This window comes from Cellulosimicrobium sp. KWT-B (assembly GCF_002127155.1).
In the GTDB taxonomy this organism is placed as follows: domain Bacteria; phylum Actinomycetota; class Actinomycetes; order Actinomycetales; family Cellulomonadaceae; genus Cellulosimicrobium; species Cellulosimicrobium funkei.
On the sequence record NZ_NEDO01000007.1, the window covers coordinates 170,483 to 222,849 of the forward strand.

The following is a 52,367-nucleotide window of genomic DNA, read 5'->3' on the forward strand; positions in this document are numbered from 1 at the left end:
GCCTCCCGCAGGGACGACGGCGAAGAAGCCGGGGATCGGCGACCCGGACGGGCCGGAGGAGTCGTGCGGCGAAGAGGCCATGAGGGCCAGCATAGTGAGGGCCGCAGTTCCCCCGCGGGCTGTGGGATCAGTCACAAACCCACGGCAGGGGGCCGTTCCGCCGCCCCCGGCGGTCCGCATCATGACGTCGATGTCACTATGGTGGAAGCCCTGAGACCGATGCCGACGACGGTCCCGGGGTCCGGACTGAGGGAGTTCCGGACCACGGCCGGAACGTGACATCTCCCCCTGATCTCGCCACAGGAGGCCCCCAAAGTGCCCAGTGCACCAGCCGGCACGCTCTACCGCGGCCGCGAAGGCATGTGGTCGTGGGTCGCGCACCGCGTGACCGGCGTGCTCATCTTCTTCTTCCTGCTCGTGCACGTGCTCGACACGGCGCTCGTGCGGGTCTCGCCCGAGGCGTACAACGCCGTCATCGGGACGTACCAGACGCCGATCATGGGTATCGGTGAGGCGGGCCTGGTCGCGGCCATCGTCTTCCACGCCTTCAACGGCATCCGCATCATCCTGGTCGACTTCTGGTCCAAGGGCCCGCGGTACCAGCGCACGATGCTCTGGGTCGTCGTCGGCCTGTTCGTCGTGACGATGGCCGGGTTCCTGCCGCGCCACCTGATGAACGTCTTCGGAGGGGGGCACTGATGGCCGCCGCACCCACGGTCGAGGTCGCGAGCCCGCGCGACCCGTACAAGCGCCGCAAGGCCACGCGCAGCAACTACGAGCTGTACAGCTGGATCTTCATGCGCGCCTCCGGCGTCGTGCTGATCGTCCTCATCTTCGGGCACCTCTTCGTCAACCTCATGGTCGGCGAGGGCGTGCACGCGATCGACTTCGGCTTCGTCGCCGGCAAGTGGGCCTCGCCGTTCTGGCAGATCTGGGACCTGCTCATGCTGTGGCTCGCCATGTTCCACGGCACCAACGGCGTCCGCACGATCATCAACGACTACGCCGAGCGTGACGGCACTCGCCTCGTCCTCAAGCTCGCGCTGTACCTCGCCTTCACGATCGTCACGGTCCTCGGCACGCTCGTGATCTTCACGTTCGAGCCCTGCCCCGCGAACGCCCCGGCCGAGCTGCTCGCGTCGTTCTGCACGGCCTGAGCACCGCACCACCGCACGCCCCCGTCTTCCTCTCGCTCCACCCGGCTCTCTCCCAGGAGGCATCGACCCCGATGCAAACCCATCAGTACGACGTCGTCATCGTCGGCGCAGGCGGCGCCGGGATGCGCGCGGCGCTGGAGTCGTCCGGCAAGGTCCGGACGGCCGTCATCTCCAAGCTCTACCCCACGCGCTCGCACACGGGCGCCGCGCAGGGCGGCATGTGCGCCGCGCTCGCGAACGTGGAGGAGGACAACTGGGAGTGGCACACGTTCGACACGGTCAAGGGCGGCGACTACCTCGTCGACCAGGACGCCGCGGAGATCATGGCCAAGGAGGCCATCGACGCCGTCCTCGACCTCGAGCGCATGGGCCTGCCGTTCAACCGCACGCCCGAGGGCCGCATCGACCAGCGCCGGTTCGGCGGGCACACGCGCAACCACGGCGAGGCCGCGGTGCGCCGCTCGTGCTACGCCGCGGACCGCACCGGCCACATGATCCTCCAGACGCTCTACCAGCAGTGCGTCAAGCAGGACGTCGAGTTCTTCAACGAGTTCTACGTCCTCGACCTCATCACCGACCACGACCTCTCCGCGGGCGAGATCCCCGACGACGAGACGGTCACCGCGACCGGCGTCGTCGCCTACGACCTCGCGTCCGGCGAGATCCACGTCTTCCAGGCGAAGGCGATCATCTTCGCCACCGGTGGCGCGGGCAAGATCTTCAAGACGACGTCCAACGCGCACACGCTCACGGGCGACGGCATGGCCCTGGCCTACCGCCGCGGCCTGCCGCTCGAGGACATGGAGTTCTTCCAGTTCCACCCGACCGGCCTCGCGGGCCTCGGCATCCTCCTGTCGGAGGCCGCCCGCGGCGAGGGCGGCATCCTGCGCAACGCGGACGGCGAGCGCTTCATGGAGCGCTACGCCCCCACCATCAAGGACCTCGCGCCGCGCGACATCGTCGCCCGGTCCATGGCGAACGAGGTCCGCGAGGGCCGCGGCGCCGGGCCGAACAAGGACTACGTCCTGCTCGACCTCACGCACCTCGAGCCGGCGCACATCGACGCCAAGCTCCCCGACATCACCGAGTTCGCCCGGACCTACCTCGGGATCGAGCCGTACACCGAGCCCGTGCCCGTGTACCCCACGGCGCACTACGCGATGGGCGGCATCCCGACGAACGTCGACGCCGAGGTGCTGCGCGACAGCCACAACGTCGTCAAGGGCCTCTACGCCGCCGGTGAGGTCGCCTGCGTCAGCGTGCACGGCTCCAACCGTCTCGGCACCAACTCGCTGCTCGACATCAACGTCTTCGGCAAGCGCGCCGGCCGCACGGCCGCCGCGTACGCCGCGACCGCGTCGTACAGCGAGCTCCCGGAGAACCCCGCCGCGGCCGTCGTCGCGCAGCTCGAGGAGATGCGCAACCGTCCCGACGGCGAGCGCGTCGCCGACGTCCGCAAGGCGCTCCAGGAGACGATGGACGCCAACGCCCAGGTGTTCCGCACGGGCGAGTCGCTCAACCAGGCCCTCGCGGACATCCGCGACCTGCAGAAGCGCTACAAGAACGTGTCCGTGCAGGACAAGGGCCGCCTGTTCAACACCGACCTCCTCGAGGCGATCGAGCTCGGGTTCCTCCTCGACATCGCCGAGGTCACCGTGGTCGCGGCGATCAACCGCAAGGAGTCCCGCGGCGGCCACTACCGCGAGGACTTCCCGGACCGCGACGACGCCAACTACATGCTGCACACGATGGCCTACCGCCGTCCGACGTCCGCCAGCGACGTCGCCGACGGGCACGTCGCGGGCTACTTCGACCACGTCGAGCAGTTCGACGGCTACAAGGTCGCCCTGGGCTCCAAGCCCGTCACCCAGACCCGGTACGAGCCCATGGAGCGGAAGTACTGATGACTGCCACACTCGAGAGCCCGGCCGCCGAGCCCAAGGCCGGGGAGATCCCCTCGTTCGAGGTCACGCTCCGCGTCCGCCGCTACTCCCCCGAGTCGGAGCACGGCGAGGAGGCGTACTGGGACGAGTTCACCGTCCAGGCCCACGGCACCGACCGCGTGCTCGACGCCCTGCACAAGATCAAGTGGGAGCACGACGGCTCCCTGACGTTCCGCCGCTCGTGCGCGCACGGCGTGTGCGGCTCGGACGCGATGCGCATCAACGGCCGCAACCGGCTCGCGTGCAAGACGCTCCTCAAGGACGTCAACCCCGACAAGCCGATCACGGTCGAGCCCATCAAGGGCCTGCCCGTGGTCAAGGACCTCGTCGTGGACATGGAGCCGTTCTTCGCGTCCTACCGCGAGATCATGCCGTTCCTCATCACGTCCGGGAACGAGCCGAGCAAGGAGCGTCTCCAGTCCGCCGCGCAGCGCGAGCGCTTCGACGACACCACCAAGTGCATCCTGTGCGCCGCGTGCACGTCGTCCTGCCCGGTCTTCTGGACCGACGGCCAGTACTTCGGCCCCGCCGCCATCGTCAACGCGCACCGCTTCATCTTCGACAGCCGCGACGAGGGCGCCACGCAGCGCCTGGAGATCCTCAACGACAAGGAGGGCGTGTGGCGCTGCCGCACGACCTTCAACTGCACCGAGGCCTGCCCGCGCGGCATCGAGGTCACGAAGGCGATCCAGGAGGTCAAGCGGGCGATGATCACCCGCGCGTTCTGACACCCCCCGCACCGCCACGAAGGGCGCCGACCGGACGGTCGGCGCCCTTCGTCGTCCCCCGGTGACGTCGCGGCCTCCTCGACGAACGCCTCCGTGACCGACAGCCACGACCGCGACCGGTGTTCGCGACCGAGATCGGCGTCTGCGGCGGAGATCGGCGGCCGCCCGTGCCGATCTCGGCAGCGCGCACCGGTCTCGACAGCGCGTGCCGATCTCGTCCCGCCGCCCGAACGCGGGCGATCACGTCCCTCGCGGCAGACGGGCCCGGCGGACTCCGCGGACCACGGGGCTCCACGGGCGGTGCGACCCGTGGCCGGCGCGGACGCGCTCCTCCGTGGACGGAACGGCGCCGTCGCGCGTGCTCTCGACGGCGTGGCGGGGCGCCCGGAGATGGCGGCCGTCGGGCGGGGGGTCGCCGTCGAGCACGGGCAGCTCGGGACGGCCGTCGCGCGCGTGCCGGGCGCCGTCGGGCACCGGGTCGGGCGGGCGCGGCGGGTCCGCCATCCACGCGCACACGGCCAGGAGGATGCGCGCGGTGAAGTTGACGAGGAGCAGCAGCGTCACGAGGACGGCGAACGAAGCCAGGAGGGCATTCCGGGTGGCGCTGCTCTCGACGAACGACGACCCGAGGTAGCGGAGCACGCCGAACCCGACGGCGGCGGTGAGCGAGCCGACGAGGAGGTCGCGGCGTCGGACCCGCACCCCGGCGAGGAGCCGCACGACGACGACCACGACGAGCGCGTCGAGCAGGACGCTCACGACGAGGCCCGCACCGGTGACGAGGACGGCGGGCCCGCCGGAGAGCCCGATCGCCTCGAGGATCTGGTTGCCGAGCGACGTCACGGCGATGCCGGCGACGGCGGAGACGAGGAGGAACACCGCGAGGAGGAAGAACCCGAGGAGGGCGCGCGCCCGGGCGAGCACGGGGCTCTGGCCGACGTCGCTCACGCCGAACATGGTCCGCACGGCGCCACGCAGGTGGTACATGAACGACACGACGGAGAAGAGCAGCACCACGCTCGCGACGACGCTCGTGACGCTGAGCCCGGAGTCGAGCAGGAGCTGGTCGGGCCGGATGGCACCCGGCTGGCCGTCGAGGGCGATGAGGCCGGGCACGAGCTCGTTGATCTCGCCGAAGACGACGTCCATGAGCTCCTGGCGGCCGCCCAGGACCCGCATGAAGACGGTGTAGCCGATCGTCAGCGCGGCGAACAGCGAGAACAGCGCGGAGTACGCGATGCCGCCGCACAGGAGCGCACCGCGCGCGTACAGGTAGCGGTAGGTCGCGCGGCCGGGCCGGCTGTCCTTCCAGCGCTCGACGAGCGCGTCCACCCGCGCGCGCGTGCGCGTGACGACGCGCGGGGCGGCTGGGCGGGGCGACGTCACGCCCCGAACCCTACGAGGCGGTCGCTCCCGCGGCATCCGCGCCGAGGGGGAACACCTGCTCGGGGCGCCAGACGCCGTCGTCCCCGTGCTCGTAGAGCGAGAACCCCGCGACGTCGAACTGCGCGTCGTAGGTCGCCATCTGGTCGAACGCCGCGTCGAGCGCGGCCTCGGGCACCTCGTGCGCGACGGTCACGTGCGGGTGGTAGTTGAACCGCAGGTCCTGGGCGAGCGGGCCGGTGCGGATCGCGCTCTCGAGGTGCTCGCACTCCGCGATGCCCTCGACCACCTGGACGAACACCACGGGCGAGACGGGCCGGAACGTCGCGCTCCCCCGCAGGTGGAGGCGGAACGGCGCCGCCGTCGACGCGACCTCGGCGAGGTGCGTGCGCGCCGTGTCGAGCGCCGTGCGGTCCAGGACCGTCGGGCCGAGGAGCGTCACGTGCGGCGGGATCGACCGCGCGAGCGGGTCGCCGAACCGTGCGCGCGCGTCCTGGAGCTGCGTCGCGAACGGCTCGGGCACCTCGATCGCGATGCCGATCCGCACCTGGTGGGGCTCGCGCTCCGGGAGGTTCACGCGGTCGTCCCGCCCACGGGCAGCAGGCCGACGCGGTCGTAGACGCGGGCGAGCGTGCCGGCCGCGATCTCGCGGGCCTTCTGCGCGCCGCGCGCGAGCACCGCGTCGAGCTCGGCCGGGTCCGCCAGGTAGGTGTTCGCACGCTCCTGGAACGGCACGAGGAAGTCGACGACGACGTCCGCCAGGTCCACCTTGAGGCGCCCGTAGCCCTGGCCGTCGTACTCGGCGGCGATCGCCTCGACGTCCCGCCCCGTGAGCGCCGAGTAGATGGTCAGCAGGTTCGACACGCCGGGCTTGGCGACCGGGTCGTAGCGGATCTCCGTGCCGGAGTCGGTCGCAGCCGACCGGATCCGCTTGGCGGCGACCTTCGGGTCGTCGAGCAGCCAGATGACGCCCTTGCCGTTGGACGAGGACTTGCTCATCTTCGCCGTCGGCTCCTGGAGGTCGTAGATCTTCGCGACCGACCGGACGATGTGGGCCTCCGGCACGACGGCGGTCCCGTCGCCGAAGCGGGCGTTGAGCCGCTCCGCGAGGTCACGGGTGAGCTCGAGGTGCTGGCGCTGGTCCTCGCCGACCGGCACGAGCGCCGCGTCGTAGAGCAGGATGTCGGCCGCCATGAGCACGGGGTACGTGAACAGCCCGACGGTCGTGCCGTCGGCGCCCTGCTTCGCGGACTTGTCCTTGAACTGGGTCATGCGGCCCGCCTCGCCGAAGCCCGTCTGGCACGACAGCACCCACGACAGCTCGGCGTGCTGCGGCACGTGCGACTGGACGAACAGCGCCGAGCGGTCCGGGTCCACGCCGCCGGCGAGGTACTGGGCGGCCGTGCGGCGGGTGCGCTCGCGGAGCCGCTCCGGGTCGGGGTTGACCGTCAGCGCGTGGAGGTCGACGACGCAGTACAGGGCGTCGTACGCGTCCTGCAGGGAGACCCACTGGCGCAGCGCACCGATGTAGTTCCCGAGCTGCAGCGAGTCCTCCGTGGGCTGCATGCCCGAGAGGATCCGTGGCCGGGTGCCCGTCGGGCTCCCGGGCTCCTGCGTGGTCTCCGGGACCGGTGCCGGACCGATGTGCGTCGCCTCGATGGACATTGCCCCATTCTGACAGGTGCTCGGGCGCCGGAACGAATCGCCGTCGTACCGCGGTCGGACGACCGGGTCAGGTGGCCTCGTCGTCGAACGGTGCCGGGCCCTGCGGCGCGACGGGGGCGGGCGGCGGGGGCGGGGAGACGCGCTCGGGCAGGGGGTCGTCGTCCAGGAGTGCCTCGCGGACGATCCGGCGCGGGTCGTACTGGCGCGGGTCGAGCTTGGCCCAGTCGACGTCGGACAGCTCCTCGCCGAGCTCCGCGTCCACGCGCGACTTCGCGTCGCGCAGGTAGCCCCGCGCGGACCGCACGAACGCCCCGAGCTGCTCCGCGTAGCGCGGCAGGCGCTCGGGACCGATGACGACGACCGCCACGATGAGGAGCACGACGAACTCGGCTCCGTTGATCCCGAACACGCCGACAGACTACTCGCTCGTGGCCTCGTCGAGGACGACGCGCACGTCGCGCTCCTGGTCGCCGGTCCGCACGCGCAGGGTCACCGCGTCCCCCGGCGCCTTCGCCCGGATCGCGACGATGAGCTCGTCCGACTCCGTGACGGGCCGGCCGTCGATGGACAGGATCACGTCTCCCGGCCGGATCCCGGCGGCGTCCGCCGGGCCGTCGGGCGTCACGGCGGGCGTCCCGGACTGCGCGTCGGTCGAGACCTGCACGCCCTCGCCCTGGTAGCGCTGGTCGAGGAGCACGCCGATCACGGGGTACGTCGCGACGCCGTCGGCGATGAGCTGCTCGGCGGTGCGGCGGGCCTGGTTCGACGGGATGGCGAACCCGAGCCCGATGCTGCCCGTGGCCTCGCCGCTCCCCGGCGGCTGCGCGATGGCCGAGTTGATGCCGACCACCTGGCCGCGGCCGTCGACGAGCGGGCCGCCGGAGTTGCCGGGGTTGATCGCGGCGTCCGTCTGGATCGCGTTGATGAACGCCGTCTCCGCCGCGGCGCCCGCCTGGACCGGGCGGTTGAGCGCGCTGATGATCCCCGTGGTCACGGTCCCGTTGAGCCCGAGCGGCGCACCGATGGCCACCACCGGGTCCCCGACGACCACCTCGTCGGAGTCACCGAGCGCGAGCGGCGTGAGGCCGGAGTCCTCGACCTTGACGACCGCGAGGTCGTAGTCGACCGTCCGCCCGACGAGCTCCGCCGGGCTCTCGTGCCCGTCGGAGAAGAGCACGACGATGTCGCCGCCGTCGGCGGCCGACGCGACGACGTGGTTGTTCGTGAGGATGAAGCCATCCTCCCGCAGCACGAAGCCCGAGCCGGTCGCGACGCCGTCGGCCCCGCGGACCTGGAGCGAGACGACGCTGGGCAGCACGGTCGCGGCGATGTCCGCCACCGAGCCGTCGGGGCGGTCCGCGCCCGGCTCGACGCTCGCGGGCGGCAGCGCCGAGACGGACGAGCCGGAGGACTGCGGGTCGGCGAGGCGGTCGGCCGCGACGCCGCCGACGGCGCCCGCGACGAGCGCGAGCACCGCGACGCCCGCCACCGCGGCCGGGCGCAGGCCGCGGCGCGGCGCGGTGCCGACGGCTCCGCGGGGCACGCCCACGAGGGTCGGGTCGACGGACCCGCCCGGGCGCGTCGGCGCCTCGGGCTGGCCGAACGCGCTCAGCCGCTCCCACGGGTCCGTGGGCCCCGCGGTCGAGGGTTCCGCGGGCGCGGGCGGCGGCGGGACCGGTCCCGGACCGTGCGGGGGCGCGACGTGCCCCGATGCAGCGCCTTCAGCGGGCCGTGGGGCCTCGGTGGGCCGTGGCGCCTCGGCGGACGGCGGGACGGGCACGCTGCGGTAGGCCGACGGCGGCGCGAACGGGTTCGGCGCGGCGTCGCGCGGACCGGGCTGCTCCGGTCCGGTCTGGGGGTCGGTCATGAGGTGCCGAGCGCTCCTGTCATGGTCGTCCAGCCCCGGGAGATGCGCGCCGGGACCCCGGCATCGTAGTCACGGGCCGGGAACGCCGCCACGAGGGCGGCGACCGTCTCCTGCTCGGTGTCGGCGACGACGTCGATCACCGTGTCGCCCGACTGCCACACGACGTGCCACGGCGCCTCGGACAGCACGTGCACGCGGCGACCGTCGACGTCCCACGTCTCGCCGCCCGCGAGCGCCGACGTATCCAGCAGGCCGGTCTGCTCGCGCACGACCGCCTCCCCGCCCGGCGCCTCGAGGTCGATCTCCAGCACGCCGCGCCGCGCGTCGTCGCGGACGTCGGCCACGCGGAAGCCCTCGGGGAGCGGCGTCGGGCAGGTCCAGCCCTGCGCGGCGAGCGCCGCGAGGGCGGACGCGCCGCCGTCGGCGACCGTCCCACCGCCCGACCCGCCGTCCGGACCGTCGGTCCGCGCGCCGCCGACGACGAGCGCGCCCGTGGCCCGGGGCGCGGCCTGCGCGAGCACGGTGAGCGGGTCGCTGCGGTGCAGGTCCGGCGTGACGAGCGGGCTCTCCCCGAGCGCGAAGAGGCCCACCGCCGCGACGCCGACGCCGCCGACGACGAGGCCGACGACCCGCCGCCGGAGCGAGCCGCGGCGCACCTCGCCGCTCCACGCGCCGCGCGGGAGCGTCGCGGTCTCCGCCCAGGGGTCGCTCGGCGCGGGCGCCGCGCGCAGCGGGTCGCCGTCCGTCGGCGGGATCTGGGCGGACAGCGCGAGCAGGCGCGCGGCGAGGTCCGGCGCCGGCTCCACCGGCCCGGCCGCGCTCAGCGCGCGCCGGGCCGCACGGGCCGCGGAGAGCTCCGCCGCGCACCGCGGGCAGCAGGCCACGTGCTCCAGGGCGCGCTCCGCCTCCGCGGGCGACAGCTGCCCGTCGACGAGCGCGGAGAGCCGCGAACCGAGATGGGTCACGCCGCCCCCCGGGCGCCCACGGCGGTCGGTGCGTCGTCCGACGCCGGACGCTCGGCAGGGTCGCGGTGCGGCAGTGCGGCGCGCAGCTGCGAGCGCGCGCGGTGGATCCGCGAGCGGACCGTGCCGAGCTTGATGCCGAGCGTCACGGCGATCTCCTCGTAGGAGAGGCCCTCGATGTCGCACAGCACGACGGCGGCCCGGTACTCGGGCGAGAGCGCGTCGAGCGCGCGCTGCACGTCGTGGTCGAGGTTCGCGTGCTCGAACCCGCGCTCCGGCTGGGCCTCGGCGCGCGCCGGGTAGTGCCCGTCGTCGTCGCCCATGGCCTCCATCCGGATGCGCTGCTTGCGCCGCACCTGGTCGAGGAACAGGTTCGTCGTGATCCGGTGGAGCCAGCCCTCGAACGTGCCCGGGGTGTAGCTCGACAGCGAGCGGAACACCCGGACGAACGTCTCCTGCGTGAGGTCCTCCGCGTCCTGGCGGTTGCCCGTCAGGCGGTAGGCGAGCCGGTAGACCCGCGCCGAGTGCTCGCGCACGATCGCGTCCCACGACGGCGGCACCCACGTGCCCGCGTCCTGCTGGCCGTGCGTGCTGGTCCTCGGTCGTGCGTCGTCCACGTGGTCCATCGTCCCAGAAGAACGTCCCGCCCTCGGCGCGTGTTCCCCGGCTCGCGCGGGACGTGCGCGCGACGTCCACGGCCCGTGCACACGCGCGCGGCGCGGGAACGGGCCGGCGCGGGAGGGGGCGGGTACGATCCGAGACAGTGCCGGCCCGGCCCCCGGGGCCGGACGACGGACCACCAGGAGGACCTGATCACCAGCGACGTCGGCACCCACCGCAGCGCCAAGGCGGCGAGCTGGGTGTACAGCGAGGAGTTCGTCCCCGAGGACGAGGTCCTCCTGCGGGCGCGCGACCGCGCGGCCGAGCTCGGCTGCCCCGCGGTCCTCCCGGGCGTCGGGGCCGTGCTCCAGGTCCTGGCCGCGTCCCTCGCGGCCCGCGCGGTCGTCGAGATCGGCACCGGCACGGGCGTCGCCTCGATCTGGCTCCTGCGCGGCATGCCCGCCGACGGCGTGCTGACGACGATCGACGTCGAGGTCGAGCACCAGCGCGCGGCGAAGGCGGCGTTCGCGGAGGAGGGCGTGCCCGCGTCCCGCACGCGCACGATCCCGGGCCGCGCGAGCGACGTGCTCCCCCGCCTCACCGACGGCGCGTACGACCTCGTCCTCGTCGGGGCCGACAAGCACAGCTACCCCGAGTACGTCGAGCAGGGGCTGCGCCTCCTGCGGCCCGGAGGCGTGCTCGCGGTCGACGGCGCGCTGTCGCACGACCGCGTCGCCGACCCCGCGCGGCGCGACGAGGTGACGACGATCGTGCGCGAGGTCGGCCGGTCGCTCCGGTCCGACGAGCGCGTGCTGCCGGCGCTTCTGCCCAGCGGCGACGGCCTCCTGCTCGCCGTCCGCCGCTGACCGGCCAGGTCAGAGCCGGTCGAGCGCCTCGAGCAGCAGCCGGGCGCCGAAGCCCGTCGCCCCGGCCACGACCTCGTGCCGGTCAGCCGTCGCGCGCGCCGGTCCCGCGACGTCGAGGTGGGCCCAGGGCACGTCGCCCACGAACTCCCGGAGGAACAGCGCGGCCGTGATGGCCCCGCCGCCGGGGCTCTCGACCGGGACGTGCCGCAGGTCGGCGACGTCGGAGCGCAGGGCACCCGCGTAGTCCTCGACGAGCGGCATGCGCCACACCCGCTCGCCCGTCGTGCGGGCGGCGTCCTCGAGCGCGTCGGCGACAGCGTCGTCGGTCGCGAACAACGCGCCGTGACCGCGACCCAGGCCCACGCTCGCCGCGCCGGTGAGCGTCGCGACGTCGACGAGCACGTCCGGGGCGAGCTCCTGCACGGCGTACCCGACGGCGTCGGCGAGGACGAGGCGGCCCTCGGCGTCCGTGTTCGCGACCTCGACCGTGCGCCCCGACCACGTGCGCAGCACGTCACCGGGCCGGTACGACGCCGCGCCGACGTGGTTCTCCGCGAGCGGCAGCACGGCGGTGACGCGCCGGTCCGAGCGCGCGCGGGCGGCCCCGAGCACGACGGCGAGCGCGACGGCGGCGCCCGCCATGTCGGTCTTCATGGGCACCATCGCCTCGCGCGGCTTGATGGACAGACCGCCCGTGTCGTAGGTGATGCCCTTGCCGACGACGACCACGTGCCGCGGCGCGGAACGGTCCGTCGCCGGGGTCACGCCGTGGTCGGCGGGGTCGTACGTGACGGTGACGAGCCGCGGCCCGCGCGCCGAGCCGGCGCCCACGGCGAGGAGCGCGCCGAAGCCGTCGGCGGCGAGCTCGGCGGGGCCGCGGACGGTGGTGTCGAGGCCGAGCGCGTCGGCCAGCCCGAGGGCGCGGTCGGCGAACCAGGCCGGGTCCTTGACGTCGGACGGCGTGTTCGCGAGGTCGCGCACGAGCCACGTCGCGGCGGCCGCGCGGGTCGCCGCCTCGATCGGTGCCGCCACGTCGGGACGGTCGGGCGGCGTGAGCAGCACGAGCTGCGCGGCGGCGTCCTGCGCGCCGGCGGGCGCGTCGCCGCGGCGCGGCTGGGCGTACGCGGCGAGCAGGTAGCCCTCGACGTAGGCGCGGACCTCGGCCGCCCCGGCGTCCGCGGTCACGGCGCTCACGACCCGCTCGAGGCCGCGGGACGCACGGGCCAGCGCAGCCCCGGCGCGGCGCAGGTCCGTCGCGGTGCCGGCGCCCACGCCGAGCAGCAGGAGGCGGGGCGGCAGGCCCGCCCACGGCAGCCGGGTCGTGGACCCGACGTGCGCGCGCGGCAGGTCCACGCGCACGACCTCGCCGGCCGCGCCACGGAAGCCCGGGCCACCCGCGCGCTCGGCCAGCTCGGCGAGGTCGACCCCGTACCGCAGGGTCGCGTCGACCGTGCCGGCGCGCGGCTGCAGCCCGTCCTCCGCCTCGCGCGGCGGCGCGACGGCGACCACGACCGCGTCGGCCTGTGCCTCGTCGACGAGCGGGGCGTCGCTCAGCGCGCCCCGTGCACCGACCACCTCCGGCAGCGCGCGCGGGATCTCCGAGGTTCCGGAGACCCGGCGCTCACGTGCGGGCAATCAGCCCACCACGGCCTGGAGCGCCTCACCCAGCTCGCTGGCCTCGGTCGCGTTGAGCTCGACCACCAGACGCCCGCCACCCTCGAGCGGGACCCGCATGACGATGCCTCGCCCTTCCTTGGTGACCTCCAGCGGTCCGTCACCCGTCCGCGGCTTCATCGCAGCCATCGATGGCACTCCATTTCCGTTTGTCCCGAGTCCACCCCGCACGCGCGAGGAGGGGCGTCCGACCTCGGACGACGCCCGGGGGACAGTCTAGTTCACGCGTGCCGACATCCCGGGCGTCCCGGTCACGGCGGCCAGCCCGACGGCGGGACCAGCCGCCACAGCGACCAGACCCACCACACCTGGCCCACGACGCACGCGACGGTCACCGCCGCGAGCCACGCGCGCGACCGCGTCCACCCGACCGTCACCGCGCCGAGCGGGAACGCGAGCAGGAGGAAGCGCACGAGCGACGTGCCCGGCTGGACCGTCGCCACGAGGTACGCCAGGTACGCCCCGGACCACGCGTGCATCTCCGGGCCGAGACGCGCCGCCACCGGGTTGAGCACGAGCGCGGCCGCCACCACGAGGACGAGCGCGAGGAGCCACGGGCCGGCGTCGCCCGCGAGCCACCGCGAGACGTCCACCCACGGCACGAACGGCACGACCTCGGCGCCGCCGCGCCAGGCCTCCTGGGTGCGGAAGTACGCCTGGTGCACGCCCGTCACCGCGCCGCACAGCCAGGGCCACACGAGCCCGCTCCCGAGGGCGACGACCAGCAGCCCGCCCAGCCGGGCGGCGTCGGGCCCGCGCAGGTCCCCGCGGCGCCATCGCACGAACCCGTGCCACAGCACGACGGCCGCCATCGGCAGCGCGACCGCGCGGCAGAAGCCGAGGAGCACGACGAGGAGCGCCGCCCCGGCGTAGCGGCGCCGCGCGAGCAGGAGCAGCGCACCGGCCACGAGGAGCAGGGCGAGCGACTCGGTGTAGGCGACCTGGAGGACCGGGCTGGAGGGGAAGACGCTGACGAGCAGCACCGTCGCGAGCGGGAGGCCCGGGCGGCGCTCGACGGCGGCCGCCCCGGCCGTCGCGACGAGCCGATGGACGACGAGCGCCGCGCCCGCCCCGCACGCGAGCGCGACGGTCGGTGCGAGCACCTCCCAGCCGAGCCCCGTGACCGCGTCGAGCGCGCGGACGAGCGCGGGGAAGAGCGGGAAGAAGGCCCACACGTTCTGCTGCACGGCGCCGTCGGGGCCCACGGGGAGCGTGTCCGGGTAGCCGGAGGCGTAGATCTGCTCGTACCAGCTCGCGTCCCACATCCGGCCGACGTAGGCGAGGTACGACGGCGCGGCGTCTGTCCACAGGTTCTGCTCCTGGGACCGCGCGGCGACGAGCAGGACGACGGCGCTCACCGCCCGGGCCAGGGCGTAGACCACGAGCACCTGGACCCACCACCGCCAGGTGGCGGGCCGCAGCAGCCGCGCCCGCGCCGCGGGGAGGGCGGCCGTGCGCGGCGTCGTCACGCCAGGCCCCGCAGGGCCGCTGCCGGGGCCGTCTCGTCGCGGACGGCGGAGACCAGGTCGAGGACGCGGCGCGTCGCCGCGACGTCGTGCGCGCGGAAGACGCGCGCGCCGAGCCACGCGGCGACGGCCGTCGCCGCGAGCGTGCCCTCGAGTCGCTCGTCGGCCGGGAGGTCGAGCGTCTCCCCCACGAAGTCCTTCCGCGACAGGGCCATGAGGAGCGGGAAGCCCAGTCCCGCGAGCACCTCGGTGCGGCGGAGCAGGTGCAGCGAGTGCCACGTGTTCTTGCCGAAGTCGTGGGTCGGGTCGACGAGCACCGACGCGCGCGGGACGCCGCACGACACCGCCCGCTCGGCCGCGGTCCGCAGCGTCGTCACGACGTCCTGCACGACGCCGTCGCGCGGGTCGGCCGCTCCGGGGCGGGCCGGGTAGTCGACGCGGACGGGGTCCGTGCGCGGCCGCGCTCCCCCGGTGTGGGAGCACACCACCCCGATGCCGTGCTGCCCGGCCACCTCGACGAGCCGCGGGTCGTGCCCGGCCCACGTGTCGTTGACGAGGTCCGCGCCCGCGAGCGCCGCCTCGTGCGCGACGTCGGCCCGCCACGTGTCCACGCTGACGAGGAGCTCCGGGAACTCCGACCGCACGCGGGCCACGAACGGGACGACGCGGCGGATCTCCTCCGCCGGGGTGACCTCCGGGCCGACCCCGGCGCGCACGCCGCCCACGTCGAGGATCTCGGCGCCCTCGCGGACCGCGCGCTCGACGGCGGCGAGCGCCTGGCGGTCGTCGAGCTGGCGCGCGCCGGCGTAGAACGAGTCGTCGGTGCGGTTGACGATGGCCATCACGGCGGGCCGGTCGAGCTCGCGCCCGCGCAGCACGACCGACGTGCCGCGCGGCGGCACCCCGAGCGACGGCAGCGGGACGGGCGCGCCCTCGGACGGGCGCGCCCCCGGCTCGCCCGCGCCGGAGCCGGGCGCGCCGGGACCTGCGGTCATCGTGCCGCGCCCGTCAGCTCGCGTCGCCGGCCTGCGCCCGGGCGAGCTCCTCGGTCGCCTCGCGCTCCTCCGCGCGCAGCTCGGCGCCGCGGTCGCACACGTACTCGACGGCCTCGGCCGGGTCGTCGCACAGGTGGATGAGGTCGAGGTCGTGCTCGCTGATCATGCCGCGCCCCACGACGGCGGTCCGCGCCCAGTCGAGCAGGCCGGTCCAGTAGTCCGTCCCGACGAGCGCGACGGGGAACTCGGTGATCTTGTGCGTCTGGACGAGCGTGAGCGCCTCGAACAGCTCGTCGAACGTGCCGAACCCGCCCGGCAGCACGACGAAGCCCTGCGCGTACTTGACGAACATCGTCTTGCGGGCGAAGAAGTAGCGGAAGTTCACGCCGAGGTTGACGTAGCGGTTCATCCCCTGCTCGAACGGCAGCTCGATGCCGAGCCCGATCGACAGGCCGCCGGCGTCGGACGCGCCCTTGTTGGCCGCCTCCATGATGCCGGGGCCGCCACCGGTGATGACGGCGAAGCCCTCGTCGACGAGGAGGCGCCCGACCTCCTCGGCGAGCGCGTAGTCCGGGTGGTCCGGCTTGGTGCGCGCCGAGCCGAACACGGAGACGGCCGGGCCGACCTCCGCGAGCGCCCCGAAGCCCTCGACGAACTCGCTCTGGATCCGCATCACGCGCCAGGGGTCGGAGTGCACCCAGTCCGCGCTCCCCCGCGAGTCGAGGAGGCGCTGGTCCGTCGTCTGGCCCGGGATCTGGTCCCCGCGCAGCAGCACCGGACCCTTGCGGTACCCGCTGCCCGTCTGGGGCACGCCGTCGTCGGAACCTGGCTGGTCACGCACCGTGTCGCTCATGGTCACGAGCCTATGCCGCAGGGGCGGCCGTCAGCCACGCACGGAGCGCGTCGCGGCACAGCGCGAGCTGCCCGACGGGGCACCGCTCGTCGTCCTTGTGCGCGAGCAGCGGGTCCCCGGGGCCGAAGTTCACCGCCGGGACACCGAGCTCGGCGAAGCGCGCGACGTCGGTCCAGCCGTACTTCGGGGCCGGCGCCCCGCCGGTCACGCCGAGGACGGCCGCCGCGAAGTCCGCCGCGAGCGGGTCGTCGAGGCCGGGCCGCGCGCCTGGCGCCGCGTCGGTGAGCGTGACCGCGAACCCGGTGAAGAGGTCGCGGACGTGCTGCTCGGCCTCGGCCACGCTGCGGGAGGGGGCGAACCGGAAGTTCACCGTGACGACGCACTCGTCGGGCACGACGTTGCCCGCGATGCCCCCCGTGATGCCGACGGCGTTCATGCCCTCCCGGTACACGAGGCCGTCGACCTCGATCTCCTGGGGGACGTATGCGGCCAGGCGGTCCAGCACCTCGTGCGCGGCGTGGATCGCGTTCGTCCCCGTCCAGGAGCGCGCCGAGTGGGCCGCGACGCCCGGCACGCGCACCTCGGCGCGCAGCGTCCCGTTGCACCCGCCCTCGAGGCCGGCGGACGTGGGCTCACCGAGCACCGCGAAGTCCGCCTCCAGCAGGTCCGGGCGGTTGCGCGCGAGGCGCCCGAGCCCGTTGAGGTCCGCCGCGACCTCCTCGTTGTCGTAGAAGACCCACGTGACGTCCTGCGCCGGGGCGTCGAGCTCCGCGGCGAGCGCGAGCGCGACGGCGACGCCGCCCTTCATGTCGACCGTGCCGCGGCCCCAGACCTCGGCGTGCGCGCCCTCGCCGACGACGCGCGTCGGCAGGTTCGGCGGGACCGTGAGCGGCACCGTGTCGAGGTGGCCCGCGACCACGACGCGCCGCTCCCGGCCGAGCGCCGTGCGCGCGACGACCGTGTCGCCGTCGCGGACGACCTCCAGGTGCGCGACCGTGCGCAGCGCGGCCTCGACCGCGTCCGCGAGCGCGCGCTCGTCCCCGCTCACGGACGGCACGTCGCACACCGCGCGGAACAGGGCGACGAGGTCGCCGCGGAGGTCGAGCACGGGTCCGGTACCAGGGGTGGGAGACGTCACGCCAGCACCCTACCGGTGCCGGATAGGGTGGGCGCATGACTTCTGCGACCCCCGCGCCCGCCCCCTCGGCGGGCGCGTCCGAGCCGCGTACGGCGTGGGGCTACGGCCTGGCGACCGTCACCGACGACGGCACGACCCTCGACGTCTGGTACCCCGCGCCGGAGCTCGGCGCCGCCCCGGCGGACGCCGCCGTCCCCGCGTCCCTCGACGCGCTCGCCGAGCGCGACGAGCCGCGCGGCGTGGACGTCGTCGTGGTGCGGACCGAGATCGACCTCGACGCCGCCCCCGCCGACACCGCCGACGCCTACCTGCGCCTGCACCTGCTCTCCCACCGCCTCGTCGTCCCGCACGGCCTGAACCTCGACGGCCTCTTCGGCGTGCTGACGAACGTCGTGTGGACGAACCACGGCCCGTGCGCCGTCGACGGCTTCGAGGAGACGCGCCTGCGCCTGCGCGCGACCGGCCAGCCCGTGACCGTGCTCGGCGTCGACAAGTTCCCCCGCATGGTGGACTACGTCGTCCCGTCGGGCGTCCGGATCGCCGACGCGGACCGCGTGCGCCTCGGGGCGCACCTCGCGGCCGGCACGACCGTGATGCACGAGGGCTTCGTGAACTTCAACGCGGGCACGCTCGGCACGTCGATGGTCGAGGGTCGCATCTCGGCGGGCGTCGTCGTGGACGACGGCTCCGACGTGGGCGGCGGCGCGTCGATCATGGGCACGCTGTCCGGCGGCGGCCGCGAGGTCATCTCGGTCGGGCAGCGTTCCCTGCTCGGCGCGAACGCGGGCCTCGGCATCCCGCTCGGCGACGACTGCGTCGTGGAGTCCGGCCTGTACGTCACCGCCGGGACCAAGGTGACGGTCGTCGGGCAGCAGGACGCCTCGGGCGAGCCGCTCGTCGTCAAGGCGCGCGACCTCGCCGGCCGGTCCGGCATCCTCTTCCGGCGCAACTCGCTGACCGGCGGGGTCGAGGCGGTCTCGCGGACGGGCGCGGGCGTCGAGCTCAACGCCGCGCTGCACGCGAACTGACCGGCCCCTCCCGAGCACGCCCCGCCTCGACGATGACGACGACGCAGCCCCCGCGCTCCCCGAACGCCCCGGCGCCGGGGCGCGTCCGGTCGCGCCGACGCCCCCTGCGCACCGCGGTCACCCTCGTCACGGTGGCCGCGGTGGGGGTCGGCGCGGTCGTGGTCGCGCTCAACCGGCTCGACGACGCGACGCCCGTCGCGGAGCGCTGCGCCGCGACCGCCGACGGCCGCACGTGGTACCTCTCCGTGACGCAGGCCGACAACGCGGCACTGATCACCGGGGCCACCGTGCAGCGCGGGCTGCCCGCCCGCGCCGCCACCATCGGGCTCGCGACCGCGCTGCAGGAGTCGCGGCTCGTCAACATCGACTACGGCGACCGCGACTCCGTCGGCCTCTTCCAGCAGCGCCCCTCGCAGGGGTGGGGCACCGTCGCGGAGATCATGGACCCGGTCTACTCGACCAACACGTTCTACGACGCGCTCGAGACGGTCGAGGGGTACGAGGGCATGGAGGTCACCGTCGCCGCGCAGACCGTCCAGCGGTCCGCGTTCCCCGACGCGTACGCGCAGCACGAGCCCCGCTCGCGCGCCTGGGCGTCCGCGCTGACCGGCTGGTCGCCCGCGTCGCTCACGTGCGACCTCGCGGCGGTCCCGGCGGAGGAGGTCCCCGCCGACGGCGACCCGGCCGAGCCGTTCCGGGAGCGCGTCGCGCGCGACCTCGGCGACGCCGTCCGCGTCGCGCCGTCGGACGGCGGGGACGGGGGCCTGGTCGTGCTCGACGCGTCCGCGCTCCCCGGCGCCGCGGAGGACGGCGGCGTCGAGCGGTCGGCGTGGGCCGTCGCCCAGTGGGCCGTCGCGACGGCGGACGCCACGAACGTCGTCGCCGTCGAGGTCGGCGACCGCCGCTGGTCGCGCGACGGCTCGACGTGGACCACCCCCGACCCGGCCGACCTCGCCCCGCTCGACCCGGGCACCCTGCGCGTCCACGTCGCCGTCCCCGACGCGTCCTGACCGACCGCCGTCGGCCCGCGCCGGCGCGGTGTCGCGGACGGTGCCCCGCCGAGACGGGAGAAGCGGCCCTCACGCACCCCGCGTCGGGGCCACGTCTCGCGTCTCGTCCCGGGGGCAGCCGCCGGACGGACGACGAGACGCCGCGTCGCTCACCGTGGGGTGAGCGGCGCGGCGTCTCGGTGAACGGGCGTCAGCGGTCGGAGACGGCGACGTAGTCGCGCTCGGTCTCGCCGACGTAGACCTGGCGCGGGCGGCCGATCTTGGTCTGCGGGTCCTTCATCATCTCGCGCCACTGCGCGATCCAGCCGGGCATGCGGCCCAGCGCGAAGAGCGGCGTGAACATGGCGGGCGAGAAGCCCATGGCCTTGTAGATGAGGCCCGTGTAGAAGTCCACGTTGGGGTAGAGCTTGCGCTCGATGAAGTAGTCGTCGTTGAGCGCGATCTCCTCGAGGCCCATGGCGATGTCGAGGAGCTGGTCCTTCTTGCCGAGGGTGGAGAGCACGGCGTCGGCCGACTTCTTGACGATCGCCGCGCGGGGGTCGTAGTTCTTGTAGACCCGGTGGCCGAAGCCCATGAGGCGGACGCCGTCCTCCTTGTTCTTCACCTTCTTCATGAAGGTGTCGACGTCGTACTCCGCGCCCGCGATCTTGTCGAGCATGGTGAGCACCGACTCGTTCGCGCCACCGTGCAGGGGGCCCGAGAGCGCGTTGACCCCGGCCGCGACGGACGCGTAGAGGTTCGCGTGCGAGGACCCGACGACGCGGACCGTCGAGGTTGAGCAGTTCTGCTCGTGGTCGGCGTGCAGGATGAGCAGCTTGTCGAGCGCGTCGACCACGACCGGGTCGGCCTCGTACTGCTGGTACGGCGTCGCGAACGTCATGCGCAGGAAGTCGTCGACGTACCCGCGCGAGTAGTCCGGGTAGAGCAGCGGCTCGCCGACGCGGCGGCGGTGCAGGTACGACGTGATGGTGCGCGACTTCGCGAGGAGCAGGACCGTCGCGAGCTCGACCGTCTCGTCGTCGAACGGGTCGAGCGACTCGGGGTAGAACGTGGACAGCGCGTTGATCGCGGACGACAGCACCGCCATGGGGTGCGCGTTGCGCGGGAACGTGCCCATGAACGTGCGGAAGTCCTCGTGCACGAGCGTGTGCCGGTTGACGCGCTCGACGAAGGCGTCGAGCGTCGCGGCGTCGGGGAGCTCGCCGTGGATGAGGAGGTAGGCGACCTCGAGGAAGCTCGACCGCTCGGCGAGCTGCTCGATCGGGTAGCCGCGGTACCGGAGGATCCCGGCCTCGCCGTCGATGTACGTGATGCTCGACTCGCACGACGCGGTGTTCATGAAGCCGGGGTCGACGGTCACGAGGCCGGTCGACTTGAGCAAGGAGGACACGACGATGCCGTCGTTGCCCTCGGTCGCCGCGACCACGGGCAGGTCCTGCGCCTGGTCGTCGACGAGGAGGCGGACCTTCGCCTGCTGAGTGGTGGTCATGGTTCCCTTCCTGCTGCTGCTCGCGCCGTTGCCGCGCGGTCGACCGTACCCCGCCTCACCCGCACGTGACCAATCAGGAACCGTCACGAGAACACCACACCCGCTGTGATCCAGGTCACGCCAGCGGGAGGCCTCCGGAGAGTCGAGCCGCGGCCTCGTGGACCCGCTCGTCGGTCGCGGTGAGGGCGACGCGCACGTGCCCCGCACCCTCGGTCCCGTAGAACGCCCCGGGCCCGACGAGGATGCCCCGGTCCGCGAGCGCCGAGACCGTCAGCCAGCAGTCGCCGGCCGCCTCGTCGGCGGGCCGCGTCCACAGGTAGAGGCCCGCCTCGGAGTGGTCGATCACGAGGCCCGCGCCGGTGAGGGCGTCGACGAGCACCTCGCGGCGGCGTGCGTAGACGTCCCGCTGCGCGGCGACGTGCGCGTCGTCGGACAGGGCCGCGACCATCGCGGCCTGGACCGGCGCGGGGACGATCATGCCGAGGTGCTTGCGCGTCGCGAGCAGGTCCGCGACGAGCGCCGCGTCCCCGGCGACGAACGCCGCGCGGTATCCCGCCATGCTCGACTGCTTGGAGAGCGAGTAGGTGACGAGCAGGCCGTCGTGCGACCCGCCGCACACCGCCGGGTCGAGCAGGCTCGGGACACTGGTCGTCGTGAAGGGCTCGGTCCACGCGAGCTCCGCGTAGCACTCGTCGCTCGCGACGACCGCACCGATCTCGCGGGCCGCGGCGACGACGCGCGCGAGGTGCGCGGCATCGAGCACCCGGCCCGTCGGGTTGCTCGGCGAGTTGACCCAGACCAGGCGCACGTCGTCGCGCCCGGCCCACGCGTCGACGTCGTCCGTCGCGAGGGGCGTCGCGCCCGCGAGGCGCGCGCCGACGTCGTAGGTGGGGTACGCCGTCCGCGGGTGCACGACGACGTCGCCCGGCCCGAGCCGAAGGAGCGAGGGCAGCAGCCCGACGAGCTCCTTGCTGCCGACGGTGGGGAGCACGGCGTCGGGGTCGAGGCCGGGGACGCCGCGACGGCGGGCGAACCACGCGGAGACCGCCTCGCGCAGGGCGGGCGTCCCGTGCGTCGTCGGGTAGCCGTGCGCGTCGGACGCGGCGGCGAGCGCGTCGCGCACCACGGCGGGGGTCGTGTCCACCGGCGTGCCGATGGAGAGGTCGACCACGCCGCGGGGGTGCGCTCGCGCGCGCTCCGCGTACGGGGTCAGCGTGTCCCAGGGATAGGCGAGACCGGAGAGGTCGGCGAGTCCCACGAGCGCCGGCGCCGGAGGCTCAGGCCTGCGGCGGCAGAGCGGCGATCATCGGGTCGTCCTTCTCGATGAGACCCATCTTCGCGGCGCCGCCGGGCGAGCCGAGGTCGTCGAAGAACTCGACGTTGGCGCGGTAGTAGTCGCTCCACTCCGTCGGCACGTCGTCCTCGTAGTAGATCGCCTCGACGGGGCAGACCGGCTCGCACGCGCCGCAGTCGACGCACTCGTCCGGGTGGATGTAGAGCGACCGCTTGCCCTCGTAGATGCAGTCGACAGGACATTCCTCGATGCACGCCTTGTCCTTGACGTCCACGCACGGCTGGGCGATCACGTAAGTCACGACCGAGTACCTTTCTGGGTTCGTCCGGACCCGGCCCGGCGAGGGGCGAGGTCATGACAGGGACATGCACGACTAGTATCGCTCAGGTCGGGCGGTGCCCGACCCTCTCTGACCAGCCCGTGGACGAACGTCACACGACCCGAGGAGCCGCCGCGTGCCCGACTCGCCCTGGACGACGTGGGCGCCGGGGACGCGGGTCGTCGTCCGCCGCAGGCTCTCGCCCGACGACGCCGCCGCCGCGGGCAAGCCCCTCACCGACGTGATCGGGGTGGTCGTGGAGACCACCGCGACCACGCTCGTGCTGCGCGAGGACGCGGGCGGCAGCGCCCCGCCGCACCGCGGCCACGGCCCGCGCGACGACGCCCCTCCCCTGGTCTCCGTGCCGCTCGACGCGATCGTGGCCGGCAAGCCGGTCCCGCCGCGGCCGCCGCGACGGCCCGCGTCGCGCCCGGACTGACGACCGGGCCCGACGGGCGACCGGTCGACGGGGCCTCGCGACGGGGCCCGGCGACGACGTGACCCGCCCCGGGCGACGCCGGGACCGCGGTCGCACCTCAGGCGACGACGACCGCCCGGTCCTCGACGTCCACGACGACGGCGCCGCGCGCCCCCGCCGCGGTGAGCGTCTCGCGCCAGGTGCCCGCGTCGTCGAGGTCGACGCGCACGGGCTCGCCGGTGCCGCCCGTCGCGGCGCGCACCGGGTCGGGCCGGTCGAAGAACTCCCCCACGGGCGCGTTGGTCTCCAGCGCGCGCACGAGCTGCTCGAGGTCGCGCACGACGACGCGCAGCGCGGACGCCACCCACGCGGCGTTGTCCGTGACCATGGCCTCGGTCCGGCGCGGGTCGGTGCGCCCCACGCGCGTCGCGTCGCGGAAGCTGCCCGCGGCGAGGCCCAGCGCGACGTCGCGCACGGGCGCGTCGGCGACGACGCCCAGGAGCTCGGTGGCCAGGACGTGCGGGACGTGGCTGACCAGCGCGGTGGACTCGTCGTGGACGTCGTCGGTGAGCACGTGCACCGTGCCGCCGAGCGGGCCCGTGACGAGCCGCAGCACGGTCGTGAACGCGTCCGGTCGCGTGGTCGCGTCCACCGTCACGGCCCAGCGCGCGCCCACGAGCATCGCGGGGTCCGACGCCTCGAAGCCCGAGTGCTCGGTCCCGGCCATGGGGTGCACCCCGACGTACCGGGCGTCGAGCCCTGCGGACCGGACGGCGTCGCGCACCGCGCCCTTGACGCTGCCGACGTCCGTCACGACCGTCGCGCCCCGCACGTGCCGGGCGACGTCGGCCGCCACCGCCCGCATGGCGCGCAGCGGCACGGCGAGCACGAGGACGTCCGGCTCGTCGGCGCAGACCTCCGCGACGTCGCCGACCACGCGCAGGCCGACGGCGCGCGCCGCCGCGCGCGTGGTCGCCGTGGCGTCGTAGCCGGTCACCTCGACCCCACGGTCGTGCAGGAGCCGGGCGACCGAGCCGCCGACGAGACCGAGGCCGACGACGCCGACACGGACCACCGCGCGGGACGTGCCCGGCTCCGGCGCGGCACCCGCGGCGGTCACCACAGCAGCCCCGACGCGAGGCCTGCCGCGTCGGTCGACGCGTCGACGCTCCCGACCGGGACGTGCGCGGCGTCGACGTCGGCGCGCACCGCCCCGTCGAGCTCGCCGCGTGCCGGGACGACCCCAAGCGTCTTGAGCGCGTCCCCGGCCCGGACGAGGTCCTCCAGGACCGCGCGCACCGGCGCGTCCCAGGGCGCGCCGTCGACCACGAGGACGAACGCGTAGGTGCCCGCGACGGCCTTGAGCGGCCGGGTGATGAGGCTCGAGAGGTTGACGCGCCGCGCGCCGAAGGACTGGGTGATGCGCGCGAGCACCCCCGGTCCCGTGACGACGGGCGTCACCGCGAGCATCGTGCGCCACGTCGTCTCGCCGCTGCTGCGTGCCCGGCCGAGCGCCGCGGCGGCCTCTGCACGTGGCGCCAGCACGAGGAACCGGGTGCGCGCGCCCGCGAAGTCCTCGACCGCGCGCTCGACCGTCTCCAGGCCGTAGAGCTCACCGCAGATCGTCGGGCCGAGGGCGACCTGGTGCGGGCCGGCGTCGCGGCACGCCGCGGCGTTCGACGACGCCGCGACCGGGACGAGGCCCGTCCGGCGCACGAAGCCCTGGCACTGCGCGAGGCCGTGCGGGTGCGCCGTCACCTCGGTGAGGTCGCCGTGGCCCGGGCGCGCGAACGCGTCGAACGAGATGTCGAGCACGACCTCGTCGACCGCGACGACGCTCGCGCTCCCGACGATCGCGTCGAGCGAGGGCACGACGTACCCCTCGACCGTGTTCTCGATCGCGACGACGCCCCGCTCGTGCTCGCCCGCGGCCACGCCCGCGAAGACGTCCGCGACGGTCTCGCGGGCCGCGAGCCCGGCACCCACCGGGCCGTGCTCGGCCGACCACGCGGCCGCCGCCTGGTGGGTGAACGACCCCTCGGGGCCGAGGTATCCGACGCTCACGCGTGGACGGGGTCGGGGGCGGTCGCCCAGCGCGGCTCGAGCGCGTCCGGGCCGGGCACGAACTCCTGCCCGGGCAGGACCGCGAGCACCCGGTGCGCGACGCCCCGCTCCCCGAACCCCGTGACGAGGGCGTCGAGCGTCGTCGCGTCAGGGCACGAGAACGCGCAGAAGAAGATGTGCGGCCCCGCCTGCGAGCGGTGGCTGCGCAGGTGCTGCAGGTCGATCCCGGCGGCGGCGACGAGCGCGAGCGTCTCCTGGAGCGAGCCGCGGTGGTCGTCCCGAGGCCCGAACGCGAGCCACACCTGGGCGACGCCCTCCGCCCGCGGCGCCGCGTCGCGGCTCTCCAGCAGCCCGTACCAGACGGGCGCGCCCTCGCCGAGGAGCTCGCTCCCCGGGAGCTCGGCGTAGCCGAGCGCGGCGAGCGGCCCGTGGGCCACCGAGCGCTCCACGACGAGGCTGCCGTCGGCGCCGGCGAGCGCGACCCGCTCCTCCAGCGTGGTGCGGGTCGGGACGAGCGACGGGCTGACGCCCATCGTGCGCAGCACGTGGCGCCGGTCGCGCATGCCCGCCTCGTCGACCACCACGTGCCCCGTCAGGTCGCGGGCCGCCGTCGACCGCCCGACCCAGACCCACTGCGACGGCACCGCCGACGCGCCGGTCAGGACGAGCGACGGCGGCGCCGCGAGCAGCGCGCGCTCGAGCTCGTGCGACGGCTGTGCCGGGTGGCCCAGGTGCACGACGGCGGCCAGCGCGTCGATGCTCGCGACGGTCGACAGCGTCGCCGTCGTCGACCCGAGGTCGAGCAGCGCCTCCGTCGGGTCGCCGTCGACCCATCCCGCCGCCGTGGCCGCGAGCAGCGCCTGCGCTCCCGACTCCCGTTCGCTGCGTCCGAGCATGGGACCTCCGTGGTGTGTGGGTGGACCGGGTCTACTCGCAGACGACCGCGTTGTCCGGCTTGTAGGTCCACCGGTAGGACTCGTCCTTGACGAGCTCGCCCTCGTGGTAGACCTTGCGGTAGTTCGTGATGGAGAAGCCGGGGCTGCCCGCGGGCGTCGGGGCGCAGTCGGCGCCCGAGTGCGTGACGGTCGTCGGCTGGACCACGTTCGACTTGCCGCTCGACGACGTCTCGACGTCGTAGTACTTGGTGCTCCAGACCGCGACGTGCAGCTGGCCGCCGCCGACCCAGGACTGCATGAGGACGCCGTACGGGGTGTCGTTCTTGAACTTCATGTCGATCGAGCCCACGAAGATCGTCGCCTCGCGGCCCGCGGGGTAGCGCTCGAACCAGTAGCTGTGCGGGCGGTGCTCGACGTCCTCGAGCCCCGCGAAGAAGCCCGCGTTGTACGTGGTCGTGGCCATCTGCGACAGGCCGCCGCCGACGCCCTCGGTGTGGCGCCCGCTCTCGACGATGCCGGCCGCGTAGTAGCCGCCCTCGAGCGTGATGGGCGAGAGCGTGTCGACGAGCGAGAAGGTCTCCCCCGGCTTGACGAGCGTCCCGTTCACCTTCTCCGCCCCGCGCTGCAGGTTCGCGGTGCGGACGGGGACGTTGGGGACGGGCGTCGAGAACTCCGACACCTTCTCCTTGATCCCCAGCGCCTCGAGCGCCGCGACCGACTGCTCCGGGTCCGACTCGACGAGCTCGACCGTCGCCGTGCGCTCGTCGCCCGAGGCGGCCGTCGTGACGGCCGTCGCGATGGCCGCCGGGTCGATCGTCGTGCCGGGCTGGCCGCCTTCGATCACCGGCGCGCCGTCCCGGAAGACGAAGTGCGCGTCGTCGGCCGCCGTGAGCAGGTCGTTCGTCCGGTCGACCACGGACTGCACGAGCGCCGGGCCGTCGAAGGTCAGGGTGAGGACGCCGTCCGTCGCCGCGAAGGAGGCGGCCGCGGCGAGCGCCTCGGGGGGCAGCTCCGGCGACTGGCCGCCGACGGAGACGACGACGGGCGCGGACACGACCTTCTCCGCCAGGGCGAGCGCGGCGTCCGTCTCGTCCTGCGTGATCGTGGGCTCGACGGGCTCGGTGGGCAGCTCGACCGGCCCGTCGGTGACGAGCCAGCTCTCCGTGATGGTCGCGGGCACCTCGTCCGTGACGAGCGCCGAGCCGTCCGCGGCCGGCGTGCTCGTGGGCGCGCCGTCGACGAACTGCACGGCCCCGTCCACGGGCTCGATCTCGAGGCTGCCGCGCAGCGCCTCGACCTGGGCGTCGAGGGCCGCGTCGTCGACCGTGACCAGCGGCTCCGCGTCCTTGCCGCCGAACAGGTGCTGCCACAGGCGCGCCGGGTTCATCGAGAACGACGTGAGCTCCTCGGCCGTCCCTGCGGCGTCGAAGGTCAGGCCCGCCGTCCCCGGGTCGAGCGTCGTGCTCGCCTCGCCCGCGGCGAGCGTGATCGGCTCGGCCGCGCGCGGCCCGAGCTCCGACTCGAGCCGGTCCTCGGCCGCCGTCCGGGACAGGCCACCGACGTCGACGCCGGCGACGCTCGTCCCGCTCGGGACCTTGTCGGAGTAGAACCACTGGGCGCCGGTGTACAGGCCGCCCAGGACCAGGACGGCGATCCCCGTCCACAGCAGCCCGCGGGCCCAGCCGCGCCGCGGCCCGTCCTCGTCGAAGCCCTCGAAGGGCGAGGCCTCGCGCGAGTCGTCGGGCGGGACCGGCGTGAACGCGCTCGGTGCGGCGGTCCCCGCGGCAGTCGCCGACGCCGTCGCACCGGGGCCCTCGGCCGGGGCCCCCGCGGGGGCCTCCGCCGGAGCGGTCGCGCCGGCGGCGTCCGGCGCCGGGCTCGCCGGCTCGTCGGGGGACGCGGGCGACAGGATCGACGTGCGCACGACGGGCGCGGGCCGCGACCACGGGTCGACGGGCGGGATCACCTGCGTCGCGTCGGGCGCGGCGTCGCTCCCCTCGCCCGCGGGACGAGCCGGGCCGTCCGCCGGCGTCGGCACCACGGGCACGACGGCGGTCCGCTCGGCCACGCGCTCGTCGGCCGGGGCTCCCCCGGCCGCGGCGGCCGACCGGTCGGCCGACGTCGGGTCCTCCGGTGTCGCGCTGCTCGCGGACGAGGCGTCCGCGGCCGCCGCGACCGAGGCCGTGTCGTCCGGGGCGTCGGCCTGTGCGCCCGGTGCGGGGACGAGCACCGCGGGGACGTCCGGGTCGAACGCAAACACGCGCGGGACGTACGGCTCCTCGTCGGCCTCGTCCGCGCCGCTGACGCCGGCAGCGCCGACCGTCCCCGGGCTGCTCTCGGCCGTGGTGCCGCCGCCCGCGGTGCCGACAGGGACCGGGCCTGCGGCAGCGCCGGCGACCGGCGCGTCGAAGGTGGTCGACGTCGGCTCGCCGCTCGCCTCGGTCGGGTCGGCCGTCGACCCGCCCAGCGCGGACGCGTCCGCGACGGGCGACTCCGCGACGGGCGACTCCGCGACGGGCGACTCCGGACCGCTCTCGACCGGGGTGTCCTGGGCGTCGGGCTCGACGGCGGCGCTCGCCGGAGCACCGGCGTGCGCGTCCGTCCCGGTCGTCGCGCGGGTCTCGGCGGGGGCCTCGTCCGCTACAGAGGCGGGCGTCGTCGCGTGAGTGGCCGGGCTCGCGTCCACGGCGTCCGACGACGGGGCCGGTGCCAGGCTCGCGTCGTCCGGCACGGCGGAGCCCTGCTCCGAGGCGGCGGTGGGCTGCGCGGCCGTCTGCTCGGGGGCCGCGACAGGCTCCGAGGTCACGAGCGGCTCCGCAGCGGCGAGCGGCTCCGCAGCGGCGACCGGCTCCGAGGAGGCGACCTCCGGGCGGCTCTCCGCGGCGGGAGAGCCAGCCTCGGACGCGTCGGCGGTGCCTGCGCCGGTGGCCGGCGCGTCGGCCACCGGCTCCACGGAGGTCGGCACGTCGTCCGCCGAGGTCGCGCCGGGTGCGGGGCCGGGCTCGGCCGAGCCGGCACCCTCGGGACCGGGGTCCGCAGGCGCGGCGGGGGCGAGGCCGTCCGGGGCGGTGTCCGTCGACGCGCCCGTCGGCTCGTCCGTCGGGGTAGGAGCACTCGGGGCGACGTCGCCGGACGCGTCGGTGCGCTGCGCGTCGGGGCCGGACGCCGTCTCGGGAGCCGCGGGCTCGACCGTCTCGGCGGGCTCCGGCACGGCGTCCTGAGGGGAGTCGAGATCGGCGTCTCGGTCGGTCGGCTGACCCATCCACTGTCTCCGTGACGAAAGGCGCGCGGCGGTCCGCGCGACGACGAGGGGTGTGCGGGGATCCGCACGGCGAATACTAGCGGGACGCGAGGGGGTTCTCGGGTCCGTCGTGCCTGGTGGGACGCCCGTGCTGGGCCGTGCGGACCGGGCGGTCGCTGAACCACGACCGGGGCAGGAAGGCCGCCGCGGCGACCACGAGCATGCCGCCGTAGATCCAGACGTACCCGACGACCTCGCTCGGGACGAGCACGTCGCCCCCCGGCCCCTCGAGCGAGAGGAGCTGCACGACGACGACCCACCCGATGCCGAAGCCCAGGAGACCCGCCATCCCGCCCCAGGCGCGGGCCAGGGTGGCCGCCGCGAGGACGGTGAGCAGGGCGAGCACGATGCCGAGCCCGGCCCCGCCCGGGAGGTCGACGCCCAGGAGGTGCGCCCGGTGCGCGACCGTGCCGACGAGCCCGACGAGCGCGCCCACGAGCGCGCACGCCACCCCGCGGCCCACGAGCCGCCCCATACCGGTCTCCACGGGCCCCAGGCTAACGCGTGGGTCCGGGCGGGACCTGGTCGCCCGGGAGAGCAGGGCCGGAGGGAGCGTAGAACTCGTGTGAAGGGACGGGCGCCAGCACGTCGTTGCTCAGGGCGTACCACCCGAGCAGCACCGGCTCGCCCCCCGCGGCGGCCGTCACGTGCTGGACCTGCGTCGCGTGCGCGCGCATCGCGCCGAGCACGTCGTCGAGCACGGGCCCCACCGGGACGCTCACGAGCGCGGGCAGCGACGCGTCGGGACGCGCGAGCGGGGGCAGCGCCTCGTCCGGGTCCGGGAGCGTGAGCCGCGCGTCGGCCGCGAGCAGCTCGCGCGCGCCGGGGTGCTCGGCGAGCGCGCGGCGTGCCGCGCGCACCGTGGTCTCGGGGGCGACGACCTGCCACAGCGCGGGCAGCGGATCGCCGTCCGCGGCGAGGAGCTCGAGCGCGCGGACCGTGACGTCGTGCGCCCGGACATGGTCGGGGTGGCCGTAGCCGCCGCCCGCCTCGTACGTCGCCACGACGGCGGGACGCCGGTCCCGGACCACCGCCGCCAGGCGGGCGGCGGCCTCGTCGAGCGGGACGCCGACGAACGCGCGCGGCGGGAGCTGCTCGGTCGCGACCCCGCCGGCCACGCCCGGCGCGACCCAAGCCATCCCCGAGTCCTCGTACCGCACGGTCGCGCCGCCGTCCGACGGCTCGACCGGGCTCGTGACGGTGTCGAGGAAGACGTGGTCCCGCACACCCAGCGCGGCGAGCGCGCGGGCGAGCTCGGTCTCGCGGAACGCCGCGAGCGCGGGCCCGTCGCCCTCGAGGTGCCCGACGCCCGTCGGGTGCGCGGGGGTGTCGATCACCTCGCCCCGCTCTCCTCGCGTGCACGTCACGACGGTGACGGGCTCCCCCGCGCGAGCCCAGGTCGCGAGCAGCGCGCCCGTCGCCAGGGTCTCGTCGTCGGGGTGGGCGTGGACGGCCAGCAGGCCGCCGTCGTGCCCGACGGCGGCCTGCTGGCTCTGCGGGACGGTCACCCCGGGGGTGGCGTCAGGCGCGCTTCGCGCGCGAGACCGCGCGGGCGCGCTCGGTCTGGTCGAGGACGACCTTGCGGATGCGGACGACCTCGGGCGTGACCTCGACGCACTCGTCCTCGCGCGCGAACTCCAGCGACTCCTCGAGCGTGAGGTGGCGCGGCGGGACGAGGTTCTCGAAGTTGTCGGCCGTCGAGGACCGCATGTTCGTGAGCTTCTTCTCCTTGGTGATGTTCACGTCCATGTCCTCGTTGCGCGAGTTCTCGCCGACGATCATGCCCTCGTAGACCTCCTGCGTGGGGTCGACGAAGAACGAGCCGCGCTCCTGGAGGTTGATCATCGCGAACGGCGTCACCTTGCCCGCGCGGTCGGCGACGAGCGAGCCCGTGGTGCGGGTCTCGATCGCGCCGGCCCACGGCTCGTAGCCCTCGGAGATCGACGACGCGATGCCGGTGCCGCGCGTCTCGGTGAGGAACCGCGTGCGGAACCCGATGAGGCCGCGCGCCGGGACCATGAACTCCATGCGGATCCAGCCCGTGCCGTGGTTCGACATGGTCTCCATGCGGCCCTTGCGCTGGGCGAGGAGCTGGGTGACGGCGCCGAGGTACTCCTCGGGGACGTCGATCGTCATGCGCTCCATGGGCTCGTGCGTCTTGCCGTCGATCGTGCGCGTGACGACCTGCGGCTTGCCGACCGTGAGCTCGAAGCCCTCGCGGCGCATCTGCTCGACGAGGATCGCCAGCGCGAGCTCGCCGCGGCCCTGCACCTCCCACGCGTCGGGGCGGTCGGTCGGGAGCACGCGCAGCGACACGTTGCCGACGAGCTCGGCGTCGAGGCGGTCCTTGACCTGGCGGGCCGTGACCTTGTGGCCCTTGCCGCCCTTGCCCGCGAGCGGCGAGGTGTTGATCCCGATGGTCATCGAGATGGCCGGGTCGTCGACCGTGATGAGCGGCAGCGGGCGCGGGTCGTCGGGGTCGGTGAGCGTGTCGCCGATCGTGATGTCCGCGATGCCCGCGACGGCGACGATGTCGCCGGGCCGGGCCTTATCCGTGGGGACGCGGTCGAGCGCCTTCGTCTCCAGCAGCTCGGTGATCTTCACGCTCTGGAGCGTGCCGTCGTGGCGCGCCCACGCGACGACCTGGCCCTTGCGGAGCTCGCCGTTGAAGATGCGCAGCAGCGCGAGGCGGCCGAGGAACGGCGACGCGTCGAGGTTCGTCACGTGCGCCTGGAGCGGCGCGCCCTCGTCGTACGTCGGGGCGGGGATCTTCTCGAGGATCGTCGTGAACAGCGGCTCGAGGTCCTCGTTCGAGGGGAGCTGGCCGTCCAACGGCTGGTCGAGCGACGCGCGGCCGGCCTTCGCGGACGCGTAGACGACCGGGACGTCGAGGATCGCGTCGAGGTCGAGGTCCGGCACGTCGTCCGCGAGGTCGGACGCGAGGCCCAGCAGCAGGTCGGTCGCCTCGGCGACGACCTCGGTGATGCGCGAGTCGGGCCGGTCGACCTTGTTGACGACGATGATCACCGGGAGCTTCGCGGCGAGCGCCTTGCGGAGCACGAACCGGGTCTGCGGGAGCGGGCCCTCGCTCGCGTCCACGAGCAGCACCACGCCGTCGACCATGGACAGACCGCGCTCGACCTCGCCGCCGAAGTCGGCGTGGCCCGGGGTGTCGATGACGTTGATCGTGATGCCGTCGGGCTCGCCCACCGCGGCGGCCGCCGGGCCGGCGTACCGCACCGCGGTGTTCTTCGCGAGGATGGTGATGCCCTTCTCGCGCTCGAGGTCACCGGAGTCCATGACGCGCTCGTCCACGTGCTGGTGCGCGGAGAAGGCGCCGGACTGGCGCAGCATCGCGTCGACGAGCGTGGTCTTGCCGTGGTCGACGTGGGCGACGATCGCCACGTTGCGCAGGTCGGAGCGCACAGACATCTACGGTTCTCATTTCGTGGGGTACGAGGGGCGACGACGGCCGGCCACCTCAGCGCGCACGACGGCGGGCTCGGCCCGCCGCAGCATCACGGAGCACGGGCCGTCACCCGGGCCCGGCTATCCTACCGGGTCCGCGCTCGGGACACCATGCCCGCCGTCGTGCACCGTTCGGAGGCGCCTCCTCAGGAGGTGCCTCCTCCGGAGGGCGTCTTGCGCCGCGGGCGACGCACGAGCGCGCGCCACCGGTCCGGGCGGTCGGGGTAGAGCTCCTCCCACTGCTCGGAGATCGACTCCGAGACGCGCGTCGTCACGTGCTCCGTGAGCGCGGCGCGCGCCGCGCGCCGCTCGGCGCGCAGGATCGCGGCGTGCTCGACCCGGAGCGCGCGCACCGTGGACACGGCCATCCCGATCATCACCACGGAGAACGGCAGCGCGATGAGGATCGCCGCCGTCTGTAGCGCCTGGAGACCGCCCGCGAGCAGGAGCGCGATGGCCAGCAGGCCGGAGGTGCCCGCCCAGAAGATGCGGCTCCAGGTGGGCGGGTTCGGGTTCCCCCCGCTCGCGAGCATGTCGACGACGAGCGAGCCGGAGTCCGACGACGTGACGAAGAAGATGACGATGAGCACGATCCCCACGACGGCGAGGACGTTCCCGAGGGGCATGCCGTCGAACAGCTGGAAGAGCGCGGTGTCCGTGTCGACCTCGCCGTCCACGAGCATGCTGCCGGGCTCCATGAGCTCGCGGTACAGCGCCGACCCGCCGAACACGGAGAACCAGAGCGTCGTGACGATCGTCGGGACGAGGAGGGTGCCGAGGACGAACTCGCGGACCGTGCGACCGCGCGAGATCCGGGCGATGAACACCCCGACGAAGGGGGCCCAGGAGATCCACCAGCCCCAGTAGAAGATCGTCCACTGCGACTGCCACTCGAGGCCGGCCTGGCCCTGGAAGGCGGTGGTGTCGAACGTGAGACGCACGACGTTCTGCAGGTAGTAGCCGAGCGACTGGACCCACTCGCGCAGGAGGAACAGCGTCGGGCCGAGGACCAGCACGAGCGCCAGGACCACGCCGGCCAGGATCATGTTGCCGTTCGACAGCCACTTGATGCCCTTGCCGAGACCGGACACGACCGAGAGCGTCGCGAGCGCCGAGATCGCCACGATGAGCCCGATCTGCAGCGCCGTGCTCGGCTCGACCACGTCGAGGTAGCCGAGCCCGGCGGAGATCTGGAGCACGCCGAACCCGAGGGACGTCGCGACGCCGAAGACGGTGCCGATGATCGCGACGACGTCGATGACGTCGCCGAGACGCCCCTTCACGCGGTCGCCGAACAACGGCTCGAGCGCCCACCGGATCGACACGGGGCGGCCCTTGCGGTGGATCGCGTACGCGAGCGCGAGCCCGGCGACGACGTAGATCGCCCACGCGTGGATGCCCCAGTGCAGGTAGCTCTGCCCCATCGCGGCCTGCGCGAGCGACGCGTCGCTCCCCTCGACGCCGGGCTTGGGGCTCACGTAGTGCGAGAGCGGCTCGGCGACGCCCCAGTAGACGAGGCCGATGCCCATCCCGGTGGCGAACAGCATCGCGAACCACACGGGCAGGCGGAAGAGCGGGGTCTCCTCGTCCTTGCCGAGCACGATGTCGCCGAACCGGCTCAGGCCCATCCACAGCGAGAAGACGACGAAGCCCGCGACCACGATCACGTAGTACCAGCCGAAGGCGCCGATGACGTCGGTCTGGAGCGTGTCCAGCACCGCCGTGACGGTGTCCGTGAAGAGCACCGTGAGCAGGACGAAGACCAGGATGATCCCCGCCGCCGGGTAGAAGACGCGCGGGTCCGGCCGGCCCGTCCGGGGGGCGTCGGGGTCGTGCGAGGACACGACCGGCGCGGAGCCGGTGCCCGGCCCGACGGCGTCCGTCACCCCGGCGTCGGACGTCGCGGCGTCGGTCGTCGCGGCGTCGGTCGTCACGGCGCCCTCGTCGCGGGGCGCGTCGGCCCCTCCCCCGTCGGGCGCTGGCGCGGCCTCCTCGTCACGTGCTGGCTCGCGGGGCGTCTCGTGGTGCGGGGCGTTCATGGCCTCAAGGCTTGTCGGACGCGCGGGCCCCGGCAACCGGAACGCCCGCCCCGGCAGCAGCAGCAGCGCCGGTCCTGGCAGCCGGAACGCCCCGGGGGCGGCCGCGTGCGCGGCCGCCCCCGGGACGTCGTGAGGGCTCTGCGAGCCGTGGAGCGTGCGGTCAGAAGCCGGCGCCGGCGGTGGGCGGGGCGCTGCGCTCGTGGTCCACGTCCTCGCGCGCCGCCGCGAGCGCGCGCTCCTCGTCCGCCAGCGAGGACACCTCGTCGTTCGCGATGTCGCGGGCGGCGGCCTCGAGGAGGGCGTCGCGCGCGGCGCGGCGCTCGCGCTGCGCGGCCGGGTCCGGGACGGGGACGGCGGCGAGCAGGCGCTGCGTGTACGCGTGCTTCGGCTCGTGCACGATCTGCGACGTGTCGCCCACCTCGACGAGCTTGCCCTTGTGCATCACGGCGATGCGGTCGGACAGCAGCTCCACGACCGCGAGGTCGTGCGAGATGAACAGGCACGCGAACCCGTGCTCGCGCTGCAGGTCGGTGAACAGGTCGAGGACCCTCGCCTGGACCGACACGTCGAGGGCCGACGTCGGCTCGTCCGCGACGAGCAGCTTCGGCTCGAGCGAGAGCGCCCGCGCGATGCCGACGCGCTGGCGCTGACCGCCCGAGAGCTCGTGCGGGTAGCGGTTGCGCATGGCCCGGGGAAGCTCGACCTGGTCGAGCAGGCGCTCGACCTCGCGGCTGAGCTCCTTGCCCTTGACGCCCTTGTGCAGCATGAGCGGCTCGCCGATCGACTCGCCGATGGGCAGGCGCGGGTTGAGCGACGACCCCGGGTCCTGGAAGACGATGCCGACCTCGGTGCGCAGCGGCCTGAGGTCCTTGGGCCGGGCGCCCACCATGTCCGTCCCGACGATCTTCAGCGAGCCGCCCGTGACGGGCAGCAGACCCACGGCCGCGCGGCCGATCGTCGTCTTGCCGGAGCCGGACTCGCCGACCAGGCCGACGACCTCGCCCTGGTGGATCTGGAGCGAGACCTCGTCGACCGCCCGGAACGCCGCCTGCCGGCCGCGGCCCGGGTACTCGATGACCATGTCCTGCGCGTCGAGCACGAGCGGCCGCTCCGGGACCGGGGCGCCCGCGGGCACGCGGTCCGTGGCGGTCGTCGTGCCGCGCTTGGAGCCGAGGTGCGGCACGGCCTCGAGGAGGCGCACCGTGTACGGGTGCTGCGGGTTGCCGAAGATCTCGGCCGACGTGCCGCGCTCGACGACCTGGCCGTCCTTCATGACCATGATCGAGTCCGCCATGTCGGCGACCACGCCCATGTCGTGCGTGATGAGGATGATCGCCGCGTCGACGCGGTAGCGCAGGTCGCGCAGGAGCTTGAGGATCTCCGCCTGGACCGTGACGTCGAGCGCCGTGGTGGGCTCGTCGGCGACGAGGAGCTTCGGGTCGCACGCGAGGGCCTGCGCGATCATCGCGCGCTGGCGCTGACCGCCGGAGAGCTGGTGCGGGTACGCGTCGAACCGGCGCTCGGGCTCGGGGATCTCGACGAGCCGCAGGAGCTCGATCGCGCGCTTCTTCGCGTCGGCGGGGCCGACGTTGAAGTGCGTCCGGATGGTCTCGACGATCTGGAAGCCCACCGTGTAGACGGGGTTCAGCGCCGTCATCGGCTCCTGGAAGATCATGGAGATCTCCTTGCCGCGGACGTGCCGCAGCGAGCCGTGCGACATGCCGATGAGCTCGCGGTCGCCGAGCTTCGCCGAGCCGCTGGCGCGGCCGTTCGGCGGGAGCAGGCCCAGCAGCGCGAGCGACGACTGGGACTTGCCCGAGCCGGACTCGCCGACGATCGCGAGGACCTCACCGGAGTGGAGGTCGTAGCTCACGTCCGCGGCCGCGGGGTACCAGGCCTTGTCGACGTAGAAGTCCACGCCGAGGTTGCGCACGGTCAGCACGGGGCTGCCCTGGCGCGCGGCCGGGGCCGCGGGAGACGTCTCGATGGCCACGCTGATCAGTGTCCTTCCTGCTGGAGCCGGCGCTCGTGGCGCCGCGACTCTGCGAGCATGGGCGCATGGGTCCCACGCTGGTCTTCCGTTCGACGTACGGCCGAGTTCTCACGGTGGCGACGGGCGTCGTCGCCGTCGCCCTGGGCGTGAGCACGGCCCTGACGGGGGACGTCGGCGCGGTCGTCGGCGCACTGGTGCCCGCCGCGCTCGTGACGTACCTCGTCTGGATGCTGTTCTGGCGTCCCGCCGTCGAGGTGTCCGACGGCGGGGTCGAGGTCCGCAATGTCACGCGCACCGTGCACGTGCCGTGGACGGCGTACGAGGGCGTCGACACCCGCTACTCGCTCGAGGTGCGCTACGCCGGCGGACGCGTGACCGCGTGGTCCGCGCCCCGCTCGAGCGGCACGGCCCGCTGGCTGCGCAGCTCGCGACGGCGCGCCGTCGGCCAGGAGCAGGTGGTCACCGGCGCGAGCGCCGAGGCCGTGGCCGACGCCGTGACGCAGCGCCACGCGATGCTCGCGGCGGCCGGCCACCTCGACCGGGCGGTCCAGGGCGCCCCCGGCGCCCGCACGACGTGGCACGTCGTGCAGCTCGCCGTGCTGGGCGCGCTCGCGGTGGGGACGGTCGTGGCGCTCACCGTCTGACCGCGGCGCGCCGCGCCGCCCGAGAGGTCCACGACCTCCCGGGCGGGCGGCGACGACGGCGGTCATCAGCTGGCCCCGGCCTCGCCGGTCGCGCTCGGCGCCGTGGCGGCCGTCGGGCGGGCGACGCGCTTCGCACGGGCCATCTTGCGCTCGGAGGGGATGCGCTTCTGACGGGGGTCGAACGCGTCACGCAGGCCGTCACCGATGAAGTTGACGCACAGCGCGATGGCGACGATGAACAGACCCGGCCACCAGAACAGCCACGGACGCGTCGCGAACGCCTCCTGGTAGTCGCTGATGAGCTTGCCGAGCGAGGTCGCAGGCGCCTGGATGCCGACGCCGAGGTAGCTCAGCGCGGTCTCCAGCAGGATCGCCGAGCTCATGAGCAGCGTGACGTTGACGATGATCACGCCGACCGCGTTCGGCAGCATGTGCTTGAAGATGATCCGCCCGTCGCTCGCACCCGCGACGCGGGCGGCGTCGACGAACTCGCGCTCGCGCAGCGAGAGGAACTCGCCGCGCACGAGGCGCGCGAGCGGCGGCCACAGCACGAGCCCGAGGAACGCCCCGAGGATGAGCGCGTTGCTGCCGCCCGAGAGCAGGGCCAGCACCGCACCGATGACGATGACCGGCATCGTGATGATGAGGTCCGTGAACCGCATGAGCCACGAGTCGGTACGACCGCGGTAGTACCCGGAGAGCGCCCCGACGAGGACGCCCGCGATCGTCGCGATGACGCCGACGGAGAGCACGACGAGCAACGAGGTCTGGGTGCCCTGCATGACGCGGGCGAACACGTCACGACCTGCCTCGTCCTGGCCGAAGATGTGCGCCTCGGACGGTGCACCGCCGTTGACCAGGGGGTACGTGGAGCCCTGCCCGGACGGCTTGTAGGCGTACCAGCCCTGCCAGCCGCCGATGCCGATCGAGGTGATCGCGAGCGCGACGATGCCGACGAGCACGACGAGCGCGACCACGGCGCCCTTGTGGTGGAAGAAGCGACGGCGGACGATCTGGCCCTGGGACAGGCCCTCGACCTCGCGCAGCTCGATCTGGTTCTCGACCGCGCCGCTCTGCGACGCGTCGTTCGGTGTGTTGGTCATGCGTTCACCCGGATCCGCGGGTCGAGGGCTGCGTAGATGAGGTCAGCCACGATGTTGGCGATGATGGCGAGGGCCGCGACGATGACGAGGTACGCCATGACGGGGTCGATCTCGCCGCGTTGCAGCGCGTTGAGGAAGAGCAGGCCCATGCCGGGCCGGGCGAACACCTTCTCGGTGATGATCGCGCCGCCCAGGAGCGTGATGACGTCGATCGGGACGATCGTCGCGAGCGGGATCAGCGTGTTGCGGAACCCGTGGCGCATGACGACGGTCCGCTCCGGCAGACCCTTCGCCCGCGCCGTGCGGATGTAGTCCTGGCTCATCACCTCGAGCATGCTCGCGCGCGAGTAGCGGGTGTACCCGGCGAACTGGATGAGCACGAGCGCGATCGTCGGGAGCAGCAGGTGGGTGTACTGGTCCAGGACCTGCACCCAGAAGTTGCCGCCGAGGTTCGGCGTGCTGTTGCCGATCGTCGGGATGGGCCGGCCGTTGATCGCCGGTGCGCCGAAGTACGCGGGCCAGACCGACATCACCTTGTCGACGAAGACCATGGACCCGACGAGGAACGCGGTGATGGCCGCAGCACGCGCGGACACCCCCTTGTCGGGACCGCCCCACGCGTACCCGACCCCGATGCCGACGCCGACGGTGACCACGGCGAGCACCAGCACGATCCACCAGTTGTCGACCTGCTTGAGGACCGACTGGATCGGGAAGTAGACGACGACCCCGATCAGGACGGTGGTGAGCGACGCATAGAGCGCGCGGCGGTTCTTCAGCCCCGAGACGAGCGCGGTGATGGCGAAGGCCAGCGCGGCACCCGTGACGACGATGATGACCGGGCCGAGGTTCGGCTTCTCCCACCAGCCGGAGAGCTGCAGGTAGAGCAGCGCGAGCGCGCTCGCCGCGAAGCCCAGGCCGAAGACCGTGAGCCGCCGCCGCGCGGTCCCGCCGAAGGCGAGGGACCACAGCAGGCCGGAGATCGCGCCGATGCCGACGATCACGAGGATCGAGAGGTTCGGGTCGCGGAGGAAGTCGTTGAAGCCGATCGCGCCCCACTGCTTGAGCAGGACGGCGACCCAGAAGGCCGGGAGGGAGTAGAGCACGAACGAGACGAAGATCGTCAGGTAGTCGAAGGTGCTGTACTGCCGCAGCGCGCTGACGATGCCGACCATGACGCCGAAGACCACGGCGAGGACGGTCGCGGCGGCGACGAGCTGGATCGTCGAGATGACGGCGCCCTGGAGCAGCGTCGAGACGGACTGGCCACTCTGCCAGGCCGTGCCGAGGTCGCCGGTGACGAAGTCGCCGAGCCACTTGAAGTAGCGGATCACCGACGGGGTGTCGAGATCGAGGTCGGCGGTGCGCTGGGCGATCAGCTCGGCCTTGTTGGGCTTCGTGCTCGACTCGAGATCCGCGAAGATGTACGGCCGGATCGCGGCGTCGACGAGCAGGTACATCGCGAACGTGGACACGAGGAGGGTCGCCAACCCTGCCAGCACACGCCGCGAGATGAAGGAGAACATCGGAGGTCTTACCTCGCTGGTCGGTAGGGACCCCGGGTCAGGGGCCGGTCGATTCTACGCGCGGGTCTCGCGTGGTCGTGAACCGAGGGCCCGGGACGCCGCGGGTCTGGGCGTCGGGGCGGGTGCACGCGAGGACCGGGGGCCCCGGGCGGACAGCCGCCGGGACCCCCGGTCTCACACCTGGACGGCCCTGCCGCCGCACGGGGCAGCGGCAGGTCGCGTCAGGGACTCAGGGCACTCAGCCCTCGAACGTCCAGTTCCAGAACCCGTGGAAGATCGTCGGGCTGATCGTGATCGACTCGACGCCCTTCAGGTTCTCGTCCCAGCCCTGGATGGCGGGGAACTGGAAGATCGTCACGCCGAAGCCGTCGGCCCAGAGGTTCTTCTCGACCTCGAGCTGGAGCTGGAACTGCTCCTCCGGGTCGGTCGAGACCTGGAGCTTGTCGAGCGCGGCGTCCACGGCGGGGTTGTTGTACTTGCCGTAGTTGTTGACGCCCGGGTTCGGCGCCCAGCGGAAGTTCGCGTCCGACTCGGTGACCGCGGTCGAGGTCGACTGCCAGCCGAAGAGCGACGCGTCGTACTGGTCCTGGCCGGTGGCGAGGAGCGTGCCCCACTCGGCGGCCGGGCGGCCCGTGTCGACGATCTCGAAGCCGGCCTGCGCCGCCGTGTCGGTGATGAGCGCGAGCTCGTTCACGCGACGCGTGTTCTCGTTGTTGTACGCGAAGCGCACCTGGACCGGGGTGGCGACCCCGGCGTCGGCGAGCAGCTGCTTCGCCTTCTCGATGTCACCGGCCGGCGGGTAGAAGTCCGAGCCGTTCTCGGCGACCATCTGGTCGTAGTTCGGCGAGCCCGGGAGCAGGATGTTCGAGTTGCGCACCTCGGCGTCCGGGTTCAGCGGCTTGATGAGGTTGTCGACGATCGTCTGGCGCGGGATCGTCAGCAGGAACGCCTGGCGCACGGCCTTGGCCTTCTCGGCGTCGCCACCGTAGGAGTTGGCGTCGAACGGGCCGCCGTTCTGGAAGACCAGGTCGACGTGCTCGTACGTGCCCTCGATGCCCGAGTGCGTCTCGACGCCGTCGAGGCCCTCGAGCGCCGTGCGGACGTCCGCGGAAGCCTGCGGGCCGATCAGGTCGACCTCACCGTTCTCGAGCGCCTGGACCTGAGCCATCGGGTCGTCGATGTACCGGACCGTGATGGTCTCGACCGAGCCCTTGTTCTTGCCCTTGAAGTCCGGGTTCGCCTTGAGCGTGAGGTACTGGTTCTCCTTGTACTCCTCGAGCGTGTATGCGCCGTTGGAGACGTAGAGCGAGGGGTCCTCGGGGAGCGAGGTGAACTCGAAGCCCTCGTTCCAGAACTTCGAGATCTTCGCCAGCGCCGCGGTGTCGTTGTTGAGGATCGCGTCGCGGACGGCGGCCTTGGCCTCCTCCGGGTCCTCGATCTCGAGCGCCTTCTGGCCCACGACGTGCGCCGGGACGAACTCGTTCGTCCAGCTGAGCTCCCAGTCACCGAACGGCTTGTCGTACACGACGGTGATCGACTTGTTGTCGTCCGAGATCTCGGGGTTCTGCGAGATGAGCGCGACGCCCGGGTCCGAGCCGTCGAAGTAGACACCGGCGTCCACCTCGGCCTGGTTCGTGACGTTGCCCTCTTCGTCCGTCTGGGCCTCGACCGTGTTGAACTTGCCGGACTGACCGGCCCAGTCCAGCAGGATCTCCGTCGCGTCGACCGGCGTGCCGTCCGACCACTTGGTGTCGTCGCCGAACGTGTACTTCACCGTCAGCGGGTCGTCCGAGAGCTTCTCGTACGTGCCGAACGACTCGTCCTTGACGATGTTCAGGTCGGCGTCGTAGTAGCTGAAGCCCGAGTTGAGCATGTAGTTGATGACGGCGTTCTGCGTCGCGTTGCCGTTCTGGGAGCTCAGGTTGAGCTCGTTGAGCGGGGCCTCCCACGCGACGGTGACGGCGGTCGCGGTGTTGATGCCCGCGTCGTCGCCGCCGTCGGTCTCGCCCTCACCCGACGTGCCGCTGCACGCCGAGAACAGCAGCGCCCCCGTGACCGTCACGGCCAGGGCGGCACTCGTGCGCCTGATCTTCAATGTTCCTCCTCCAAGGGATGGTGGGCGCGGACGAGCGGACGTCGATCGCCCCTCGGCCGCCCCGTCCGTCGCACGCTCGCCCTGCGGCCGGCGCGCGTGGACGGGCATGCCCACCACGGTTTGGGCCCACGCTACCCAGCAAGTTGCGAAGGATCTCCCCCTTGCCCGGTTGCGGCAGGTGATCGTTACCGAGTTGATACTGGCCGGTACGGGCGCGTTTCCGGGCCGCGACGGCCGGGAAACATGCGCGAAACCTCCGGCCCCGGACGCACGGACGCCCGCCGCGTCTCACGATGCGGCGGGCGTCCAGGGCTGTGACCTGCGTCTCAGACGTTGAAGCGGAACTCCACCACGTCGCCGTCGGCCATGACGTAGTCCTTACCCTCCACGCGCGCCTTGCCCGCGGCGCGCGCCGCGGCGACGGAGCCGGTCTCGACGAGGTCCTCGAACGAGACGACCTCCGCCTTGATGAAGCCGCGCTCGAAGTCGGTGTGGATGACCCCGGCCGCCTGGGGAGCAGTCCACCCCTTGTGGATGGTCCACGCGCGCGCCTCCTTGGGCCCGGCGGTGAGGTACGTCTGCAGGCCGAGCGTGTCGAACCCGACGCGCGCGAGCTGGTCGAGGCCTGCCTCCGCCTGCCCCGACTCCGCGAGCATCTCCTTCGCCTCGTCGGGCTCGAGCTCGACGAGCTCGGACTCGAACTTCGCGTCGAGGAAGATCGCCTGGGCGGGTGCGACGAGCGCGCGCAGCCGCGCCTGGAGGTCCTCGTCGGCGAGGCCCGCGTCGTCGGTGTTGAAGACGTAGATGAACGGCTTCGCCGTGAGGAGCTGCAGGCTCGCGACGTCCGCGAGCTCGAGGCCCGCGGCGGCCGCGCCCTGGAAGAGGGTCGTGCCGGCCTCGAGGACCGCCTGCGCCTTCTGGGCCGCGTCGAGGAGGGCGGCGTCGCCCTTCTTGATCCGGACCTCCTTCTCGAGGCGCGGGACCGTCTTCTCGAGCGTCTGGAGGTCGGCGAGGATCAGCTCGGTGCTGATCGTCTCGATGTCGCCCTCGGCGTCCGTCGAACCCTCGACGCGGACGACGTCCGGGTCGGAGAACGCGCGCGTCACCTGGCAGATGGCGTCGGCCTCGCGGATGTTCGCGAGGAACTTGTTGCCGAGCCCCTCCCCCTCGCTCGCACCCTTGACGATGCCCGCGATGTCGACGAACGACACCGTGGCGGGCAGGACGCGCTGGCTGCCGAAGATCTCGGCGAGCTTGTCGAGGCGCGGGTCCGGGAGGGACACGACGCCGACGTTCGGGTCGATCGTCGCGAACGGGTAGTTCGCGGCGAGTACCTGGTTGCGCGTCAGGGCGTTGAAGAGGGTGGACTTGCCGACGTTGGGCAGGCCGACGATGCCGATAGTGAGTGCCACGTCGGCCGAGTCTACGGGCCGGGACCGCAGCGCGCGGTCCCGGCCCGCGCGTCAGGCGTACGACAGCACGCGCTGGAGCAGCTCGGGCGCCCGGCGGTCGTAGGTGCGGGCACCCCACCGCACGCCGAGCACGAGCACCACGGCACCCACGACCACGCCGACCGCGAGGGTGACCCACCCGAGGACGGGCAGGTCGGCGACGATCGCGATGACGCCCGGGACGAGGAACGGGAGCGACAGCGCCAGGACGAGGAGCATCGCGACCGTCTGGGCGACGAGGGTCGCCATCGCGGCGCCCTGCGGCTGCTTGAACGGGCTGTCGCCCGGCTTGGGCACCGGGTAGAGCAGGCGCGCCGACGTCGCGCTCGAGATGCCCGTCGAGGTGAGCAGCACGCCTGCGGTGAGCCCGAGCAGCGCGGGCAGCGCGTCCCAGCGCCCGGCCACCGCGACGGAGACCACGGCGAACAGCAAGGACACGGCGCCGCCGGCGACGAGCACGGGGAGTGCCCGGCCCCAGCGGTCCGCCCGCCCCGGGACGCCCGACGACACGTGGAGCGCGAACGCGGTGTGGTCGTAGGCGATGTCGGCCGAGATGGAGAAGCCGAGGATCCACGCCGTGAAGGGAGCGAGCGCGAGGAAGATCTCCGAGCCGGTGCCGCCGCCGACGACGAGCAGCACGACGGGGATGAGCGGCACGACCGCGATCGACCCGGAGTAGCGCGGGTCGCGCAGCCAGTAGGTGGCCGTGCGTGCGGCGACGGCGCCCGTGGGCGTCGCCGGGAAGCGCGAGAAGAAGCCGAGACCCTTGGCGCGGCCGCCCCCGCCGGAGGTGGGCGGCGTGACGAGGGCGCGCGCGAGCGCCTTGTCCCACACGACCCACGCGACCGCGAGGGTCGCCAGCGCGACGACGAGCCGCGCGAGCGCGAGGCCCCACGCGCCGTCGTGCACCGCGGCGCCGAGCCCCCACGGCGCGCCGAACGGCGTCCAGGCCGCGACGTCGGCGAGGCGCGTCACCATGCCGCGCACCGCGTCGCCGTCGACCGGGCCCCCGCCCAGCTGGGACCCCAGCCACGCGAACGCGGGCCCGATGAGGACGAGCGGCACGAACGCGGCGATCGTCACGACCTCGCGGTAGCGCCGCGACTCGAGCAGGGGCGCGAGCGCCGTCGTCGTCGCGCGCGAGCCGACGACGCACAGCGCGACCGCGACGACGGCGCCCACGAGCGCGGCGAGGACCGCGAGGGGCGTGCGCCACCACGCGAACGACGCGCCGAGCGCCGCGAGGGCCGTGACGATTCCCGGGATCGAGACGACGCCCGCGACGGCGAGGCCGGCGAGCAGCCGGCGCTGCGGGATGCCGAACAGCACGAAGCGCTGCGGGTCGAGGGTCGCGTCCACGCCGAACGCGAAGAGCGGGATCACCCACCACCCGAGGACGGCGAGCGCCCCGGCGAGGATCGTGATCGAGCCCGCGAGCGCGGCGTCCTCGGTGCCGAGGACGACCATCCCGACGACGAGCATCCCGACGACGAACAGCCCGTAGAGGACGCCGACGACGAAGCCGATGGTCTGCCACACGCTCCGGCGGAACGAGTTCCCCATGAGCGTGAGCTTGAGCCTTACGAACTGCGCAACCACGCGAGGCCCTCCGTGCTCTGCCGACCGCCCACGAGCTCGACGAACCGGTCCTCGAGGCTCTGGTCGCCGCGCACCGCGTCCACGGTGCCGGCCGCGAGGACGTGCCCGCCCGCGACGACCGCCACGTGGTCGCACATGCGCTGGACGAGGTCCATGACGTGCGACGACACCACGACCGTCCCGCCGCTGGCGACGTAGCCGGCGAGGATGTCGCGGATGTTGGCCGCGGAGACCGGGTCGACGGCCTCGAACGGCTCGTCGAGCACGAGCGTGCGCGGCGCGTGGATGAGCGCGGTCGCGAGCGCGATCTTCTTCGTCATGCCCGCGGAGTAGTCGACGACGAACGTGTTGGCGTCCTTCGCGAGGTCGAGGGCCGCGAGCAGCTCCGTGGTGCGCTCCGCCACCGTGTCGCGGTCCATGCCGCGCAGCAGGCCCGCGTAGGTCACGAGCTGGGCGCCGGTGAGGCGGTCGAAGAGCCGGACGCCGTCGGGCAGGACGCCGAGCTGGCGCTTGCCCGCGACCGGGTCGGCCCACAGGTCCGTCCCGTGGACGTGCGCGGAGCCGGCGTCGGGCCGCAGGAGGCCCGTCGCCATGGAGAGCGTCGTCGTCTTGCCCGCGCCGTTGGGGCCCACGAGCCCGTAGAACGAGCCTGCCGGCACGTCGAGGTCGATGCCGGCGACCGCGATCTTCTCCCCGAAGCGCTTCCACAGGGCGCGCAGGGACAGCGCGGCGGTGGGGTCCGGGGGCGCGGGCTGTCCCGGCGGAGCCGTGGGCCGGGGGTCGGGCGCGACGCCCGGCACGCTGCCGGGGACGGGCGCGCCGGCGGGCGCGACAGGTGGGGCGGGGTGGGGATCGACCATGGCGCCAAGGTAGCCGAGCCCTCGGCCGCGGGGCGGTGCCTTTTGTCACGACCTGCGCGACGGCGCCCGCCCCGCGCGCCGACCGACGGTGCTGTCGGTGCCCCGTGGGAGGGTGCGGCCATGGACTCCTCGGGATGGTTGCTCTTCGCCGTCGGACTCGTGCTGGGGCTGGTGGTCGGCGCCGCGCTCGTGCTCGCGGTGCGGCGCGCCTCGCCCGACGCCGCGGGCGCGGAGGTCCGCCGTCTCACGCAGCTCCTGGGTCAGGCGCAGCAGGACGCGGCGCGCGGCGCGGGCCTCGCCGAACGGCTCGAGGCGGAGCGCGAGGGCTTCGCGCGCCAGCTCGGCGCGGCCCAGCGCAGCGCGGACGAGCGGCTCGACCTCGCCCGGGCCACCCACGAGCAGCAGCTCGCGGAGCTGCGGGCCGCGGCCGAGCGCCGCGTCGCGGAGATCCAGGGCGACCACCGGCGGCTCGAGGCCCAGTTCGAGGCGCTCTCGCGCAAGGTGCTCGCCGCGGGCACGGAGCAGTTCCTCGTGCAGGCGGAGGAGCGCATGCGGCGCAGCCAGGAGCAGGGGGCGGCCGAACTCGCGCGCCGCGAGGAGGCCGTGCGCCACCTGGTCGAGCCGCTCGCCGGGGCGCTGGAGAAGGTGCGCGCGGAGGTCGCCGAGGCCGAGCGGGCCCGCCTCGCCGCGCACGGGAGCCTCGCGGAGCAGGTGCGCGGGGTGCGCGACGCCTCCGAGCTGCTGCGCGCCGAGACGTCGCAGCTCGTGACGGCCCTGCGCTCGTCGCAGGTGCGGGGCGCGTGGGGCGAGCTCCAGCTCCGGCGCGTCGTCGAGGCGGCGGGCATGCTCCCCCACGTCGACTTCGTCGAGCAGGACCAGGTCGCGACCGACGACGGCGCGCTGCGCCCGGACATGGTCGTGCGGCTCGCGGGCGGCAAGCAGGTCGTGGTCGACGCGAAGGTCGCGTTCCTCGGCTACCTCGACGCGCAGGGCGCCACCGACCCGGCCGTGCGCGCGGACCGCCTGGCCGCCCACGCCCGCCACATGCGCAAGCACGTCGACGACCTCGGCGCCAAGCGCTACTGGGACCAGTTCGGCCCGGCACCGGAGTTCGTCGTCATGTTCGTCCCGGCGGAGTCGTTCCTCTCGGCCGCGGTCGAGCAGGACCCGTCGCTCCTCGAGCACGCGGTGTCGAAGAACGTCGTCATCGCGACGCCCATGACGATGGTCGCGATGCTGCGGACGATCGCCTACGCGTGGCGGCAGGACGCCCTGGCCACGAACGCGCAGCAGGTCCTCACGCTCGGCAAGGAGCTCCACGGGCGGCTCGCGGTCATGGGGTCGCACCTCGCGAAGCTCGGGCGCCAGCTCCAGAGCGCCGCGGACTCCTACAACCGGACGGTCGGCTCGCTCGAGACGCGCGTGCTCGTCAGCGCGCGCCGGTTCGCGGACCTGCACGTCGTCGACGACGAGCTGACGACACCCCCGACGGTGAACCCGCAGCTCAGCGCGGTGAGCGCACCCGAGCTGCTCGCGTCCGTCAACGAGTCCGTGGTCGCGATCGACGAGCGCCCCGACGACCGCGACGAGCCCCGGCGGGAGCAGTCGGCCGGCGGGGCGAGCGCCTGACCGCTCCCCCGGGGCCGACGGCCGCGGAGGGCTCCGGCGCGGGCGTCAGACGGGCTGGACGGAGAGCGAGGTGCGGCCGCCGCGGGTGGGGCGCCCGCCGTCGGCCGCCGAGCCCTTGAGGTCGGCGCGCAGCTCGCGCGGCAGCGAGAACATGAGGTCCTCCGTCGCCGTGCGGACCTCCTCAACCGCGCCGAACCCGCGCTCCGCGAGGTAGGCGAGCACGTCGTCCACGAGGATCTCCGGAACGGACGCGCCCGAGGTCACGCCCACGGTCGTCGCGCCGTCGAGCCAGGCCGGGTCGATCTCCTTCGCGTGGTCGACGCGGTACGACGCCCCGGCCCCCGCCTGGAGCGCGACCTCGACGAGGCGCACGGAGTTGGACGAGTTCGCCGAGCCGACCACGATGACCACGTCCGCGTCGGGAGCGAGCTTCTTCACCGCGACCTGGCGGTTCTGCGTCGCGTAGCAGATGTCGTCGCTCGGCGGGTCCTGGAGGGTCGGGAACTTCTCCCGCAGGCGCCGGACCGTCTCCATCGTCTCGTCGACGGAGAGCGTCGTCTGGGAGATCCACACGACCTTGTCCGGGTCGCGGACCACGACGTCGTCCACGTGGTCGGGCGAGTCGACGACCTGCACGTGGTCGGGGGCCTCCCCCGCGGTGCCCTCGACCTCCTCGTGGCCCGTGTGGCCGATGAGCAGGATGTCGTAGTCGTCCTTCGCGAAGCGCACGGCCTCCTTGTGCACCTTCGTCACGAGCGGGCACGTGGCGTCGATCGTGTCGAGGTTGCGCGCGGCCGCGGCCGCCTTCACGGCGGGTGACACGCCGTGGGCGGAGAACACGACGCGCGCGCCCTCGGGCACCTCGTCGGTCTCGTCGACGAAGATCGCGCCGCGCTCGCTGAGCGTCTCGACGACGTACTTGTTGTGCACGATCTCCTTGCGCACGTAGACCGGCGCGCCGTAGTGCTCGAGCGCCTTCTCGACCGCGACGACGGCGCGGTCGACGCCCGCGCAGTAGCCGCGCGGCGCCGCCAGCAGGACGCGCTTGCGGGTCCCGTCGACGGCAGGGGTCGCGACGGGGCGGTCGGTCGGGGACGCGGACGAGCCGGCGGGGAGGACGCTCACGCTCCCGAGTCTAGGCGAGCGGCGGTCGCCCGACCCCGGTGAGCCCGCTCACCCACGGCCCTGGCCCGACGTCGTCACGTCCCGCGCGCGAGGCGCACACAGACCCTCCGCGCGCGGCGTGATGCACGCGGGTCGCACCCGTCCGCCGGGCGCGCCGGGTCGACGTCCGTCCCGCCGCCCCCCAAGATCGAGGGCATGAGCGACGACCCGGGCGGCACGACGTCACCCGCGCCCGACGCGCCCCGACGGCGCCGCCGGGTGTGGTGGTGGCTCGTCCCGCTGCTGCTCGTCGTCGTCACGGCGGCGGTCGTGGTCGTCGGGACGCTGGAGCACCGCGCGTGGGTCGCCGCCGTCGAGCGCTACGACGCCGAGGTCGCGCGCGTGACGCGGGACGCGACGGACGGCCGCGCGCGGGCCGAGGCGGCGTACCTCACGCGGCTCGTCCCGACGACCGCGGCGGAGGTCGCGGGCGCGGCGCTGCTCGCCGCGAGCGAGGGCCAGGTGGACGACCCGGCGGTCCGCGAGCCCCTGGCCGCGGCGCTCCAGGAGGCCACCGCGCTCCGCACGACCCCGGTGACCTACCCGGAGGAGGACCGCACCGTGGACGCCCTGTCCCGCCCGAACCCGCTGCACCCGGGCTCGCGCCCCGCCGTCCACGTCGAGGTCGTGACCGGCTCCGAGCCCACGGCGGACGCCCTGGACGAGGCCGCCTCCGCCGTCGTCGAGGCGGCGGAGCCCGTCGCGACCGCGCAGCGGCAGTGGGCGTACGACGGTCTGGAGGTGGCGGCGACCGAGGGCCGGCCCGTCCTCACGGAGTCGGCCGGCCTCGTCACGGACGAGGGCACTCGCACGACGCTCGACGGGCTGCTCACGCAGGCGACGACGACGCTGGACGCCGGCCCGGGCGGCGCCCCGGTGGCCGAGACCGTGGCGCTGCGCGACGCGGTGCTCGCGGCGACGGAGGCCGTCTGGTCGGACCGGCTGGCGCTCCAGCTCGCCCAGCGGCGCGACCAGGCGCGGGCGACGGGCGTGGACTGCGCGGTCGAGCGGTGCGTGGCGCTCACGTTCGACGACGGGCCCGGGCCCGACACCGAGCGGCTCCTGCAGGTGCTCGCGGAGAAGCACGTCTCGGCCACGTTCTTCCTCGTCGGGAGCAACGTCGAGAAGCGGCCCGACGTCGTGCGCGACACGGCAGCAGCCGGCCACCTGCTCGCGAACCACACCTGGGACCACCCGCAGCTCACGACGCTCGACGACGACGCCGTCCGCGACGAGCTCGCGCGCACCCAGGCGGCGATCGAGAGCGCCGCGGGGGTCACCCCGACGCTCCTGCGGCCCCCGTACGGGGACGTCGACGACCGCGTGCGGTCGGTCGCGCTCCGCTCCGGGCTCCAGGTGGTGCTGTGGAACCTCGACACGCTCGACTGGAAGACGCGCGACGCCGCGGAGACGCGTCGTCGCGCGGTGGAGGGCGCGCGACCGGGCAGCGTGGTGCTCATGCACGACATCCACGCCTCGACCGTCGACGCCGTGCCCGGGATCGTCGACGACCTGCGCGCGCAGGGCTACCGCCTCGTCACCGTCGACCTGCTCGCGCCCTGAGCGCTCGACCGGCGCGCCGGTCGGTGCGCTGGTCGGCGCGCTCGGTGCCGCGGCGCGTTGGGTGGGCGTGGGTGGGGTGCGGCAGGCTGGTCCCGTGACCGCCTCCCTCCCGCTGCCCGACGACGCCCCGCGTCCGGATGCCGCGCCCGCCGGTCCGGCGGCCCGCGGCCCCCTGCCGTCGCGCGCGCTCGAGACGAGCGCAGAGCACCCGTGGCCGGTCCGGCTCCTGTCGCGCAAGATCGAGCAGTACGTCGAGCGGATGGCGCCGGTCTGGGTCGAGGGCCAGGTCGTCCAGCTCAACCGGCGCCCGGGCACGTCGACGGCGTTCCTCACGCTGCGCGACACGGACCTCGACATGTCGCTCCCGGTGTCGGCGGCGTCCCGCGTGCTCCAGGGCACGCCGGTGGAGGAGGGCGCGCACGTCGTCGTGCACGCGAAGCCGGTGTTCTGGACGCGGCGCGGCACGCTCCAGCTCCAGGCGCGCGAGATCCGTCCCGTCGGCGTGGGCGAGCTGCTCGCGCGGATCGAGCACCTCAAGCGCGTGCTCGCGGCGGAGGGCCTGTTCGACGCCGACCGCAAGCGGCCGCTGCCGTTCCTCCCGGCCGTCGTCGGGCTGGTGTGCGGGCGCGAGTCCAAGGCGGAGCACGACGTCGTGGTCAACGCGCGCGCCCGCTGGCCCCAGGTCCGGTTCGAGATCCGCGAGGTGGCCGTCCAGGGCGCCCACGCGGTGCAGCAGGTGGGCGACGCGATCCGGGCGCTCGACGCCGACCCGGAGGTGGAGGTCATCGTCGTCGCGCGCGGTGGCGGCGCCGTCGAGGACCTCCTGCCCTTCTCGAACGAGGCGCTCGTGCGCGTCGCGGCGGCGTGCCGCACGCCGCTCGTGAGCGCGATCGGCCACGAGACCGACTGCCCGCTGCTCGACCTGGTCGCGGACTACCGCGCCTCGACCCCGACGGCGGCGGCCAAGCGGGTGGTGCCCGACGTGACGGAGGAGCGCGCCCGCGTCGCGCAGAGCCGTCAGCGCCTGCGCAGCGCGATCGCGGGGCGCGTGTCCCGCGAGCAGGCAGGGCTCGACGCGCTGCGGTCCCGGCCCGTGCTCGCCGACCCCGGGCGGATGCTCACCGACCGGCAGGAGCGGGTCGGGGCGCTGCGGGACCGGGCACGCCGGGCGCTCGACGCGCGGCTCGTGCGCGCGGCGGGCGAGGTCGGCCGGCTCGAGGCCCAGGTGCGCGCCCTGTCCCCGGCCTCGACGCTCGAGCGGGGGTACGCCGTCGTGCAGCGGGCCGACGGGCACGTGGTCCGCTCCCCCGGCGACGTCGCGACGGGCGACGCGGTGCGCGTGCGTCTCGCGCGCGGCGCGCTGGACGCGGCGGTCACCGCCACGCACGACGACGGACCCGCTCCCGGCCGGGAGGCGTCGTGACGCGCCCGCGCCGGTTCTGGACCGCCCGCCGGACGACCGGTCGGGCCACGACGCACAGATGGGGTTGAATACTGCCGTGACTTCCTTTGACAACGCTGTCACGTCCGACGTGTCGACGCTCTCCTACGAGCAGGCGCGCGACGAGCTCGTGCAGGTCGTCGCCCGGCTGGAGGCCGGGGGTGAGCCCCTCGAGGACTCGCTCGCGCTCTGGGAGCGCGGCGAGGCGCTCGCCGCGCGCTGCCAGGAGTGGCTCGACGGCGCGCGCGCCCGCCTCGACGCGGCACGCTCGCAGGACGACGCGACGGCACGCGGCACGACCGACCCCGACGACCCGACCGGAGACGACGCATGAGCACGAGCACGGACCCCGCCCAGCCCGCCGCTGCGCCCACCGGGCACGTCCTCGTCGTCGGTGAGGCGCTCGTCGACGTCGTGCACCGCGCGGACGGCAGCGTCGCGGAGCACCCCGGGGGCAGCCTCGCGAACGTCGCGCTCACGCTCGGCCGGCTCGGGCGGGACGCCCGGCTCGCCACGTGGCTCGGGCACGACGCGCACGGCGAGGCGGTACGGGCGTGGCTCGACGACTCCGCCGTGACCCTCACGCCCGGCAGCACCGACGCCCCCACGACGAGCGTCGCCACCGCGCACCTCGACGCGTACGGCGCGGCCACGTACGAGTTCGACCTGGAGTGGC

The 52,367-nt window shown here is 74.1% G+C and carries 47 protein-coding genes (1 of these 47 cut by a window edge); 14 read left to right on the plus strand and 33 right to left on the minus strand.

The genetic code is table 11. The features are described from left to right. Positions 1 to 81 carry the beginning of a mannose-1-phosphate guanylyltransferase gene (locus B9L22_RS18830; protein ID WP_031315561.1) on the minus strand. It extends 1,068 nt beyond the left edge of the window, so only the first 81 of its 1,149 coding nucleotides appear in the window; the start codon lies at positions 79 to 81; its stop codon lies off the left edge, out of view. Between the two features lie 234 nt (positions 82 to 315). Here B9L22_RS18830 and sdhC point away from each other — a divergent pair, with 234 nt between their 5' ends. From sdhC to B9L22_RS18850, 4 genes are all read left to right on the plus strand, one after another. After that, the gene (gene sdhC, locus B9L22_RS18835) at positions 316 to 699 is read left to right on the plus strand and encodes a succinate dehydrogenase, cytochrome b556 subunit (RefSeq protein WP_021481379.1); all 384 of its coding nucleotides are present in this window, start codon (positions 316 to 318) and stop codon (positions 697 to 699) included. After that, the gene (locus B9L22_RS18840; RefSeq protein ID WP_021481378.1) at positions 699 to 1,157 is read left to right on the plus strand and encodes a succinate dehydrogenase hydrophobic membrane anchor subunit; all 459 of its coding nucleotides are present in this window, start codon (positions 699 to 701) and stop codon (positions 1,155 to 1,157) included. The genes sdhC and B9L22_RS18840 overlap by 1 nt, the downstream gene beginning before the upstream one ends. A 71-nt stretch (positions 1,158 to 1,228) precedes the next feature. Further along, positions 1,229 to 3,061: a succinate dehydrogenase flavoprotein subunit gene (sdhA, locus tag B9L22_RS18845; protein ID WP_021481377.1), complete on the plus strand. Its 1,833-nt coding sequence runs from the start codon at positions 1,229 to 1,231 to the stop codon at positions 3,059 to 3,061. Next, complete coding sequence (locus B9L22_RS18850; protein ID WP_034651163.1) at positions 3,061 to 3,828, plus strand: succinate dehydrogenase iron-sulfur subunit; 768 nt, start codon at positions 3,061 to 3,063, stop codon at positions 3,826 to 3,828. The genes sdhA and B9L22_RS18850 overlap by 1 nt, the downstream gene beginning before the upstream one ends. A 240-nt stretch (positions 3,829 to 4,068) precedes the next feature. Here the strand turns inward: B9L22_RS18850 and B9L22_RS18855 are convergent, their stop codons facing one another. The 7 genes from B9L22_RS18855 to sigE form a co-directional block, all read right to left on the minus strand. Next, the gene (locus B9L22_RS18855; RefSeq protein ID WP_158097229.1) at positions 4,069 to 5,214 is read right to left on the minus strand and encodes a YihY/virulence factor BrkB family protein; all 1,146 of its coding nucleotides are present in this window, start codon (positions 5,212 to 5,214) and stop codon (positions 4,069 to 4,071) included. 10 nt (positions 5,215 to 5,224) lie between these two features. After that, positions 5,225 to 5,788, minus strand: coding sequence for a 2'-5' RNA ligase family protein (locus B9L22_RS18860; RefSeq protein WP_086151490.1), 564 nt, complete (start codon positions 5,786 to 5,788; stop codon positions 5,225 to 5,227). Then, a complete protein-coding gene (gene trpS / locus B9L22_RS18865; RefSeq protein WP_076405236.1) occupies positions 5,785 to 6,876 on the minus strand; it encodes a tryptophan--tRNA ligase in 1,092 nt (363 codons plus the stop codon). The genes B9L22_RS18860 and trpS overlap by 4 nt, the downstream gene beginning before the upstream one ends. Positions 6,877 to 6,943: 67 nt before the next feature. Then, a complete protein-coding gene (locus tag B9L22_RS18870; RefSeq protein ID WP_021479805.1) occupies positions 6,944 to 7,285 on the minus strand; it encodes a twin-arginine translocase TatA/TatE family subunit in 342 nt (113 codons plus the stop codon). Between the two features lie 9 nt (positions 7,286 to 7,294). Continuing rightward, positions 7,295 to 8,743: a S1C family serine protease gene (locus B9L22_RS18875; protein WP_086151491.1), complete on the minus strand. Its 1,449-nt coding sequence runs from the start codon at positions 8,741 to 8,743 to the stop codon at positions 7,295 to 7,297. Further along, the gene (locus B9L22_RS18880) at positions 8,740 to 9,708 is read right to left on the minus strand and encodes a zf-HC2 domain-containing protein (RefSeq protein ID WP_086151492.1); all 969 of its coding nucleotides are present in this window, start codon (positions 9,706 to 9,708) and stop codon (positions 8,740 to 8,742) included. The genes B9L22_RS18875 and B9L22_RS18880 overlap by 4 nt, the downstream gene beginning before the upstream one ends. After that, on the minus strand, positions 9,705 to 10,322 hold the full coding sequence (gene sigE / locus B9L22_RS18885) for an RNA polymerase sigma factor SigE (RefSeq protein WP_051028660.1): 618 nt from the start codon (positions 10,320 to 10,322) through the stop codon (positions 9,705 to 9,707). Before sigE ends, B9L22_RS18880 begins: the two co-directional genes overlap by 4 nt. A 243-nt stretch (positions 10,323 to 10,565) precedes the next feature. On the opposite strand from sigE, the gene B9L22_RS18890 reads away from it, so the two are divergent. Next, positions 10,566 to 11,171 carry an O-methyltransferase gene (locus B9L22_RS18890; protein WP_369824879.1) on the plus strand — a complete coding sequence of 202 codons (606 nt, stop codon included), beginning with the start codon at positions 10,566 to 10,568 and terminating at the stop codon, positions 11,169 to 11,171. A 9-nt stretch (positions 11,172 to 11,180) separates the two neighbouring features. Here the strand turns inward: B9L22_RS18890 and B9L22_RS18895 are convergent, their stop codons facing one another. The 6 genes from B9L22_RS18895 to dapE all read right to left on the minus strand — a co-directional run bounded on the left by B9L22_RS18895 (position 11,181) and on the right by dapE (position 17,297). Then, positions 11,181 to 12,746, minus strand: coding sequence for a M17 family metallopeptidase (locus tag B9L22_RS18895; RefSeq protein WP_233140237.1), 1,566 nt, complete (start codon positions 12,744 to 12,746; stop codon positions 11,181 to 11,183). Positions 12,747 to 12,806: 60 nt separating this feature from the next. Further along, positions 12,807 to 12,974, minus strand: a complete 168-nt coding sequence (locus tag B9L22_RS18900; protein WP_064506638.1) for a DUF3117 domain-containing protein — start codon at positions 12,972 to 12,974, stop codon at positions 12,807 to 12,809. 122 nt (positions 12,975 to 13,096) lie between these two features. Beyond that, positions 13,097 to 14,314 carry a hypothetical protein gene (locus B9L22_RS18905; RefSeq protein ID WP_086151494.1) on the minus strand — a complete coding sequence of 406 codons (1,218 nt, stop codon included), beginning with the start codon at positions 14,312 to 14,314 and terminating at the stop codon, positions 13,097 to 13,099. Further along, a complete protein-coding gene (gene folP / locus B9L22_RS18910; protein WP_086151495.1) occupies positions 14,311 to 15,306 on the minus strand; it encodes a dihydropteroate synthase in 996 nt (331 codons plus the stop codon). Before folP ends, B9L22_RS18905 begins: the two co-directional genes overlap by 4 nt. Before the next feature lie 13 nt (positions 15,307 to 15,319). Continuing rightward, entirely contained in the window at positions 15,320 to 16,159 is an 840-nt protein-coding gene (locus B9L22_RS18915) for a TIGR00730 family Rossman fold protein (RefSeq protein WP_086151496.1), read from the minus strand. A 10-nt stretch (positions 16,160 to 16,169) separates the two neighbouring features. Continuing rightward, a complete protein-coding gene (dapE, locus tag B9L22_RS18920; protein ID WP_233140238.1) occupies positions 16,170 to 17,297 on the minus strand; it encodes a succinyl-diaminopimelate desuccinylase in 1,128 nt (375 codons plus the stop codon). A 35-nt stretch (positions 17,298 to 17,332) separates the two neighbouring features. Between dapE and dapD the strand changes: the two genes are divergently transcribed. After that, on the plus strand, positions 17,333 to 18,325 hold the full coding sequence (gene dapD, locus B9L22_RS18925; protein WP_086151498.1) for a 2,3,4,5-tetrahydropyridine-2,6-dicarboxylate N-succinyltransferase: 993 nt from the start codon (positions 17,333 to 17,335) through the stop codon (positions 18,323 to 18,325). A 32-nt stretch (positions 18,326 to 18,357) separates the two neighbouring features. Further along, positions 18,358 to 19,335, plus strand: a complete 978-nt coding sequence (locus B9L22_RS18930; RefSeq protein ID WP_198947344.1) for a hypothetical protein — start codon at positions 18,358 to 18,360, stop codon at positions 19,333 to 19,335. Positions 19,336 to 19,525: 190 nt separating this feature from the next. On the opposite strand, the gene B9L22_RS18935 is transcribed toward B9L22_RS18930, so the two are convergent. The 3 genes from B9L22_RS18935 to fdxA all read right to left on the minus strand — a co-directional run bounded on the left by B9L22_RS18935 (position 19,526) and on the right by fdxA (position 22,419). Further along, the gene (locus B9L22_RS18935) at positions 19,526 to 20,824 is read right to left on the minus strand and encodes a citrate synthase (protein WP_021482791.1); all 1,299 of its coding nucleotides are present in this window, start codon (positions 20,822 to 20,824) and stop codon (positions 19,526 to 19,528) included. A 115-nt stretch (positions 20,825 to 20,939) separates the two neighbouring features. Continuing rightward, on the minus strand, positions 20,940 to 22,082 hold the full coding sequence (gene dapC / locus B9L22_RS18940; protein ID WP_086151499.1) for a succinyldiaminopimelate transaminase: 1,143 nt from the start codon (positions 22,080 to 22,082) through the stop codon (positions 20,940 to 20,942). Positions 22,083 to 22,101: 19 nt separating this feature from the next. Further along, positions 22,102 to 22,419, minus strand: a complete 318-nt coding sequence (gene fdxA / locus B9L22_RS18945) for a ferredoxin (protein WP_024841122.1) — start codon at positions 22,417 to 22,419, stop codon at positions 22,102 to 22,104. Between the two features lie 154 nt (positions 22,420 to 22,573). On the opposite strand from fdxA, the gene B9L22_RS18950 reads away from it, so the two are divergent. Then, complete coding sequence (locus tag B9L22_RS18950; RefSeq protein WP_034651460.1) at positions 22,574 to 22,876, plus strand: hypothetical protein; 303 nt, start codon at positions 22,574 to 22,576, stop codon at positions 22,874 to 22,876. A gap of 97 nt (positions 22,877 to 22,973) precedes the next feature. On the opposite strand, the gene B9L22_RS18955 is transcribed toward B9L22_RS18950, so the two are convergent. The 9 genes from B9L22_RS18955 to B9L22_RS18995 all read right to left on the minus strand — a co-directional run bounded on the left by B9L22_RS18955 (position 22,974) and on the right by B9L22_RS18995 (position 36,616). Continuing rightward, positions 22,974 to 23,975, minus strand: a complete 1,002-nt coding sequence (locus B9L22_RS18955) for a prephenate dehydrogenase/arogenate dehydrogenase family protein (protein WP_233140239.1) — start codon at positions 23,973 to 23,975, stop codon at positions 22,974 to 22,976. After that, positions 23,972 to 24,919 carry a prephenate dehydratase domain-containing protein gene (locus B9L22_RS18960; RefSeq protein WP_233140240.1) on the minus strand — a complete coding sequence of 316 codons (948 nt, stop codon included), beginning with the start codon at positions 24,917 to 24,919 and terminating at the stop codon, positions 23,972 to 23,974. Before B9L22_RS18960 ends, B9L22_RS18955 begins: the two co-directional genes overlap by 4 nt. Continuing rightward, a complete protein-coding gene (locus B9L22_RS18965; protein WP_086151501.1) occupies positions 24,916 to 25,815 on the minus strand; it encodes a hypothetical protein in 900 nt (299 codons plus the stop codon). The genes B9L22_RS18960 and B9L22_RS18965 overlap by 4 nt, the downstream gene beginning before the upstream one ends. A gap of 31 nt (positions 25,816 to 25,846) precedes the next feature. Then, complete coding sequence (locus B9L22_RS20595) at positions 25,847 to 29,077, minus strand: VanW family protein (protein ID WP_086151502.1); 3,231 nt, start codon at positions 29,075 to 29,077, stop codon at positions 25,847 to 25,849. Between the two features lie 76 nt (positions 29,078 to 29,153). Further along, positions 29,154 to 29,603 carry a DUF6113 family protein gene (locus B9L22_RS18975; RefSeq protein ID WP_198947345.1) on the minus strand — a complete coding sequence of 150 codons (450 nt, stop codon included), beginning with the start codon at positions 29,601 to 29,603 and terminating at the stop codon, positions 29,154 to 29,156. 10 nt (positions 29,604 to 29,613) lie between these two features. Beyond that, complete coding sequence (locus B9L22_RS18980; RefSeq protein ID WP_086151503.1) at positions 29,614 to 30,624, minus strand: PIG-L family deacetylase; 1,011 nt, start codon at positions 30,622 to 30,624, stop codon at positions 29,614 to 29,616. A gap of 13 nt (positions 30,625 to 30,637) precedes the next feature. Continuing rightward, on the minus strand, positions 30,638 to 32,548 hold the full coding sequence (typA, locus tag B9L22_RS18985; protein WP_086151504.1) for a translational GTPase TypA: 1,911 nt from the start codon (positions 32,546 to 32,548) through the stop codon (positions 30,638 to 30,640). Positions 32,549 to 32,730: 182 nt separating this feature from the next. Beyond that, positions 32,731 to 34,623 (minus strand): BCCT family transporter, encoded by a 1,893-nt coding sequence (locus tag B9L22_RS18990; RefSeq protein ID WP_086151505.1) that lies wholly within the window; start codon positions 34,621 to 34,623, stop codon positions 32,731 to 32,733. A gap of 160 nt (positions 34,624 to 34,783) precedes the next feature. Beyond that, entirely contained in the window at positions 34,784 to 36,616 is a 1,833-nt protein-coding gene (locus tag B9L22_RS18995) for an ABC transporter ATP-binding protein (protein ID WP_228485270.1), read from the minus strand. Between the two features lie 65 nt (positions 36,617 to 36,681). Here B9L22_RS18995 and B9L22_RS19000 point away from each other — a divergent pair, with 65 nt between their 5' ends. Next, on the plus strand, positions 36,682 to 37,260 hold the full coding sequence (locus tag B9L22_RS19000) for a PH domain-containing protein (protein ID WP_086151506.1): 579 nt from the start codon (positions 36,682 to 36,684) through the stop codon (positions 37,258 to 37,260). A gap of 65 nt (positions 37,261 to 37,325) precedes the next feature. On the opposite strand, the gene B9L22_RS19005 is transcribed toward B9L22_RS19000, so the two are convergent. The 6 genes from B9L22_RS19005 to B9L22_RS19030 form a co-directional block, all read right to left on the minus strand. Continuing rightward, positions 37,326 to 38,363 carry an ABC transporter permease gene (locus B9L22_RS19005; RefSeq protein WP_086151507.1) on the minus strand — a complete coding sequence of 346 codons (1,038 nt, stop codon included), beginning with the start codon at positions 38,361 to 38,363 and terminating at the stop codon, positions 37,326 to 37,328. Next, positions 38,360 to 39,889: an ABC transporter permease gene (locus tag B9L22_RS19010; RefSeq protein WP_086151508.1), complete on the minus strand. Its 1,530-nt coding sequence runs from the start codon at positions 39,887 to 39,889 to the stop codon at positions 38,360 to 38,362. Before B9L22_RS19010 ends, B9L22_RS19005 begins: the two co-directional genes overlap by 4 nt. Before the next feature lie 238 nt (positions 39,890 to 40,127). Then, positions 40,128 to 41,984 carry an ABC transporter family substrate-binding protein gene (locus tag B9L22_RS19015; protein ID WP_233140241.1) on the minus strand — a complete coding sequence of 619 codons (1,857 nt, stop codon included), beginning with the start codon at positions 41,982 to 41,984 and terminating at the stop codon, positions 40,128 to 40,130. 326 nt (positions 41,985 to 42,310) lie between these two features. Then, positions 42,311 to 43,396 carry a redox-regulated ATPase YchF gene (gene ychF / locus B9L22_RS19020; RefSeq protein WP_021482415.1) on the minus strand — a complete coding sequence of 362 codons (1,086 nt, stop codon included), beginning with the start codon at positions 43,394 to 43,396 and terminating at the stop codon, positions 42,311 to 42,313. Between the two features lie 51 nt (positions 43,397 to 43,447). Further along, positions 43,448 to 45,034, minus strand: coding sequence for a hypothetical protein (locus tag B9L22_RS19025; protein WP_086151510.1), 1,587 nt, complete (start codon positions 45,032 to 45,034; stop codon positions 43,448 to 43,450). After that, the gene (locus B9L22_RS19030; RefSeq protein WP_081895765.1) at positions 45,016 to 45,894 is read right to left on the minus strand and encodes an ABC transporter ATP-binding protein; all 879 of its coding nucleotides are present in this window, start codon (positions 45,892 to 45,894) and stop codon (positions 45,016 to 45,018) included. Before B9L22_RS19030 ends, B9L22_RS19025 begins: the two co-directional genes overlap by 19 nt. 120 nt (positions 45,895 to 46,014) lie before the next feature. On the opposite strand from B9L22_RS19030, the gene rmuC reads away from it, so the two are divergent. After that, on the plus strand, positions 46,015 to 47,523 hold the full coding sequence (gene rmuC, locus B9L22_RS19035; protein WP_086151511.1) for a DNA recombination protein RmuC: 1,509 nt from the start codon (positions 46,015 to 46,017) through the stop codon (positions 47,521 to 47,523). Between the two features lie 45 nt (positions 47,524 to 47,568). On the opposite strand, the gene B9L22_RS19040 is transcribed toward rmuC, so the two are convergent. After that, on the minus strand, positions 47,569 to 48,648 hold the full coding sequence (locus tag B9L22_RS19040; protein ID WP_086151512.1) for a 4-hydroxy-3-methylbut-2-enyl diphosphate reductase: 1,080 nt from the start codon (positions 48,646 to 48,648) through the stop codon (positions 47,569 to 47,571). Positions 48,649 to 48,843: 195 nt separating this feature from the next. Here B9L22_RS19040 and B9L22_RS19045 point away from each other — a divergent pair, with 195 nt between their 5' ends. From B9L22_RS19045 to B9L22_RS19060, 4 genes are all read left to right on the plus strand, one after another. After that, on the plus strand, positions 48,844 to 50,250 hold the full coding sequence (locus B9L22_RS19045) for a polysaccharide deacetylase family protein (protein ID WP_086151513.1): 1,407 nt from the start codon (positions 48,844 to 48,846) through the stop codon (positions 50,248 to 50,250). 94 nt (positions 50,251 to 50,344) lie between these two features. Continuing rightward, a complete protein-coding gene (gene xseA / locus B9L22_RS19050) occupies positions 50,345 to 51,673 on the plus strand; it encodes an exodeoxyribonuclease VII large subunit (RefSeq protein ID WP_369824880.1) in 1,329 nt (442 codons plus the stop codon). Between the two features lie 58 nt (positions 51,674 to 51,731). Then, positions 51,732 to 52,025: an exodeoxyribonuclease VII small subunit gene (locus B9L22_RS19055; protein WP_051028398.1), complete on the plus strand. Its 294-nt coding sequence runs from the start codon at positions 51,732 to 51,734 to the stop codon at positions 52,023 to 52,025. Next, positions 52,022 to 52,367 (plus strand): PfkB family carbohydrate kinase (locus B9L22_RS19060; protein WP_233140242.1); only part of this gene is annotated, 346 nt, incomplete at its 3' end. The genes B9L22_RS19055 and B9L22_RS19060, both read left to right, overlap by 4 nt.

Bases quoted from the DNA above. Each gene is read 5' to 3' on its own strand.
- B9L22_RS18965 (WP_086151501.1), bottom strand. From the start codon at position 25,815: ATGCTCGGACGCAGCGAACGGGAGTCGGGAGCGCAGGCGCTGCTCGCG.
- B9L22_RS18900 (WP_064506638.1), bottom strand. From the start codon at position 12,974: ATGGCTGCGATGAAGCCGCGGACGGGTGACGGACCGCTGGAGGTCACC.
- B9L22_RS19045 (WP_086151513.1), top strand. From the start codon at position 48,844: ATGAGCGACGACCCGGGCGGCACGACGTCACCCGCGCCCGACGCGCCC.
- B9L22_RS18840 (WP_021481378.1), top strand. From the start codon at position 699: ATGGCCGCCGCACCCACGGTCGAGGTCGCGAGCCCGCGCGACCCGTAC.
- rmuC (WP_086151511.1), top strand. From the start codon at position 46,015: ATGGACTCCTCGGGATGGTTGCTCTTCGCCGTCGGACTCGTGCTGGGG.
- dapD (WP_086151498.1), top strand. From the start codon at position 17,333: ATGACTTCTGCGACCCCCGCGCCCGCCCCCTCGGCGGGCGCGTCCGAG.
- B9L22_RS18875 (WP_086151491.1), bottom strand. From the start codon at position 8,743: ATGACCGACCCCCAGACCGGACCGGAGCAGCCCGGTCCGCGCGACGCC.
- B9L22_RS18850 (WP_034651163.1), top strand. From the start codon at position 3,061: ATGACTGCCACACTCGAGAGCCCGGCCGCCGAGCCCAAGGCCGGGGAG.
- B9L22_RS19030 (WP_081895765.1), bottom strand. From the start codon at position 45,894: ATGGTCGATCCCCACCCCGCCCCACCTGTCGCGCCCGCCGGCGCGCCC.
- B9L22_RS19000 (WP_086151506.1), top strand. From the start codon at position 36,682: ATGGGTCCCACGCTGGTCTTCCGTTCGACGTACGGCCGAGTTCTCACG.
- B9L22_RS18935 (WP_021482791.1), bottom strand. From the start codon at position 20,824: ATGACCACCACTCAGCAGGCGAAGGTCCGCCTCCTCGTCGACGACCAG.
- B9L22_RS19010 (WP_086151508.1), bottom strand. From the start codon at position 39,889: ATGTTCTCCTTCATCTCGCGGCGTGTGCTGGCAGGGTTGGCGACCCTC.
- typA (WP_086151504.1), bottom strand. From the start codon at position 32,548: ATGTCTGTGCGCTCCGACCTGCGCAACGTGGCGATCGTCGCCCACGTC.
- B9L22_RS18990 (WP_086151505.1), bottom strand. From the start codon at position 34,623: ATGAACGCCCCGCACCACGAGACGCCCCGCGAGCCAGCACGTGACGAG.
- B9L22_RS19055 (WP_051028398.1), top strand. From the start codon at position 51,732: ATGGGGTTGAATACTGCCGTGACTTCCTTTGACAACGCTGTCACGTCC.
- folP (WP_086151495.1), bottom strand. From the start codon at position 15,306: ATGACCGCAGGTCCCGGCGCGCCCGGCTCCGGCGCGGGCGAGCCGGGG.
- B9L22_RS20595 (WP_086151502.1), bottom strand. From the start codon at position 29,077: ATGGGTCAGCCGACCGACCGAGACGCCGATCTCGACTCCCCTCAGGAC.
- B9L22_RS19005 (WP_086151507.1), bottom strand. From the start codon at position 38,363: ATGACCAACACACCGAACGACGCGTCGCAGAGCGGCGCGGTCGAGAAC.
- B9L22_RS18930 (WP_198947344.1), top strand. From the start codon at position 18,358: ATGACGACGACGCAGCCCCCGCGCTCCCCGAACGCCCCGGCGCCGGGG.
- sdhA (WP_021481377.1), top strand. From the start codon at position 1,229: ATGCAAACCCATCAGTACGACGTCGTCATCGTCGGCGCAGGCGGCGCC.
- B9L22_RS18915 (WP_086151496.1), bottom strand. From the start codon at position 16,159: ATGAGCGACACGGTGCGTGACCAGCCAGGTTCCGACGACGGCGTGCCC.
- trpS (WP_076405236.1), bottom strand. From the start codon at position 6,876: ATGTCCATCGAGGCGACGCACATCGGTCCGGCACCGGTCCCGGAGACC.